The sequence below is a fragment of the Lacticaseibacillus camelliae DSM 22697 = JCM 13995 genome (genome assembly GCF_001436615.1).
Lineage (GTDB): Bacteria > Bacillota > Bacilli > Lactobacillales > Lactobacillaceae > Lacticaseibacillus > Lacticaseibacillus camelliae.
In genome coordinates this window covers 57,103-107,384 of sequence record NZ_AYZJ01000034.1, presented here as the reverse complement: position 1 = coordinate 107,384, position 50,282 = coordinate 57,103, and the positions used below count along the sequence as shown (strand labels likewise).

Here is a 50,282-nt window from a genome sequence, read left to right as displayed (position 1 = left end):
CATGGCCTTTTTGGTCTAGTCGCTAAGGTGTTGCACTTGAATTGTAAACTGGGGCAGTTATTATAAGGCGCATTTGGAGGAGCTGGGGCACCCCAAGGAGAGCCCACTTATTTCCTTCATCTACAGCATGGCTGATATCATGGCGACGATGAAGAATGCTAGTGATCAGGAGATTACTGAGTATTTTGGCAATGGTCAGTTGCCTTACACCATTAATTTCCTCAACGGAATCGATGCATTTAAGGCCTGGGAGAACGGCTATGACGGTACCGGGATGGTCGTGGCTGTCATAGATAACGGCCTTGAACCAGTTACTGATATGCGTTTGGATGATGATAGCACAGCGGCAATCAGTCAAGCTGACGCTCAGAAATTCATTGACCAGAAGGGTTACGGCACATACATTAACGACAAGATTCCATTTGCCTATAATTATGTCGACAATGACTCCGACAGCACAAGCACGTACGAAGTTGATCATGGGATGCATGTGTCAGGAATCATTGCGGCTGACGGTCAACAGCCTGCGGCTAGTGGCGAGCAGCAAGCAATCCAAGCCCTGACAACCGCCGATGGTAGTGGTGCACTGACGACAGAGTTCACGAGTATTTTTATGAAGCTCATCACTACTGGCAAGTTGGATAAGGATGCGCTGGATAAGTTGACGGCTGATCTAAAAGACAAGTTGACTGACCCTACGCAGGCCCAAAGTTTGACCAGCCTGATTTTAGGTTTGTTAACAAAGAAGAATGATTCAGACTCGTCCACTGCGACCACAACCGATGATACTTCGAGTAATGATGCATCGACTGATGATGGAAAGTACGCGGTTGGGATTGCGCCTCAAGCACAGATTCTTGATTTGCGGGTAATTTCCAATTCGAGTGCGAGTGAAGCCCAGGAACTTTACAAGGCTATTCATGATGCTGTCGATCTTGGTGCTGATGTCATCAATATGTCATTGGGCAGCACATACATGAACGAGGACGAGGAGAATCTCGAAGAGCAGGCAGTCGAGTACGCCTTTGAACATGGTGTCGTTGTTAACGTCTCTGCCTCAAACTCTGGTACGCGGGCTAACACCTCAACCGGTGGTGGTCAGGATTATAAGCCTGAGAATTACTCTCAGCTGTCGAACCCAGCAACGTCACCATATTCGATTGCCGTTGCGGCTTCTGGTGACTTATCCATTGAGAACCAGATGAGTTCAATGATGGGACTAGACTCTGGCGTTGGTATGGTCGCCCAGTTTAGTTCTTGGGGTCCAAATTCCGACTTCACGTTGAAGCCGGATGTCACCGGTCCTGGGGTCAACCTCGACTCGCTTGAATATGAGGATCAAGATCAGCAGATGTCCGGTACTTCTATGTCCGCACCGACCTCTTCAGGGATCACCGCCCTGATTGAGCAGCGGTTGAAGAAGTTAGGCTTTACTGGCGCGAAACTTGCGCTTTACACCAAGTTGGCCGAGATGAACAGCGCGATTATGATTGCGGATGAAAACACTGGGAATGCCTTTTCGCCGCGGCAGCAAGGTGCTGGCTTGGCTGATGCTGGTTTGGCAACGGAGACCACGGTTGCTGTAGAGGGCGATGCCAATACAGGTTCAGTTTCCCTTAAAAATATTGGCAAGACGACCGATATCACGCTCCACTTTACGAACTACGGTGATCATGACGTTACTTATACCTTCAAGCCAGATCAATACACGGTGCTGAAGAACGTCTGGGATACTGATGCGAATGGCAAACTGCTTGGCAATGGTGTTTCGCATGATGAGACGCTTGCTGACGCTAACGTCTCCATGGTAAATGACACCTTCACGATCAAGGCTGGTCAGACACAGGATATTACGTTGACGCTGAACATTGGCGATTCAGTTACTAAAGATCAGATTGTCGAAGGATTCCTGCGTTTTGCAAGCAGTGAAACCGACGGCAGTAACGATGTCACCGTTCCGTATCTGGCCTTCTATGGCGATTTGACTGATGAGAACGTCTTTGATCTGTCCGGTGCAGGGTACACCAGTTACCTGGCTGATGGTGCTTCACAACTGCCACTGGGTATTGGTAGCAGTAACGAAGCGGTGAAAGTGTTTGTTGATCAGGCAGCAAGCAACTTTGCTAATGGTTACTCTGACAAAGGCGATGATGACGAGAATGTTAAAGGGGTTGTCGCGGCCGCCGATGGGTTTAAGGCCTCTATTTCCCCTAACGCGGATGGGGACGATGATACGGTAACGCCAGTCGTCTACGTCACACAAAACCTGAAATCAATCACCGCAGAGATCTTGGATGCCAATGGCAACGTGGTTCGGATCCTTGATCAAGAAAACAACCTAGATGCCAGTGGGGTCAATGCGACTGCAAGTGGTCTTGGCTACACGACTTTGGCGCAGTCATACACGATGGCCTATGACCGGCCAGAGGCGCTGACTTGGGACGGTACTGTCTATGACCAGGCAACCGGCAAAATGGTTGCCGCTTCCGATGGCAAGTACACCTACCGGATCATCGGAACGATGAATTATGAAGGAGCACACAAGACTCAGACGAAAGACTTTGGGTTGACTATCGATACTCAGGCACCAACGTTTGAGCCACAGTTTGATGCTGCCAACAACACGATTGCGTTCAATTATGCTGATAAGGGAATTGGGTTTACCAATGATTCACTGTTGATTTATACAATCGCCGGGAAAGACCATGAAATCAGTCTGGGCAACGATGGGACCAGTAACGAAGGCCAGTTCAGTTACAAACTGACCGATGATGAAGTGGCTGCGTTAAAGGCGAGTGATGGCAGTTTGAAGTTGACCATTCATGATGCTGCTGGCAACGCTGCAACTGCCACGTTGGCGACAGGAATTGGCAGTGGAGTCACTAAGGCTAACACTGATGAAACTGAAGCAGCGCCGCTGTTCCAATTCTATCTTGCTAAAGCGCAAACTCTTGATTCAACGTCAGACAAAACAGATAACGGTGATCTTTCGGGTATCACAGGGGTCAACTTGTCTGAGTTCGGATTTGCGGTTGACTCTGTTTCTACACCCTTGTACCAAGGTACGACGGATGACGCGATTCTTAAGGCAAAGGTCAGTGGCCCCGCAGGAACACAGTACTTTGTTAAAAACGAAATCACCGGTCAGGTATACACACCGTATGACAAGGACGCAGATGGCAATCTGTTGTTTAAGGTTGATGGCATTCAGCACGCCGAAGATCTGATGATCAACCTTGGTGCTGCCCTGTACACTGGCTACGCGATTGCTCCGACGGATCAGGCTGGCGTTTATAAGGAATCATTGATCGACAGTATCCTGCTAAGTACGACCAGCATGAGTCAACAATCTTCGAGCTCTGAAGACTTTGAGACAACATTCGTTGATTCTAACGATGTTTCTCCGTTCACGGATACCAAGTACTTGAGCGATTTGATCCACAAGTACGATCAACCGGATGGTACGAATAACTACGATGGGACTGGTTGGGATCCGACAGCCACTGAGGTTGGTTATCAGGATTCTCACGAGGACAACTTCCTGCTTCCAGAGTTGGACTACCGGACGAACAACAATTGGCGTGAAAAGGGTCACATCATCGATACGAATCACACCACCATTGATAACGGCACCAACAAAGGCGCTGACAGCGACCTTAAGATGCCTGATCAAGATGTCCTGACTCTGGATACCCCAATTGAGACTACACTTAATACGACCACGACCGATAAGAACTTTGATCCTGCTACTGGTGAATACACCATCACAGGTAAGCTCAAGACCGCTGGGCACTCTGAAGTAGAAGAAGCTGATTATAAGCACGCAGCCCTTTACATTCTTGGTAATTCTTCTTATGAAGATGATCCAGCTAATAAGGTGACCATTAATGCTGATGGGACGTTCTCGTACAAGGTCAAGATTCCTAATGATTCGGATCGAGCAGTTGGATATATCCTGATTTACCAGCTGACTAACCCAGATGGGACAGAAGGCGAGCTCCGGATTTATCGGAATGACCTGATCTTCTATCGGGATGAAGACGATCCAAGTCTTGCCGTTGACATCGCTGGTCTTGATACCGGTGCACCGACTGAGGATGGCACGTACAAGACTCAGACGTCAGCTGACAAATTTGATTTGTCGGCAATTGTCAACGATAACGCTGACGATTACACACTGACTGTTAATGGCAACCAGGTCTTCCGCCAGAAGAATCAGGGCGAGCCTGAAAACGAGACAACGACCAACGTCTTTGGGCCGTACACATACAAGGGCGCCATTCCTCTTCAGAAAGGTGAGAATGTGATTACCTTGCAGGCAACCGACCAACTTGGTAACACGGTCACCAAGACAATCGAAGTGACACGCGTTGACGCAACCTCGACAACGGGCACCGATGAGGGCGGCACTTCGACAGGTACTGACAACGGCGGGCCGACCACAGCCACAATGTCTGATAAAGACGCCGGCTACAAGGAAGGCTACCGTGAAGGTTCAACCGGCGCACAGCTGAAGGATCTCTCTGGCAAGAGTGCTGACTATCTTCAGGGCTTCACCGAAGGCTACAATGCTGGTGCGGCTGATCGCAACGCAAAACTTGCGGCTCAGCTTGCGGCAGCTCAAGCTAAGGGTACTTCGACGTCTGAAGCAACTTCTCAAGGATCCTCTGAGGAGACTTCTGAAGCAACACCAAAGGACGATCAACAACCGGCCGCAGGTGCAGCAACAGATCAGAGTGCTTCCAAGTCTGGCAGTTCAGCTTTACCTGACGATTCGGCTGCGAAAGCCGCTCTGAGTCCGAAAGAACAAGCAGCAACTGGCAACCTGCCAAAGACTGGTGACAACCAGTCCAGCAGTCTGGCACTGCTTGGTGCGGCGATTATCTCTGGTCTTTCCATGGCCTTTGGTTTTGGCGACCGGCGTAAGCGCAACTAGTCTTAGGTAACTAGTTCTATGACCAGTTTCTATCCATTGGGTAGGGGCTGGTTTTTTGAATCCAGTCACCCCAGCTTGCTAATCAAGACTTAATTTGATTTCCGGTTTGTGGTTGACAAGCTGCTGCATCAAGGGTTAGAATTTTCACAACATTAAAACGCGATTAAAAGATGAGTAACCGACTAGTCTGGAACAGAAAGCCGCAGGGGATGAGAAGCGGTGCAGCCAACTCGGTGAAGATGGTCTTTGCTGCCGCGGCCGGCTGAGCGCAAGTTAAGTCGGTCTGGGTGCGCCCATTACAGCGCCGAGTCTCGCCGTAAGGCCGGACTGATCGAGGCGGCTGGCGTGAGTCAGTCGTGTACACAAGGTGGTAACGCAGCCAAGCTGCCCTTGCACTCTCTAGGGAGTGTAGGGCGGCTTTTTTTATCGCAAAAAGGAGCAATATCATGACAACAACAATTATTGGCTATCCGCGTATCGGGGCGCACCGCGAGCTTAAGTTCGCGACGCAGCATTATTTCAAGCAGCGCATTTCTGCGCAGGAGTTGCAGGACACGGCCAAAAAGCTGCGCCAGGCAAACTGGCACACGATTAAGCAGGCGGGGATCGATCAAATCCCAACTGGCGATTTTTCGTTCTTTGACACTACTCTGGACACAGCATTTCTGCTGAACATTGTGCCGAAGCGTTACCAGGACCTCAAGCTGGCGCCGCTGGACGAGTACTTTGCCCTGGCGCGCGGCTACCAAGGCGAGGCCGGCGACGTGAAGGCCCTGTCGATGAAGAAATGGTTCAACACAAACTACCATTATCTGGTGCCGGAATTTGACCAGGATACGCAAATCAAGGTCCGCGACTGGCAGCTATTCGCCCAGTTCAAGGAAGCCAAGGCGGCTGGTATCAATGCACGGCCCACGCTGGTCGGTCCGTACACGCTCCTGCACTTGAGCCGTTTCTTAGATGGTAAGCAACCGGCGGACTTCGTGGCTGCGCTGGTTGACGCTTACGCTGAGATCATTGGTCGGCTGGTTGACGAAGGGGCAGAGTGGATTCAGCTGGACGAGCCGGCTTTGGTCTTCGATCAGACTGACGCCGACCGCGCGCTGTTCAAGCAGCTTTACACCGCCATTTTGAGCAAAAAAGGCGCTGCCAAGATCCTACTTCAAACCTACTTTGGCGATGTCACGGATTCGTACCAGAACCTGACGAGCCTGGCCTTTGATGGCTTGGGTCTGGACTTTATCGAAGGCAAGGTCAATCTGGATCTGCTGACGGCTCAGGGCTTCCCGAAGGACAAGGTGCTGTTTGCCGGTGTGATCAATGGCAAGAACATCTGGCGGACCAATTACGACAAGACCCTGGCGTTGCTGGGTCAGCTGGACGACGTGGCTGACAAGATCGTGCTGTCGACGTCGACGTCGCTCCTGCACGTGCCTTACACCACCAAGAACGAAACCAAAATTGATCCGGCCGAGCTCCGCTACCTCGCGTTTGCCGAGGAAAAACTGACCGAGCTGCGTGAACTGGATGAGGCGCGCCACGCCAAGCGGGAGACCCCGGCAGTGCTGGCCAACCGGCACCTGTTCGCAACGCCACGCTACGAAGAGGACCCGGCCATCAATGCTAAAATCGCTGCGCTGAAACCAGAGGACTACAAGCGGCTGCCAGCACGCAAGGAGCGTCTGGCCATTCAGGCCAAGGAGTTCAACCTGCCGATTTTGCCGACAACCACGATTGGGTCGTTTCCGCAGACGGCGGCTGTGCGCAAGAATCGCGCCGAGTTCCGCAAGGGTAACATCACGGAGGAAGAGTACACGGCGTTCAACCACAAAGAGGAACGGCGCTGGCTGAAAATCCAAGAGGAGCTGGGGCTGGACGTCCTGGTTCACGGCGAGTTTGAGCGCAACGACATGGTCGAGTACTTTGGCGATAACCTGAAAGGCTTCCGCTTTACCGAAAATGGCTGGGTCCAGTCATACGGCACCCGCGGCGTCAAGCCACCGATCATCTGGGGCGACGTGGTCCGCACCCACCCGATCACCGTGGCGGAGTCCGTTTACGCGCAGAGCCAGACGGATAAGCCGGTGAAGGGAATGCTGACTGGCCCGGTCACGATTCTCAACTGGTCATTCCCGCGTGAGGATGTCTCGCCAAAAGTGTCCACTGAGCAGATTGCCCTGGCACTGCAAGGTGAAGTGCTGGATTTGGAAAAGCACGGCATCAAGATCATCCAAATCGATGAGCCGGCTTTGCGGGAGAACCTGCCCCTGCGCAAAAAGGACTGGAACAGCAAGTACCTGGATTGGGCCGTACCGGCATTCCGGCTGGTGGGGGCCAAGGTCCAGCCGACCACGCAGATTCACACGCACATGTGCTACTCGGAGTTCGGGGATATCATCGAAGCCATTGACGCACTTGATTCCGATGTCATCAGCTTTGAGGCGGCGCGGGCCGACATGACCTTGCTCGATGTCCTGCACGATGTCCATTTTGAAACGCACGTGGGCCCTGGCGTTTATGACATCCACTCACCACGGGTGCCGTCCAAGGACGAAATCGTCAAGATCATTCACGAGATCCTGCGCCGTATTCCCAAGGAGAACGTGTGGATCAATCCGGACTGTGGCCTGAAGACGCGCGAGGAGCCTGAAACAGTTGCGAGCCTGCGCAACATGGTCGACGCGACGAAGCAGGTACGAGAGGAGCTCGCCCATGAAAGTCAACCGACTGTTTAAGGACCATCAAGTTCTGTCGTTTGAACTGTTTCCGCCGCGTCGACGCAGTCCGGAAGAGGATTATCGCCGCATCGATGACACCATCAGTGCGGTGTCCGAGCTGAACCCGGATTTCGTGTCGGTTACGCTTCACACCGGGAAAAAGGATCAGCGCCATGTGACGCTGGACCTTGCCGACCGCATTCAGAAAAAGTATGGCCTGCCGGCAGTTGCGCACCTGCCGGCGGTGCAACTCACGACGGCTGAGGTTGACAGCCTGCTGGAAGATTTTAAAGCAGCCGGGATCGAGAATATTCTAGCCCTGCGCGGCGACATCCCGAATGGCGGCCGGGTCGCTAACGACTTTCCGCACGCCAGCGACTTGATTACACACATCCATGAGTACGGGGACTTTAACGTGGTCGCGGCGTGCTACCCTGAAACCCATCCCGAGGCCACCAGTCCCGAGGCGGATCTGCAGCACTTGAAGGAAAAAGTCGACGCTGGCGCCTCTCAGCTGATTTCTCAGTTATTTTTCGACAATCACGTCTTTTATGATTTTGTCGACCGGGCCCGGGCAGCGGGCATCACGGTGCCGATTGAGGCAGGGATCATGCCGGTCCTCAGCCAGCACCAAATCGACACGATGGCCTTGACCTGCGGCGTGAGTCTGCCGGAGAAGTTTCTCAGCATGATGAAGCACTACGAGGGCCGGCCGGACGCGCTGCGCGATGCCGGCATTGCCTACGCCATTGACCAAATCGTTGATTTGATGGTGCACGGGGTGGACGGCATCCATCTTTACACGATGGACAACCCCACGGTCGCCAAGCGGATTGTCGAAGCGACGCGGTCACTGGTGCGCCAGTAATCTTACAGGTGAGACACGCTTGCTGCTGGCAGGCGTGTCTTTTGCTTTAGGTCCGTAAGGGCGGCTGGTGTTAGCGGCAGTCGTTCTGTATAATGGATTAGAGTATGTTTAGCCAAATCACAGGAGGTCAATAATGGTCGCATCTGAGTTCGTCAGTGAGTTACGCCAGCGGTACGGGATCGAGTTTAAAGACTTGAGCCTGCTTGACGAAGCGTTCACGCATTCGTCATACGTCAACGAGCATAAGGAACTGGGCCTAAAAGATAACGAACGGCTCGAATTTCTGGGGGATGCTGTGCTGGAGCTCACCGTTTCGGATTACCTTTACCGGAAGTTCCCTGACCGGCCGGAAGGTGACCTGACACGGATGCGTTCGGCTGCGGTTCGCACGCGGGCCTTCTCGGGTTTTTCCAAGGAGGCGCACTTCGACCGTTATATCAAGCTGGGCAAAGGTGAGGAGCGGGCCGGTGCCCGCACGCGGCTGACTTTGCTGGAGGACTTGTTCGAAGCCTTTAATGGCGCCTTGTACTTGGACCAGGGCCGCGAAGCCAATATTAAATTTGCCAAGCAAATCATTTTTCCGAAAATCGATGCGGGTGAGTTTTCGGCCGATATGGACCACAAGACCGCGCTTCAGGAGTACGTCCAGCAAGATGGCGAAGTCGATATCGAGTATCACCTGCTGGCGGAAACCGGCCCGGCGCACGCACGTCAGTTTCAAGTTGACGTTGCCGTCGATGGCACTGTGCTGGGTTCCGGGATCGGTAAGAATAAAAAAGCGGCGGAGCAGGCCGCGGCCGACGATGCGTTGACCAAGCTTCGCGCAAAGTGAGTGAATTTGCATGCAGTTAAGACATCTGACAATCAACGGCTTCAAATCGTTCGCGGATAAAACCGAGATCGATTTTGTGTCCGGTTTGACCGGTATTGTCGGCCCCAATGGCTCCGGCAAAAGTAACATCACCGAGGCGATTCGCTGGGCGCTTGGCGAGCAAAGCGCGAAGTCCTTGCGCGGCGAGAAAATGGGCGACGTGATTTTTGCCGGCACTGCCACCCGGCCGCCGCTCAACCGCGCCGAAGTGACGATGACGTTCGACAATTCAGACGGCTATTTACCCAAGCAGCCAGCCGCGGTCACCGTGACGCGGCGGCTTTTTCGTGATGGCGAATCGGATTTTCTGATCAACAACCAAAACGTTCGGCTCAAGGACATCGTTGATCTGTTCATGGACTCAGGCCTGGGCAAGGAAAGCTTTTCCTTCATTTCCCAGGGCCGGGTCGAGGCCATTTTCAACTCGAAACCCGAAGACCGCCGCGGTATTCTTGAGGAAGCGGCCGGCGTTTTGAAGTACAAGCAGCAGAAAACCAAGGCGCAGTCCGAGCTCAAGGAAACCCAGGACAACCTGGACCGGATCAACGACATTGTGTCTGAGCTCCATAAGCAGGTGACCCCACTGGCCGAGCAGGCCTCCCTGGCCCGTGACTATGAGCGCCAGACCAAGGACTACCAGCGTATCCACAAAAGCATTCTGGCGCTTGAGATTGAGCAGTTGGCTGATAAGCAGACCAAGACGCAAGGCGAGGCCAAAGTCACCAAGGAGACGGTCACAGCTCTGACGGCCAAGGCGAAGCACCTGGAAGGCCAGTCGGAAACGTTGACGGCGACGGATCAGGAGCTGGATGCCAAGCTGACCAAGCTCAACGACTCGCTGCTGTCGCAATCGATGAAGTTGGAAAGCCTGACTGGCGAAGTCAATGTGTCCTCAGAGCGCGCCAATAACGCGCAGGAGACGCTGAAGGACCTGGTGGGACAGTTGACGCAGGCCAAGGCTGACTTGGCCGACGCCAAAAAGCGCGTGACGACGCTGACAAGCACGCAAAAAGACCAAGCGTCGCAGCGCGCGCAGTTGGCAGACAAACTGGCCACTGCCCAGGCCGGCGCGCAAACGCCGGAAGCCCTCGCCAAACAGTTGGATAGCGCCCAGGCTGAGTACATTGACCTGCTGCGGCAGCAGGCGGAGACCGGCAACGCCCTGGCTGCAGCCAAGAAGGATCAGCAGGTGGCCCAAAACCAAAGCGCTGCGGATCGGGCCCGTCTTTCGGAATTGAGCAGCCGCCAGCAGGCTCAGCAGGAGACGGTCGATCAGCTGATCGGTCAGGTCGCCAAGCTGACGGCGGCAGTTGAAGGGGCCCGCAATAAAGCAGCGGCGGCTCACGAAAAGGCCGAAGCAGTGCAGCGCGACTTTGCGGATGCGCAGGACCGGCTGAATCAGGCATCCACTTTGTATCAACGCGCCAATTCCCGCTACGAAACCCTGCAGGAGCTGAAAGACGATTACGCAGGCTTTTATTCCGGCGTGCGGGCCGTGCTGAAGAACAAGCAGCAACTGGCCGGTGTCATCGGGGCCGTGGCCGAGCTGATGGCTGTGCCTAGTCAATACCAGCAGGCGTTTGATGTGGCGTTGGGCGGCAACCTCCAGGCGGTTGTCACGACCTCTGAGCAGGCCGCCAAGCAGGCGATCACCTACCTGAAGCAAACCCGCGCAGGGCGCGCGACCTTTTTGCCGACCTCGGTGATCCGGCCGCGTATTTTGCCTGGCAATGTGAAAACCGAGTTGGCCGAACAGCCCGGCTTCATCGGCATTGGCGTCGACCTGGTGCGGTTTCGCCAAGAAGTCGCCCCGGTCATGGAAAATTTGCTGGGCAGCCTGATTGTTGCCGAAACGCTGGATGCCGGGATCAAACTGGCGAACTTAACGCATCACCGCTATCGCATTGTCACACTCGATGGCGATATTTTGACGCCTGGCGGGGCCTTGACCGGCGGGCAGACCCGCAAGCAGGGCGTGTCCCCTTTGGCCCGGACTCAGGAAGTGACCCAACTGCACGCGCAGCTGCGGCAGATGAAGGGCGCCTTGGCCAAGCAGGCCGACCTGGTGAATGACTTGCAGACGCAACTGACTGCGACTCAAGCTGCGGCGACTGATGCCGACCGTGCTGTTAACCAGGCGCAGGCTGACTTAGCCGCACAAAAGGCGCAACTGGATGCGCAGCAAACCAGCCTGACTCAGCTTGACCGCCAGCGCCAGGCCGCAAAGCTGGCGACCGGTGCCGCGGGCGACTATGATCAAAAAATCGATACGCTGGCACAGCAGGCGGCCGCCATTGCCCAGTCCTTGCAAGACACGCAGGCGCAAATTGACCGCACAAAGGCTGAGCAAAGCCGGGCCGAGGCCAGTGCGGCCGAGGTCCAGAGCAGGGTCAACGACCTGCAAACGCAGCTCGCCGTGCTTAAAAGCAAGGCTGCGACCACCAAGACGCAACTGGCTCAGTGGCAGGATCAGGTGCAAAGCAGCACGCAGGCAGTGGCTCAGCTGCAGACTCGGATCGCGAAGATTCAAAAGGCGGCCGAAGAAAGCGCGATGGATAAACAGACGCGCACGCAGACCATTGCCCAACTGAAAGCCAGCACCACGGCCTTGCGCGCGGAGCAAGATCACCTGACCAAGGAAAAAGCCGCCAACCGCGGTAAGCTCAGTGGCGTTTCTGCAGAAATTACCACCACCTACACGCAGCAGCACACGGCCATGGCCCAAGCGGAACAGCAAAGCGCTTCGCTGTCCCGCATTAAGGTCAACTTGGACAACCGCCTGAGCACCTTGGCAGAAACCTATCAGCTCACTTACGAGGCGGCGCTGAAAGCCACTGACAGTAAGCCGGCCGAACTCCCACAGTTGAAGTCCCAGCTCAAGCTCTTGAAGCGCGGGCTGGACGAGCTGGGACCGGTCAATCCCAACGCCATCACCGAGTACGAAAACGTCAAGGACCGCTTCGACTTCCTGACCAAGCAGCAAGACGATCTGATCTCGGCGAAAACCCAGCTGGAGGCCACCATGGGTGAGCTGGACGAGGAAGTCAAAACGCGCTTCAAGGACATGTACGACGCGACCAATGCCGCGTTTGAAACCATTTTTCCGCAGATGTTCGGCGGCGGCGAGGCACATCTGACCCTGACTGATCCCGACGACTTGCTGAACACCGGCATTGAGATCTCGGCCCAGCCGCCGGGCAAGAAGCTGACGCGGCTGTCCCTGCTTTCTGGCGGGGAGCGGGCGCTGACGGCAATTGTGCTGTTGTTTGCTATTCTGAAGGTGCGGCCGGTGCCATTTTCCATTCTGGATGAAGTCGAGGCCAGTCTGGATGACGTGAACGTCGACCGGTTTGGCCGGTTCCTCCGGGATTACAGCTCGGACACGCAGTTCATCGTGATCACGCACCGGCGCGGCACGATGCTTGCGGCCAACATGCTTTACGGTGTGACCATGCAGGAGTCCGGGGTGTCGAAGATGGTCGCCGTGTCATTGGATCAAGTGCAAGACGACGAGACGAAAGCAAAAGAAACGACGAAATAGGAGGCAGCCATGGGATTATTCGATTCGCTGAAGAAAGCATTCGGCGGCGGCAAGGAAGAAACTGTCGAGGAGCAGAAATACGACACAGGATTGGAAAAAAGCCGCAGTACGTTTGGCGACAAGCTGAATGCGCTGTTTGCCAATTTTCGCTCGGTCGACGAAGACTTCTTTGACGACCTCGAGGAGATGCTGATCGGTGCCGATGTCGGTTTTGAAACTGCCGAAAAACTGACCGATGAACTGCGCGATGAGGTCAAGCTCAAGAACGCCAAGAACAAAGACGAGGTCTCTCAAGTCATCGTGCAAAAACTGGTCGACATATACGGTGAGGCGGGCGAAGGCGAGGATAACACGCTGCACTACGCCGAATCCGGGCCGACCGTCTTCCTGTTTGTTGGCGTCAACGGCGCCGGTAAGACCACGACCATCGGCAAGCTGGCCCATCAGCTGCAGCAAGGCGGCAAGAAGGTTCTGCTGGCAGCCGGTGACACGTTCCGGGCCGGTGCCATCCAGCAGCTCCAGGAGTGGGGCAAGCGCGATGAGGTGCCTGTTGTTGCGACGGAGGCCGGCGGCGATCCCGCCGCGGTCGTGTTCGATGCCGTGAAGCGCGCCAAGGACGAAAACTTCGACGTGCTGCTGGTCGACACGGCCGGGCGGCTGCAGAATAAGGTCAACCTGATGAAGGAGCTCGACAAGATCAAGCGGGTCATCGTGCGCGAGCTGCCTGACGCGCCGCAGGAAGTCCTGCTGGTGCTGGATGCCACGACGGGCCAAAACGCGCTGAGTCAGGCCAAGGAGTTCAACCAGACCACCAAAATCTCCGGCATCGTTTTGACCAAGCTCGACGGTTCCGGCAAGGGGGGTATCGTGCTGGCGATTCGCAATTCGTTGCACGTGCCGGTCAAGCTGGTCGGGCTGGGTGAAAAAGTGGATGACCTGCAGACGTTTGATCCGAATAAATTTGTCTACGGGCTGTTCAAGGGCCTGATCAAGGAAGAAAATTAGGCAAAAAAAACCGCTGTGAAAATTATTTCACAGCGGTTTTGCGTGCCACAGGCTTAAGCGGCAGCCGAAACTTTTTTCTCGCGGCCCAAGATGAGCTGCAGGACAATCAGGACCACATAGGCGATCAGGATGTACCCAAGCCACGGCCCAATCTTCACGGAACTGTCGAACCAGTACTTCTGCCAGGCGGTGTTGCTCATCACCCAGAGGAAGATGGCCCCAAGCAGGGCCCCAATCGCATTCAAAATGGCGAAGAACCAAAGATTGCCATTTTCATGGTTGTGCAGATAAATGCCGGAAAAGACGATGTTCCAAAGGCCCCAGCCGCAGAATGCGAGAACGATGCCCCAGTATAGAATAGTTGCAACCATAATTATTCCCTCCAATTCATTACTAGTCTAGTTTACCACGATGTAAGCGGAATTTTTGACCTTTTGTCCTGGGCCGGTCATCCGCTGCTCCTTGCATTGACGCGGCCGCGACTGACCGGTATTCTGTTATAAGGAAGAAAAGGCGGGACAATTAATGGAAATTGAGAAGAATAACCGCATGAATTCACTGTTTGAATTCTATGGGGCGCTGTTGACTGACAAGCAGCACTCGTACCTAGAACTGTACTACGGCGACGACTACTCGCTGGGCGAGATCGCCACCGAGTTCGATGTGTCGCGCCAGGCAGTGTACGACAACATTCGGCGCACCGAGGCGAGCCTGGAGGAATACGAAAGCAAGCTGCACCTGCTGGCGAATTTTCAGGCGCAGAATGAGGCGGTCGACAATCTGGTGCGATACGTTCGCATCAAGTATCCCGACGACCCAAAATTAAGTGACTTATTGACCCGTGTTGCCGATCAGGCAGCGCGGTAGGAGGCAAACTTATGGCATTTGAAGGATTATCAGAGCGCTTGCAAAAGGCCCTTTCCGGACTGCGGCGCAAGGGTAAGGTTTCGGAACAAGACGTCCGCGACACCATGCGCGAGATTCGCCTGGCGCTGCTTGAGGCCGACGTTAACTTTGGCGTCGTTAAGGACTTCGTCAAGAATGTTCGCGAAAAGGCCCTAGGTGCTGAGGTGCTGGACAGCCTGACCCCGGCTCAGCAGATCATCAAGATCGTCAACGACGAGCTGACTAAGACCATGGGTGAGGCGGCCGTGCCGCTGAACAAGTCCGCGCACATTCCCACCGTGATCATGATGGTCGGGCTGCAAGGGGCCGGGAAAACCACGACCGTCGGCAAGCTGTCCAAGTACCTGATGGATAACGAAAAGGCGCGCCCGCTTTTGATTGCCGCCGATGTCTACCGGCCGGCCGCCATCGACCAGTTGAAGGTGATCGGTGATCAACTCAACGTGCCGGTGTTCGACATGGGGACCGATACGGACCCGGTCGAAATCGTGCGCCAGGGGTTGGCCCAGGCCGCGCTGCAAAAGAACGATTACGTGCTGATCGATACCGCCGGCCGCCTGCAGATCGACGAGCAGCTGATGACTGAGCTGGCAAACATCAAGGACCTGGCGCACCCGGATGAGATCCTGCTGGTTGTCGATTCCATGACCGGGCAGGCCGCAACTGATGTGGCGAAGGGCTTTAATGAGCGCCTGGACATCACCGGGGTTGTGCTGACCAAACTGGATGGTGACACCCGTGGTGGGGCGGCGCTGTCGATTCGCGCAGTTACCGGCAAGCCAATCAAGTTCGTCGGTCAAGGCGAAAAGATGGACGCCTTGGATGTCTTCTATCCGGACCGCATGGCCAACCGTATCTTGGGCATGGGCGATATGATGACCTTGATCGACAAGGCCCAGAAGAACTACGACGAAAAGCAGGCCCAGGAAGTCGCCGACAAGATCAAGGAAAACACCTTCGACTTCAACGACTTCATCGACCAAATGGACCAGGTTTCCAACATGGGTTCCATGGATGAGATCATGAAAATGATCCCGGGGTTCGCCAATAACCCGGCCATGAAGAATTTCCACGTCGATCCCAAGGACATTGCCCACCAAAAGGCGATTGTCTACTCCATGACCCCGCAGGAGCGTGAAAATCCGGATCTGCTCAACCCGTCGCGGCGCCGGCGGATTTCTGCCGGCTCCGGGGTGCCAATCGTTAAAGTCAACCAGATGATCAAGCAGTTCAACCAGGCCAAGAAGATGATGAACCAGATGTACAAAGGCAACTTCTCCGGCATGGAAGGCATGATGGGCAACGGGATTCAGGGCCGGCTCGGCAAGATGGCCATGAACAAGATGGTGCGCAAGCAAAAGAAGAACAAAAAAAAGCGCCTGAAGACCAAGCACTTCCACTCTTAACTTATTGATCCAAAAACCGCGCCATGACGACAAGGTCATGGCGCGGTTGGCGTTACTGCATGAGGTAAAGGGCGAGGACTATGGCGTTCACCAACCCGGTGGCAAGCGGCCCATAGGTTTTGAACTTGCTGACCCGTCGCCCAATCGCGCTGTCGAACAGCTGCACGAAGGTCATGACGATGGCGAGCGCCGCGAGATACTCGGGACTGTGAAAGAGCAGCAAGCCTAAGGCACCAATGGCCAAAGCCCCGCTGCGAGATAGTGCGTAGCGGGCGTTGATGCCGCTCGTGTCATCGCTGGCCCTGCTTTGCCAGTAGGCCGCCAAGGCGAAGCCTAGGCTGACTGCAGCACTGATGGCGGTGATGATCGCACATAGGTTATACAACATGTCAAAACTCCAATCTGTTGGGCTTTTCTAATGAGTTTAACATAGCCGCCATGCACGTGACAGCAGTTCACGGTTGGTTGCGATGACGCGAATTGTGACATTGAGCCCTTTTCTCAAGGCTATTTTAAGGATGTAAAGAAAAAACTCTTTACACGTCAAGTATTCTTTGCTATGATTTTGAAGTTGAGAAATTTACAGGAGGTGTACTTAATGGCAGTAAAAATTCGTTTAAAGCGGATGGGTTCCAAGCGTAAGCCGTTCTACCGTGTTGTCGTTGCGGACTCTCGGTCCCCTCGCGACGGTCGGTTTATCGAATCCGTTGGCTACTACAACCCACTCTCAGACCCAGTTGATCTGAAGCTGGACGACGACGAGATCTTGGCATGGTTGCAGAAGGGCGCTCAGCCTTCCGACACAGTGCGCACCTTGCTCACTAGTCACGGCATCATGCAGAAGTATCACGAAGCACGTTTCACTAAGAAGTAGGCGTTAATCAGTGGACATCACAGCGCTGATCAAAGCAATCGTGACGCCATTAGTCACACATCCAGACGCCATCGAGATCACGCGGCACGAAACTGCCGAGTACATGGCGTTCGACTTGAGCGTGGATCCGGAGGATGTTGGCCGGGTCATCGGCAAAGGTGGTCGGGTCGCCCAGGCGATCCGGACTATTGTCTACGCGGTCAAGTCCCCGTACGACAAGCGCGTGCGGCTGAATATTTTGGATGCCTCGCATTCAGAAGCGTAAAAAGATCGGCGGATGCCGGTCTTTTTTGATAAGGAGGAAATATGGCAGAGCTATACACGGTCGGTAAGATCGTTAACACGCACGGCATCAAGGGTGAGCTCAAGATCATGCCAGTGACGGATTTTCCGGAGCAACGGTTTGCGCCTGGAAGCCAGCTGGTGATCGAAGGCAAAACGCCTCTGACCGTCACGGTGGCGGGCGCGCGTAAGCAGAAGCACATGTATCTGCTGAAGCTTGAGGGGTTTGACGATATCAACGACGTGGAACGCTTTAAGGGCCTTGAGTTGGGCGTGGCAGACGCGGATGCCGATAACCTGCAGGAAGGCGAGTACTACTACCACGATATCATTGGCTTGAATGTGGTCGATCAGCAAGGTGAAACCATTGGCCAAGTCAGCGAGATCCTCAGCCCCGGCGCCAACGACGTCTGGGTCATTCCGCGGCCGGGCAAGCCTGACGTGCTGCTGCCGTTTCTAAAGAGCGTGGTGCTGAGTATCGACCTTGATGCCAAAATTGCCCACGTGGACGTGCCAGAGGGGTTGATCGACGATGCGGATTGATGTGCTGAGTATTTTCCCCGACATGTTTGCGCCGCTGACGCAAAGCATGATCGGCAAGGCGTTGGAAAAGGATTTGCTGCAGTTTCAGGTGACCGATTTTCGCCAGTATTCCCATGACAAGCATCACCATGTTGACGACACCCCGTATGGTGGTGGGGCAGGGATGCTACTGAAGCCGGAGCCGATTTTTGAGGCGATGGATGCCATCAACGCCACGCATCCCGGCGACAAGCGCGTGATTTTGCTCGATCCGGCAGGCAAAACCTTTAACCAGGGTGAGGCCAAGAAGCTGGCCAAGGAAGATCATTTGGTTTTCATCTGCGGCCACTACGAAGGCTATGACGAACGCATCCGCAGTCTTGTGACCGATGAGTACAGCCTGGGTGATTTCGTGCTGACCGGCGGCGAATTGCCGGCAATGGTGATGATCGATGCGATCGCGCGCCTGCTGCCAGGGGTGCTCGGTAACGCTGAAAGCGCGCCGACGGATAGCTTTGAGAACAACCTGCTGGAGTACCCGGAGTACACTCGGCCGGCCAGTTACCGCGGCATGGACGTCCCATTCGTGCTGCAAAACGGCGATCACCAGAAAATTGCCGACTGGCGCCTGAAGGAGGCGCTGCGGCGGACACTGCTGCGCCGGCCCGATTTGCTCGAACATGTTGAACTGGATACAACAGGCAAACGCCTGCTGCGCGAAGTGCGCGGCGAAGAGGCCGGTCGTGCTTTAGATGATAAACTAAGCGATGAGTGACGCACTCGTCGCTTTTTTTGCGCGCGTGAAACTTTATTCTCTTGGTGGCCTACTAATGAGCGGAAAGGGGGAGTCGGGATGGCATTAACGCAAGCAGAGCTGGATTTGGTGGCCCAAGCAGTGGCTGGTGACCGGCAAGCGCTGACTCAGCTTATCCAGAACCGCGGCGATTACTTCTATCGCACTGCATACTTGTATGTAGGCACACAGGCGGACGCGTTGGACGTGATTCAAGAAGCGACGACGCAGGCCGTCAAAGCCGTGCGCAAATTGCGCGAACCGCCTTACTTCTATACCTGGTTTACCCGCATCCTGATCCGGCAGGCGCAGGCAATTTACCAGGGGCGCAAGCGTGAAATGACCGTGGCTCAAGTGCCGGACCGCGCGGCGCCGGTGCACGACCCGATAGTCGCAATCGATTTGTTGCAGGCGCTGAGTAAGCTTGGCGCTGACTACCGGCAAGTCCTCCACCTTTATTATTATCAAGACCTTTCAATCGCGGATATCAGCGCCGTTTTGAACATTCCGGAACCGACCGTGAAGACTCGGCTGCGGCGCGGGAGAATCGCACTTAAAAACGTGCTAGGAGGAGATTACGATGGATGAGCGGAAGACGCGCGCGCAGATGCACGCGGCAATCGATGAAATTCCAGTGCCAACTGCGGCGGTGAACGCGGCGATTCAGCGCGGTGTTGACGCTGCGCCCAAACGCCGCCGGTGGGGCATGCGCCTGCTACTGGCAGCCGCCGGAGTACTGCTGGCGACCGGTGGCGCCTTTGCCGTTAGCCCGGCAGTCGGTCAAGCGGTCGGGCAGGCCGTGAGTAACGCGACTTGGCTAAGCGAATTTTATTTACTTCACGGTGGGACGAACAGTGCTCGGACTTTTCACGTCAACGGCACCGCCAAGGCCTTGAACCAGCAAGTGACCTCGCATGGGCTTACAGTCCGGTTGGTTGAAGCCTATTACTCCGGGAAAACAATTGGGATCACCGGTGAGGTCACCGGGCTGACGCATGAGCAAATCTATCGAAACGGCGAAGACGAGCTGGGACTAGACAATCAAATTACGCCACTGCCAGGCGTGGAGGCTGATTCACTCGATTTTGCGCCGACCAAAACTGGTTACCGCTTCACTGAAACCTATCGCATCACCCGAGAGAAAGCGCCGACAAGCCTTCGCCTGCCCGTCACGATCACTCATATTAATGGGGTGCGTGGTGACTGGCGCTTTAGGCTCAATTTTCAGCAGAAGCCGGCGGTCACTCACGAGTTAAGTGGCAACTATACGCTCAGGCCTGGTGTCACACTGGTGCCGCTGCAAGCTGTGAAATATAGTCAAGGGGCGGAGTTGCGGTTCAACCTGACGTTTGATCAGGAACAGTATCTCGATGCCGCCATCACCGACATCAGAAGTGCCGATGGCCACTCCTTGCTTGACGTCAGCAATGGCTTCGACACGAAGAACGGCGTTAATTCTTTGCCGTTGAAACAGCTGCCCAACGCGGGGCAATCGTATCGTGTCCGGCTGGATTACCAGCTGAAGACTCAGAACCGGGGCCATACTGTGGTGCGCGAGATTGTACTCGTGCCTAAACCTAAGGGCACGCAATGATCATTGAACGTGTTGAATCTTGCACGCTCAGTCAGTTCCGAACTGGGTAACCGAAATTTGGCAGGCTGAACGGCGCCTAGTCGTCAACATTTTTTCTTTACACCGTCTGTCACCTATGCTAGAATTACATCTTGTGATAACTCACAAAACAACGATGTTCCGCTGGGCGGGATGCTTAAGAATGTCGACAAAGGAGCAGTTCTGATGAATCCATTAATTGCAGAAATTACCAAGTCCCAGCTGCGCACCGATATCCCAGACTTTCGGCCTGGCGATACGGTCCGTGTCCACGCGAAGATCGTCGAAGGCGACCGTGAACGTGTTCAGCTGTTTGAAGGCGTTGTGATCAAGCGCCGCGGCGTTGGCGTTAGCGCGACCTACACGGTTCGTAAGATTTCGAACGGTGTAGGCGTTGAGCGGACGTTCCCACTTAACACACCACGTGTTGAGAAGATCGACGTTGTCCGTCATGGCCAAGTCCGTCGGGCAAAGCTTTACTACCTGCGGGCACTCCGTGGGAAGGCTGCGCGGATCAAAGAGAAGCGCCGTTAATCCGAGAAGGCCGCGATTGCGGCCTTTTTTGATGCCGCGGAGGAACTATGGAAAAATTAATCACCGTCGTTTACTACCAACAAGGCTCGACTTTTCGCCTGATCAAAGCGTTCTCGTCGCCAACCCGCGCCGAAGAGTACCTGCGGATGATCCAGCACGCGCCGTTTCCGGGTGAGCAGCCGAGTGGTTACCAGCAAACAGTCTTACATCTGAACTAAGGAGTGAGCAGCATGGCACAACAGCCACAGGAACGCATTGACCGGATCAACGAGCTGGCCCACAAAGCCAAGGCTGAAGGGTTGACCGAGGAGGAAAAGGCCGAGCGGCAAAAGCTTCGTGAGGCCTACCTCAAAGATTTCCGGGCGGGGTTTGCGGATCAGCTTGAGACCACCCAGTTTTTCGACAAACAGGGTCACGAAATCACGCCGAAGAAAGTCCGCGAAGTGCAAAGAAAACGCGGATTGCGTAAAGATTAGCCTTTCAATCAATGCAAGCGTTTTGTACAATGAGAGAGTTGAATCTCACATGAAGGGGGGAATTTGAGATGATGTTCGCAATTGGGCTCATCGTTGGCCTGTTGGCCGGCGCTGTAGCCGGGTTCTTTGGGGCTCGCGCATATATGAAGAAGTACTTCCAAGATAATCCTCCTGTCAATGAGGAAATGCTGCAGAGCATGATGATGTCGATGGGTCAAAAGCCATCCCAGAAGAAGCTCAACCAGATGATGGCGCAGATGAAGCAGCAGCAAAAGAAAGCCAACAAGAAGTAGGCTTTGGGTTCTAGACTTGGAAACGGTCCGGCCATTTTTGGCTGGAGCGTTTTTCTTTTGGTCTGTTGCCGTTATTTCTCAGGGATTCGCTTGCAAACTCTTATCGTTTAATCATATAATTTTCAGACAGTGCGTTTTTGAGGAGGGCTGCTTGTAATGGGTATTTTTAAGAAACTGGGTTGGTATTTCAAACAGGAGTGGCGACGGTATTTGTTCGGGGTCGTCTTCCTGTTGCTGGTGGCCTTAGTCAACCTGATCCCGCCGCGCGTGATCGGCAGCCTGATCGATTTGATGGATGGGCACCAGTTGACGACGAGCAAGTTGTTTTTCATGCTCGGCCTGCTGGTCTTCGCCGGGGTCGGTCAGTACGTGTTCCGCTATGGCTGGCGCACCGCAATTTGGGGCGGCGCGGCCAAACTGGAAAAAACGCTGCGTTCGCGCCTGTTCTGGCATTTCATGAAAATGGATGCAACGTTCTACCAGCGCCACCGGACCGGGGACTTGATGGCCCATGCCACCAACGACCTGAACGCGATTCAAAACGTCGCGGGCGCTGGGATCTTGACCTTATTTGATTCCATCATTACTGGTTCGACGACAATCATCGCGATGATCATGTTTGTCGACTGGCGCTTGACCTTGCTGGCGATCTTGCCGATGCCGCTTTTGGCGATCATGGCCCGGAAGCTTGGCATGCGGCTGCACCGCGAGTTTTCGCGTTCACAGGCGGCCTTTTCGCGGCTGAACGACAAGACCCAAGAGTCCATTTCTGGGATCAAGGTCATCAAGACGTTTGGCCAGGATAAAGAAGATACCGAGGACTTCGACAAAATCGTCGATAAAACCATCGGCATCAACAAGCGGGTCAACTTCATTGATTCGTTGTTTGATCCGACGACCAGTCTGATCATGGGTATTACTTATATCATTACCATCATTTACGGCGGTCACTTGGTGATGAGCTCGGCAATCACCATTGGCCAACTGGTTTCGTTTGTTTCCTACGTGTCCGCGCTGGTTTGGCCCATGTTTGCGATCGGCCGGCTGTTTAACGTGCTGGAACGCGGGAATGCCTCCTACGACCGTGTCGCGAGTCTGTTGCGCGAAAAAAGCGCGATCATCGAGGCGCCAGATGCGATTCAGACGCCGGCTCACGGCGACATTCGCTTCAAGGTCAACAAGTTCAGTTATCCGGACGACGATCATGCAACGTTGGTGAACGTCCACTTCACGCTGCCGGAAGGCGAGACCCTTGGCATTGTGGGGCGGGTCGGCGCCGGCAAGAGTACAATTTTCAAACTCCTGCTGCGCGAGTTTGACAACTACGACGGCGAGATCGACTTCGGCGGTCACAACATCAAGGAATACACACTTGATGCGCTGCTGGATTCGATCGGTTACGTGCCGCAGGATAACTTCCTATTCTCGACCACGGTCGCCGACAACATTCGCTTCTCTTCGTTTGATAAGCAGCAGGAGGAAGTCGAGGAAGCCGCGCGGGAAAGTGCTGTTCACAACGACATTCTGGACTTCACCGAAGGATACGGGACGCTGGTCGGCGAGCGCGGTGTTAGCCTGTCAGGTGGGCAAAAACAGCGTTTGGCGATCGCACGGGCGGTCATTACCACGCCAGAGCTGTTGATCCTTGACGATTCGCTCTCCGCGGTCGACGCGAAGACGGAAGCCGAGATCCTGCACAACCTGAAGCAGGAGCGGCAAAACAAGACCACCATCATTGCAGCGCAGCGCCTGAGCTCGGTGATGCATGCCAACCAGATTCTCGTCTTGGCTGACGGTCATGTGATCGAGCGCGGCACGCACGAGGAGCTGCTGAAGAACGACGGTTGGTACGCCGAAATGTGGGCCAAGCAGGAGCTGCAAGGCGAAATCGAAACGAAGATTGAAGGTGAGACCCTTGGCTAAATATCAAAGTGCATGGTCTAAAAGCATTCCCGTGCGTGAACAAGTTCATATTTTCGGCCGGTTGATGGGTTACACCAAGAAGTACTGGAAGCAGTTCACCATGGCGCTGGTCGGCGCCGCCTTGCTGGCCGGAATGAACATCGCGTTGCCGTATGTGCTGCAGGTGTTCATGGATAAGTACCTGACCAACAAGAGCGCAACTGTGCAGATCATCCTGATCTTCGCGGTGGTTTACGCTTTCGGGACCATCATGAAAGGCCTGTTTCAGTTCATGCAGAACTTTGCCTTTCAGATGGGAGCCGAGCGCGGCCTTGAGGACGTGCGTCGAGCTTTATTCAAAAAGCTGCACACGCTGGGAATGCGCTACTTCGACCAAGTCCCGGCTGGTTCCATCGTCAGCCGTGTGACTAACGATACGATGACGTTGGCGGATTTTTGGAACGTTATTCTATCGGTGATTGTCGGTATGTTCTCGGTCATCTCCAGCTTCATCGCGATGTGGACCCTGAGCCCACGGATCGCGCTGTACGTATTGGCCTTCATGCCGCTGTTGATTTTTGCCATTTGGTATTACAGCCAGTACAGCTCCAAAGTCTACCGGCACATGCGCGAAAAGCTGTCCGAGCTGAACACGAAGCTTAACGAGTCGATCGAAGGCATTGGCATTATTCAACAGTTCAGGCAGGAAAACCGGATCACCAAGGAATTCGAAACGACTAACAACGACTACCTGGAGACGCGCAACGCGATGATCAAAACCAACTCGCTCTTGCTGTCGCCAATCATCAACCTGCTGTACAGTCTGGGCCTGGTTGTCGTTCTCTGGGCGTTTGGGGCGATGTCGATGGACACTGTGGTCAAAGCCGGGGTCGTTTACGCCTTCACTCAGTACGTGGCCAACTTCTTTAACCCAATGACCAACATGATGGACTCGTTGTCTTCACTGCAGGATGGGATCGTTGCGGGTAGTCGCATTTTCCACATTCTGGACGAAACAGAGTATGCACCAGCCCAAAACCCTGGTGCCAATGCCACCATCACGAAGGGGAAAATCGAGTTCCGGCACGTGTCCTTCGCGTATGACGGCAAGCACGATATTCTGCACGACATCAGCTTCATCGCCAATCCTGGCGAAACAGTCGCCTTAGTCGGGCACACCGGGTCTGGGAAGAGCTCGATCATCAACGTGATGATGCGCTTCTACGAATTCGGTACCGGCCAAATCCTGATCGATGATAAAGACATCCGTGATTACCCAATGCCGGAATTGCGGCAAAAGCTTGGGTTAGTCCTTCAGGATTCCTTCATGTTCTATGGGGATATTTCCTCGAACATTCGCCTGTTTAATGAAAACATTACCGATGAACAGGTCGAAGCGGCCGCGAAGTTTGTGCAAGCCGACTCCTTCATTGAAAAGCTGCCAAACAAGTATCACGCGCGCGTGATCGAGGGCGGCGCGCAGTTCTCCAGTGGTGAACGACAATTGCTGTCGTTTGCCCGGACCATTGTGACCGACCCGAAGATTCTGGTACTAGATGAAGCCACCGCGAACATTGATACGGAAACCGAAGCACTGATTCAAGAAGGGTTGCGGCGCCTGCGCAAGGGCCGGACGTCAATTGCCATTGCACACCGGCTGTCGACGATTCAAGATGCCAACTTGATCTTGGTGCTTGACGCTGGTCGGATCATTGAACGGGGCACCCATGAGGAACTACTGGCCAAGCATGGACGCTATTACGATATGTATGAGCTGCAAAATGGAACAATCACGGAATAAAATAAGAGTGCTGCGGACGTTCGCAGCACTCTTTTCTTTTCCCTCTGTGAAACAGTATTATGTGGACGATACAACAGATTCATACCCTTATAAAGGCAAAGCGCAAAATTGTTCTTTCATTAATGAAACAGGTGTGATAATCTTTGAAACAGATATTTGAAAGGAAGTCTTTGCCATGTCCAAACGTTTTGGGGCTGACCTTGTCGTCGAAAGCCTGATCAATCACCACGTGCCTTTTGTTTTTGGAATTCCCGGGGCGAAAATCGACCGCGTCTTTGAACGGCTGGAGCACCCAGTGGCAACGAACACGCCTAAGCTTATCGTGACCCGCCACGAACAAAATGCCGCCTTCATGGCCGCAGCAGTCGGACGTATGACCGGCGAGCCAGGTGTGGTTCTCACGACCTCTGGCCCAGGCGCGGCCAATCTGGCGACTGGGCTCGTCACGGCGACCGCAGAAGGTGATCCGGTCTTGGCGCTGTCCGGCCAGGTCCAGCGCAAGGACCTCCTGCGGTCGGCGCACCAAAGCATGCGCAACGCCGAGATGTTTGCGCCCATCACCAAGTACTCGGCCGAGGTGCAGGACGTGGACAACATCTCAGAACTGATGGCCAACGCTTGGCGCACTGCTGCGTCCGGCAAGCAAGGGGCCAGTTTTGTCTCGATTCCCCAAGATGTGACCGATGCGGAGACGGACAAAGCGGCGCTGGCGGTGAGTGACAAGCCGAAGCTCGGCCCCGCTTCCCTGAACGACATGGTCGATTTGGCCCGCCGCATCAAGGAAGCTGAGCTGCCGGTTTTGCTGCTGGGGATGCGCGCTTCTGCCCAAGATGTCACTGACTCGGTGCGCGACCTGTTGAAAACCGCGGCGATTCCAGTCGTGGAGACTTTTCAGGGCGCCGGCATTGTTTCGCACGACCAGGAGGATCACTTCTTCGGCCGGGTCGGGTTGTTCCGCAATCAACCAGGCGATCAGTTGCTGCAGCGCAGCGACCTCGTGATCGCCATTGGGTACGATCCCGTGGAGTATGAGCCGCGAAACTGGAATGCGGACGGGCGCGCCTCGATTGTGGTGATTGATTCGCAGGAAAGCGAGCTTGATCAGCACTTCCAGCCGCTTGAGGAGCTGGTGGGAGACATCTCGCAGACCCTTGAGTTGCTGATCCCGCAGGTGCGCGGTTATCATGTTGCCCCAGGAGCAGCGCATTACCTTGAAGGCCTGCAGGCTCAACTCAAAGCCAGCGATGTCCCGCCAGTCGCAAAAGCGAACCGCGTCCACCCGCTCAGCATTGTGGCTGCCCTGCAGACACGCGTGACCGACAGCATGACCGTGACCGTCGATGTGGGCTCGCACTATATTTGGATGGCGCGGCACTTCCGCAGTTACGAACCCCGCCGGCTGCTTTTTTCCAACGGGATGCAGACGCTGGGTGTAGCGCTGCCATGGGCAATTGCGGCCACGTTGGTGCGGCCCGGGGAGAAAGCCGTTTCCGTTTCCGGTGATGGTGGGTTCCTGTTTTCCGGGATGGAGCTGGAAACAGCCGTCCGTCTGCACGCCAACTTGGTTCACGTGATCTGGAACGATGGTCATTACGACATGGTGAAGTTCCAGGAGGAAATGAAGTATGGCCAATCGGCCGGGGTCGACTTCGGGCCGGTGGACTTTGTGAAGTACGCCGAGAGCTTCGGCGCCAAAGGGCTGCGCGTCGAGCGTCCAGATCAGCTTGGTGCCGTCCTAGATGAGGCATTTGCCGCCGATGGGCCGGTGATCGTCGACATCCCGGTTGATTACTCGGACAACGCGCAGCTGGGTGAAGCGATGCTGGCTGACCAGTTCTAAGGAGGGCACGATGAAAAAAGACTTGTTATATCAGCACGGCACGCTTGGCGCGCTGGTGCCGGGCTTGCTGAATGGCACGCAACCGCTGAGCGAGCTGCTGACGCACGGTGACTTTGGTATCGGCACGCTGACCGGCCTGAACGGGGAGCTGATCATTCTGGGCGGCAAGGTCTACCAGGTCCAAGCCTCCGGCAAGGTGGCTGAAATCAGTTCTGGCAGCGTGCCGTTCGCCAACGTCCACTTTCCTGATTTTGGGGCGCCGCAGCCGATTGAGGCCCGAACCGCGCAGGTGGTTCAGACTAAAATGCTGGCTCAAATCGGCACGCGGAATCTCTTCGCCGCAGTCTCGCTGCATGGGCGTTTCGCTCAGGTCAGGGCGCGTGCGGTAAAAGAGCAGCACCGGCCCTTTCCTGGGCTTGCAGCCACTGCGGCGGATCAGGCCGTGTTCAGCCGTCAGGACGTCACCGGCATGCTGATGGGGTACTGGTCGCCTCAGCTGTACGCGGGAATGGCCTCGCCAGGGTTCCACCTGCATTTTTTGAGCGATGACCACGACTTCGGCGGGCACGTGCTGGATTTTGCTGGCGTTACCGGTGAGCTTGCCACCCAGCGGTTCAGCGATGTTCAGTTGCACCTGCCTGCCGCCGACACTGAGTTCCTGCAGGCTGACCTTGAAGGCGATTTGCTGGCCGATATTACCAAAGCCGAGCACTGATCTTGCGGCCACCAGCTCATTTTGAGTTGGTGGTTTTTGCTTTTCAGGCGGGGTTCAGGTATAAGGGGGATAGGCAAAGGAGGTCATGTCGATGATTCGCATTGCAACGGAAGCAGATATCCCAGCCGTGGTGAAGCTATTTCATGATTACTACCAAACTAGTACGGTGCCGCACGACTTTGACGATGACAAGATGACGGCATTTTTGACTGATCGCCTGAAAAATCAGCAGGCGGGCCTGTTAGTGGGCGTGGCAGATGACCAGGTCGTCGCCTTTGCGCTGCTTTACGTCACCCAAAACACGCGGGATCTGGGCCCTCAGGTCATCATCAACGACGTGTTCGTTGCCGCCGCATACCGCCGGCGGGGGATCGCCCGGCAGCTGATGACCGCAAGCTTTAACTGGGGCCGCCAGCACGGCGCTAGGCACGTGACCTGGCAGACCAGAACGACCAATGCCGCGGCCCAGCCGTTGTATGATCAACTGGGTCAGCGGGAAAGCGGCTGGATCCATTACGATCACGATTTACCAGATTAAAAAACGCCCGGCAATTAGTTTGACGGACGTACTTGGCGCAGTGGAAAGCTGCGCTATTTATTTGCCGTGGCGGAAGCCGTAAGCGAAGTAGATCAGCAGGCCGATTCCAAACCAGATGAGGCTCATCATCCAGGTCTCTTTTGAAAGCTGGCTCATCAGCAACAAGCAAAAGAGAAACGACACGACCGGGACGACTGGGTAACCTGGCACTTTAAACCCGGGGTTGTGAATCTGCTCGTGCTTACGCAACGGCAAAATGCCTAGGCTGACAATGGCAAAAGCGATCAGGGTCCCAATGTTGACTAGGTTGACCAGCTGAGTCAACGGCACGAGACCGCCAAGCACAGCGATGACGATGGTGACCGTGGTGAGCGCGTGATGGGGCAGCTGGTTCTTGACCTCGCCGAACCATTTTGGCAAGAGACCGTCGCGGCCGATTGCGTAGACCAAGCGCGAGCTAGAGTAGATCATGGTGACCATCATTGTGAACATGCCCGCCAGTGCGCCGACTGCAATGATGCCGGCGAGCTGCGGCTGGTGGATGAAGTTCAGCGCGAACGACACCGGATCGGCCACGTTGAGGTGCGTGTACTTCACCATGCCGGTTAAAACGATTGCGACCAGCACATACAGGATGGTGGCGATGATCAAGGTGCCAATGATGCCGCGCGGCAGGGTCTTCTGCGGCTTTTTCACTTCAGGCGCGCTGGCTGAAACGGCGTCAAAGCCCAGATAGGCAAAAAAGACGAGCGACGCGCCGGCGAGAATGCCCTTGACGCCGAACGGCATGAAGGGGTGCCAGTTAACCGGCTTGATGTAAAAAGCCCCGACGACCACGAAGATGCCGATGATCAGCAGCTTAACGAGGACCATCGCGCGATTCACCGCCATGGAGGTGTTCATGCCGCGTGAAAGCATGGAGCCGATCAGCAGGATGACGAGCACCGCGATCAGGTTGATGTAGGTGCCATGCGCCGGATCAAACGCGCCACTGATGGCTTGAGGCAGGTGCAGGCCGAAACCGCTGATCAGACTGGCGAAGTAGGCGGAAAAACTAGTCGACACAACGGCCACCGCCAGCATGTATTCGAGGATCAAGGCCCAGCCGATCACCCAGCCGACCAGCTGACCGAAGACGATGCTGCCATAGGCATAGGCGGAGCCGGCCACAGGCAGGGCCGAAGCAAACTCGGCGTAGCACATCGCTGCTAGCGAGCAAACCACCGCGGCCAAGACAAAGGCCAGCGTGATGGCTGGCCCACTAGTCGTTGCCGCGACCGTGCCTGGTAAAATAAAGATCCCGGTGCCAATCACGGCACCGATGCCCAGGGCGATCAGGTCCCGAGTGGTCAGCGTGCGCGCCAGCTGGTGGTCCGCATTGAGGGTGCTTTCCACGTCTGGCTTGTGCGTGATGCGCTGCCAAAAGCTCGGTTTACTCATTTAACTTTGCCAGCCTCCTTTTCCGCTAGGTACTTCTTCTGATCCGGCACGTACTTGAAGGTCGGGTCGATTGCCTTATCGATGGCGTCAAAAGACTGCTGCATCTGTTCGCCAAGCTGGGCGGTCATTGCGTCCGTCACGCGGCCTGCGGGCACGGTGATGGGATCGCCGAACCGGACGGTGATGCGCTTGCGCAGAAAAATGTGTGAGAACTTGACCGGTCCTTGGTAAACGGCCGGGACGATCGGCACCTTGGCGAGCTTGGCAATCAAAACCGCGCCGCCCTTGAGCTGCTGCGAGTAGCGCGAGCCGGAAGGAAAAATCATTACGGCCAACTTGCCCTCTTTTAATGTACGCACAGGGATCTTGATGGTGCTTGGGCCGGGGTTTGCCCGGTTGACGGGAAAGGCGTTGGCATGGTCAAGAATCCAGCGTAAAATAGGATTCTTGAAGAGCTCCTCCTTGGCCATGAATGAGTATTTGCGTGGGCTGCCAGCCAGCGCGAAGAAAAGCGGGTCCCACCAGGTGCGGTGGGGGCCAACGAGCACGTATGGCCCGTCCGGCAAGGCTTGCTTATTTTCGTAATGGGTGTTGCCGTTGATCAGCAGGACAAGGACCCGCACGACCCAGCGGATGAATGAATAAAACATGATGTTCATTCCTTCCATAAAATGCCGCTTGCGGCTTAGGATATTGTTCGATAAATTATACCACAAACGCTTTACGGCGTTAGCAGGAGGCCATGGCATGGGTGAAGTTGCTTTAGAGCCAGATGAACGCGTTGACGAGCTCAAGGGAGCCGGCATTCGCATTATTCAAAGTCCACAAGTCTTTGCGTTTTCGTTGGATGCGGTGCTGCTTGCAGACTTTGCCATGATCAAAAAGACGAGTCGAGTCGTTGACCTGGCCGCTGGCAATGGGGCAGTGGGTCTGTTCGTGGCCCGTAAAACCACCAACCAGGTGACACTCATCGAACTGCAAGCCAGGCTAGCAGATATGGCGCAGCGCAGCGTCCGGTTGAACGACCTGACCAACGTTGATGTGCACCAGCAAGACCTGAAGGATGCCACTCAGATCGTGTCCAAAGATTCGGTCGACGTGGTGACCTGCAATCCGCCGTACTTCAAGGTGACCGATCAGTCGTTGACCAACCCCAATGACCACCTGGCTCTGGCTCGCCATGAGTTGACCACCAATTTTCAAACGGTCTGTCAAACCGCGGCGAGCCTGCTGAAGTACCAGGGAAAGGCGTTTTTCGTGCACCGACCGGAGCGGCTTGAAGAATTGCTCTCAACCATGGCGGCCGCGGACCTTGCCCCTAAGCGCGTGCGGTTCATTCACCCCAAGGCGGACCGCGAGGCGAACATGGTCCTGCTGGAAGGCATTCGCTCTGGCAAACCGGCGGGGATGCGCATCCTGCCACCACTGGTGGTGTACGGATCTGATGGGCGTTACGGGGAAGAGGTGCAGCACTTACTTTATGGCTAAATACTTCTTTTACGTCCTGCTGTGCGCTGATGGGACATTCTATGGTGGTTATTCGACGGACGTGACTGCGCGCGTGGCCACCCACAACGCAGGGAAAGGGGCCAAGTACACGAAGACTCGGCGGCCGGTGCGGCTGATTTACTCGGCAGGTTTTGACAACGAACACGATGCGCTGTCAGCAGAGTGGCATTTTAAACACCAAAGTCGGGCCGCAAAAGAGGCGTTTCTGGCGGCCCATCAGGTGCACTGGTAAGTCCTGCACCTAGCAAATAAAGTTGCACAACGCTGGTTTTCTCTGTATAATCTTTTAAGTGTGAAAAACACACAACCCACATCAGGGTAAGATCGTCTGGCCGGTGCTTCGGGAGAAGTGGCCAAGCGAGTTGACGACTCTGAGAGGAATAAAACCATATGGAGGACTACACATGTCTGTATTAAGCATGAAGCAATTGCTTGAAGCTGGTGTCCACTTCGGTCACCAGACCCGTCGTTGGAACCCAAAGATGAAGCCATTCATCTTCACGGAACGCAACGGGATCTACATCATCGACCTGCAAAAGACGGTCAAGATGATCGACGACGCCTATAACTTCGTCAAGGAAGAGGCTGCTGATGGCGGCGTGTTCCTGTTCGTCGGCACCAAGAAGCAGGCTCAGGATGCGATTCAAGAAGAAGCCACTCGCGCCGGTCAGTACTATGTCAACCACCGTTGGCTTGGCGGTACGCTGACCAACTGGAACACCATCCAGACTCGGATCAAGCGCCTTAAGGACATCAAGAAGATGGCCACTGATGGGACCTTCGATAAGTTGCCGAAGAAGGAAGTTTCCCTGCTCAAGAAGCAGCAGGCCAAACTTGAGAAGTTCCTCGGCGGGATCGAAGACATGCCTCGCATCCCAGACGTGATTTTCATCGTTGACCCACGCAAGGAAAAGATCGCCGTTCAGGAAGCACAAAAGCTGAACATCCCGATTGTTGCGATGGTCGACACGAACTCTGATCCTGACGACATCGATGTCATCATTCCTTCAAACGATGACGCGATCCGTGCTGTTCGCCTGATCACCTCCACCATGGCTGATGCCATCATTGAAGGCAACCAGGGTGAGGACCAGACCGAAGACGCTGATGCTGACCAGCAGCCAGCTGACGACGCACCTAAGTCCGATTCGATCGAAGACATTGTGAACGCCGTTGAAGGCGACAACACGAAGCCTGCTGCCGAATAATTAAATCGTAAGTTAGACTCAGCCGTCTGTGCTTTGCAGCAATTGCAGGCGCAGGCGGCTTTTTTAAAACAAACTTTAGGAGGAACTCAAGAAATGGCTATTACCGCAAAGCAAGTCAAGGAACTGCGCGACCGCACTCAGGTCGGCATGATGGATGCGAAAAAGGCACTGGTTGCCGCTGATGGCGACATGGACAAGGCAATCGACGTTCTGCGCGAAAAGGGCCTCGCAAAGGCTGCTAAGAAGGCGGGCAACATTGCCGCTGAAGGGTTGACCGCCATTACGGTTGACGGGAACGCTGCTGCCATCATCGAGGTCAACTCGGAAACCGACTTCGTGGCGTCCAACGACAAGTTCCAAAACTTTGTGAACGGCGTTGCCAAAGCCGTTGCGGCGGGCAAGCCGGCTGACATGAACGCTGCCCTGAAGCTCGACGTTGACGGCCAGACGGTCGACGAAGCGGCCAAGGCGTTGACCGCTGTCATCGGCGAAAAGATCGACCTGCGCCGCTTCACGGTGGTCGAAAAGACCGACGGCGATCACTTCGGCGCATACCTGCACAACGGCGGCCAAGTCGCTGCGCTGGTCACGCTTGAAGGCGGCGACGACGAGACGGCCCACGACATTGCGATGCACGTGGCAGCCATCAACCCGCAGTACCTGGATCGCACTCAGGTGCCAGCCGATGAGTTGAAGAAGCAGACCGACTTGTTCACCAAGGAAACGGTTGATGAAGGTAAGCCAGAAAAGATCGTGCCGCGGATCGTTGAGGGCCGGGTCAACAAGTGGCTGTCCGAGATCTCCCTGGTGGATCAGGAGTTCGTGAAGGATTCCGATAAGACCGTTGCCGAATACGCCAAGAGCAAGGGTGCAACCGTTAAGGGCTTTGTTCGCTACGAAGTTGGTGAAGGCATCGAAAAGAAGCAAGATAACTTCGTCGATGAAGTCATGGGTCAGATCAAGGACTAGTTTCTTTTTGGGGGTCACGCTTGGTGCGTGGCCTTTTTTTGCGAAGGCGGGTCACGCTCGTTGGGGCAAGGCCTACTCTGGTATGGTAAACTAGTAACAGCAACTCAGGAAGGGACAACTCTCATGATCAAATACAAACGCATTGTACTCAAAGTTTCTGGTGAAGCGCTTGGCGGTGAAAGTGGCGCCGGCATTCAGCCACCGGTCATCAAGCTGATCGCCGAGCAGATCAAGCAGGTCCATGATATGGGCGTGCAGATCGCGATCGTGTGCGGCGGCGGCAACATCTGGCGCGGCGAAACCGGCGCGGCGATGGGGATGGAACGTGCCCAAGCCGATTACATGGGGATGCTGGCCACCGTGATGAACGGGCTGGCGCTGCAGGACAGCCTCGAAAAGCTTGGTGTGGCGACCCGCGTGCAGACTAGTATCGAAATGCGCCAAATCGCGGAGCCTTACATCCGGCGGAAGGCTGTTCGGCACCTTGAAAAAGGGCGCGTCGTGATTTTCGCCGGCGGCACGGGTAACCCGTACTTCAGCACGGATACCACGGCGGCACTGCGGGCGGCTGAAATTGGCGCCGACGCGATTCTGATGGCGAAAAACGGCGTTGACGGCGTTTATTCCGCGGATCCGAACAAGGACGCCAACGCAACGAAGTTTGATCACCTCAGCCACATGGACATCATCACAAAGGGGTTGAATGTCATGGACTCCACTGCCAGCACCTTATCCATGGATAATGACATTCCGCTGGTCGTATTCAATTTGAATGATCCGGACAACATCAAGAAGGTCGTTGAGGGCGAGCACATCGGCACAACGATCCAAGGAAAGGATTAACATGGCGAACCAAATTATTGATGACGCCAAGGCGTCAATGAAGAAGTCTGAGGACGCATTGTCCCGCCAGCTCGGCACAATCCGGGCCGGCCGCGCCAACGCCAGTCTGCTTAACCGCATCGAAGTTGAGTATTACGGCACGAAAACCCCGCTGAACCAAATTGCGGCGATCACGGTGCCAGAAGCCAGGGTCCTATTGGTTAGCCCGTATGACAAGTCCAGCTTGAAGGATATCGAGTCCGCGCTGAATGCGTCAGATCTGGGCATCAACCCGGCGAATGATGGCAACGCGATTCGGTTGGTCGTTCCCCAGCTGACTGGCGAGCGGCGTGCTGAAATCGCCAAAGAAGTGGGCAAGTTCCAGGAAGAAGCCAAGATCGCGATCCGCAACATTCGGCGCGACGCTTTGGACAAGCTGAAGAAGCAGGAAAAGGCCGGTGACATTACGGAAGACGACCTGCACCGCGGCGAAAAAGACGTCCAAAAGGTCACCGATGACTCTGCTAAACGCATTGAAGCCATTGCGGCAGCTAAGGAAGAAGAAATCAAGGAAGGCTGATCACCAGCCTCGGCCCGCGTGTCTCGCGCGGGTTTTTTGTTGTCAGCTGACGTTTGCCGGACCGGAGAGTCGGCACAGCAACTGCGGCCGCTTTTTCAGCGGGCCGTTTTCTGCTACAATACATTAGATGTGACTAGTTTCACGATGGAGGAATTTCTGTTGGCCAATCAATCACTTGATCCCACACGCATTCCCGCGCATGTCGCCATCATTATGGATGGCAATGGCCGCTGGGCCAAAGCCCGGCACCTGCCGCGCGTCGCCGGGCATAAACAAGGCATGGAAGTTGTCAAAACCATCACCAAGGCGGCGAGTCGTCTTGGCATTAAGGTGCTCACGCTTTATGCTTTTTCAACCGAGAATTGGAAACGGCCCACCAGCGAGGTTTCATACCTAATGAGGCTGCCAGTCGACTTTTTCGGCACATTTATGCCTGAGCTGATTCAGGAAAATGTGCGCGTGCAGGTGATGGGCGAGCTCGATGCCTTGCCGGCAAAAACGCGGCAGGCCGCCGATGACGCGATGGCTGACACTGCGCAAAACACGGGCATGATCCTCAACTTTGCGCTGAACTACGGCGCGCGCGACGAGCTGGTCCAAGCCGCTCGCAGCATGGCGCAGGAGGCCAAGGAAGGTCAGCTCGACCCCACTTCAATCGATGCGCAGGTTGTGGCTGATCACTTGATGACGCGCCACTTGGGCGCCTTGGCGGACCCGGATCTGCTGATCCGCAGCAGCGGGGAGGAGCGGCTGTCAAACTTTTTGCTGTGGCAGCTGGCTTATTCCGAGCTGGTGTTCACCGATACTTATTGGCCTGATTTTACCGGGGCGGTGCTTGAATCCTGTATCGTTGAGTATCAGGCACGTGACCGCCGGTTCGGCGGATTAACAAGTTAACGGAGGTTGGTTATGAAACAACGAATCATTACAGCGGTGGTGGCGCTGATCATTTTCATCCCGATCCTGATCCTTGGCGGGGTCTGGATCGAGGTCGCCGGGTGCGCACTGGCTGTCATTGCACTGTCAGAAGTGTTCATCATGCGCAAGAAGATCATTGTCTCGTTTGATTTTCTCATCTCCGCGCTTGGCGTGCTGGCGGTAACGGTGCCGGACAGTCTGCTCAAATGGCTGCCGGCTTACATTTCTCGGCTCGACGTCATTTACTTGTTCGTGGTGCTGCTGCTTTTGAACACGGTCGCCAGCAAGAACAGGACGACTTATGACGACGTCGCCGTGTCCGCCTTGTCGATTTTTTACATCGGCACCGGCTTCCACTATTTCATCATGCTGCGCAACGACCCGAACGGAGGGTTGGATACGTTGCTGTTCGCGATGCTGATTGTGTGGCTGACGGACTCCGGCGCTTACTTCTGCGGCCGGGCGTTCGGCAAGCACAAACTGTGGCCGGCGATCAGCCCCAACAAGACTTGGGAAGGCAGCCTCGGCGGCAACCTGACGGCGCTCATCTTTGCGGCGATCTACTTGAACTTCTTCCCGCAGGCATACGGCTTTTGGCCGATGATGGGAATCGCACTGGTGCTTTCAATTATCGGCAGCCTCGGCGACCTGATTGAGTCGGCGCTGAAACGCTTTTACGGTGTCAAGGACTCTGGCAAGATTCTGCCCGGGCACGGCGGTATTTTGGACCGGTTCGACAGCATGCTGTTGGTCATGCCGATGATCCATTTCTTCGGGATCCTTTAACCGCATTGCAGAGTAAGGAGGGCCTATGACAACAATTATCGAATTTTTGGTCGTGTTTGTGATCCTGGTGCTGGTGCACGAATTCGGCCACTTTATTTTTGCCAAGTGGTCCGGCATTCTGGTCCGTGAGTTTTCCATCGGCATGGGCCCGAAACTCGTTGCCTGGCACAAGAACCACACCACCTATACGCTGCGCCTGCTACCGCTGGGCGGTTACGTCCGCATGGCAGGCTGGCAGGATGAAGACGATGAGATCAAGCCGGGAACGATGCTTGCCATCGAGGTCAACGACCAGAATGTCGTCGAGCGAATCAACTTATCCAGTAAAACCACGCTCCAAGGCGGCATCCCGGTCCAGGCGGACAGGGTCGATCTGCAGCATGACCTGACAGTGGTCGGCTACGAAAACGGCGATGAGTCTGAGCTCAAAACCTGGTCCGTCGATCACGACGCCACCATCATTGAGGAAGACGGCACCGAGGTGATTATCGCCCCGGATGACGTCCAGTTCCAAAATGCCAAGCTTTGGAAACGGATGCTGGTCAATTTTGCCGGTCCAATGAATAATTTTCTGTTGGCCATTGTGGTTTTCATCGGCGTCGCACTGTTCAACGGCGTGGCCGTGACGAACACCAATCAAATCGGCAAAATCGAGCCGAATTCGCCCGCGGCCGCGGTGGGGCTGAAAGCGGACTCGCGCATTGAATCCATTGGCGGCACCAAGATCTCGGCGTTTGAAGATATTCAGGGTGCTGTGGCCCAGTACCGCGGGCGCACCACGACGCTGGTCGCCACCAAGGATGGGCAGACTCAGCACTTGACGATCCGGCCAACCAGCGACGGCACGATTGGCGTGTACGCTAAGACCACCAAGGCGCCACTGGCGGCGATCAAGTCTGGCTTCACCACCACCTGGGCCTATGTTACCGGCATCTTCCACGTCCTCGCTCAGATGGTCACTGGTCATTTTTCCCTGAACCAGCTGGCCGGGCCAGTGGGCATTTACACCATGACAGCAACTGCCGCCAAGGGTGGGCCGATGAACTTGATCCTGTTCTTAGGCGGCCTGTCGGTCAACCTGGGGATCATGAACCTGATCCCGATTCCGGTGCTTGATGGCGGCAAAATTTTACTCAACCTGCTTGAGGCAATTCGGCGCAAGCCGCTCAAGCAGGAGCACGAAGGCCTGATCACCCTGATCGGGGCCGGTGTGATGTTCGCGTTGATCATTGCGGTGACCATCAACGATATCATGCGTAGTTTTTAAACCCTTTGGAGGAAAGTCATGAAACAATCTCGAATGTTCATCCCCACAGAAAAAGAAGTTCCCAGTACTGCCGAGGCCAAGTCGCATCAGATGATGCTGCGGTCCGGTTTCATCCGGCAGGTCGCGGCCGGAGCGTATGCCTATCTGCCTTTGGCCGAGCGCGTGCTGCAAAAGATCGAGGCGATTATCGATGACGAAATGAGTCAGATTTCCGCCGTGAAGATGCAGATGCCCAGCCTCTTGCCGGCTGAACTCTGGCAGGAGTCAGGCCGTTACGAAACCTATGGGCCAAACCTGTTCAAGCTGAAGGATCGCCACGACCGCGACTTCATTCTCGGCCCGACGCATGAGGAAACCTTCACGGACCTCGTCCGCAACGACCTGAACTCGTACAAGAAGATGCCGCTGGTGCTCTACCAGATCCAGACCAAGTACCGCGACGAGGATCGCCCGCGTTACGGTCTGCTGCGCTCCCGTGAGTTCATCATGGAGGATGTCTATTCCTTCACGGCCAACACAGATGATCTAGACACCATATACAGCCAAATGGAAAAGGCCTACACCAACATTTTCAACCGGCTGGGCCTGAACTTCCGCGCGATTGTCGGGGACGGCGGCGCGATGGGCGGCAAAGACTCCAAGGAGTTTTCCGCCATCGCCGACATTGGGGAGGACACGATTGTTTACTCGGATTCCTCCGATTATGCGGCTAACCTGGAAATGGCCACCAGCATGAACGTGCCGGCCACCACCCATGAAGAGGCTGCGGCGATGACCCCGGTGGACACCAAGGACGCCAAGACCATTGCTGAAGTCGCAGACTTTTTGAAGGTCCCGGCCAGCAAGTTGATCAAGGCCGTGCTCTTCATTGCCGACGAAAAGCCGGTGCTGGCCTTGGTTCGCGGCGACTATGAGGTCAACGACGTCAAACTCAAGAATCTGCTGAACGCGGATTATCTCGACATGGCCACACCAGATCAAGTTAAGGAGTACATGCACGCTGAAATTGGCAACATTGGGCCGGTCAACGCCCCAGAAGACGTGCAGCTCATCGCCGACAACAGCTTGACCGGGCTGGTCAACCTGGTCGCGGGGGCCAACCAAGCGCACACCCATTTGACCAATGTCAATCCGGGCCGCGACTTCACCGCCGCCCAAACCGCGGATATTCGCTTCGTTAAGGAAGGCGAGGTTTCACCGGATGGCCAAGGGGTGCTGAAGTTCACCAAGGGCATCGAAATTGGTCACATCTTCAAGCTGGGCACGCGCTACACCGAGGCCATGGGGGCCAATTTCTTGGACGAGAATGGCCGCGCTAAGCCAATCATTATGGGTTCGTACGGCATCGGCGTGTCGCGCCTGCTGTCGGCGATTGCTGAGCAGACACTGGACGAGCATGGTCTCGTTTGGCCGCGGGCCGTTGCCCCATTTGACGTGCATGTTGTGCCCGTCAACCTGAAAAAGCAGGCGCAGGCCGATCTGACTGATAAGATCACGAAGCAGCTGGAAAATGAAGGGTTTGCGGTGCTGGTGGATGATCGCAACGAGCGTCCTGGCGTGAAGTTTGCGGATTCCGATTTGATCGGCATTCCGGTCCGCGTCACCGTTGGTAAGAAGGCCGAGGACGGGATCGTTGAGCTCAAGTTGCGCAAGTCAGGCGAGACGCTTGAAGTTAAGTCTGAAGAGTTGATTTCATCGCTCAAGATCTTGCTTGACCACGCAGAATAATTTAACTCACCAAAGCGGCGCCGAGTCCGACTCGGCGTCGTTTTTGCGCTCGTGGGCGGCTTGTTTGGCCCCTGAATTCGGGGTAACATGGTTGCATCATCAAAAAGGGAGTGGCTTTTTTTGGCGCTATCAAAAGCAGAAATGTTTCAAAAGCTGATCGAGCAGGCAAGCCTGCCTGACCCAATCAAGCAAGATCCGGCCTTGGCCGGGGCGACGGTCGAAGCCGTCACTATTCACAGCCGCTCCAAGCGTTACGAATTTGTTCTGGGGACCGCTGCGGTCTTGCCGTATGCTGTTTTCCTTCAGCTGGAATCGCATATTAAGTCCGCCTTCAAGGGCATCGCCGAAGCCAGCATCAGCGTGTCGCCGGCGACGGTCGACCTTGCTGCCAAGCATTTGTCCGCATACTGGTCCTACGTGGTCGCCAACGCCGGGATCGAGTCGGCCATTGTGGCAGAAACATGCATGAATCAGACGCCGCGGTTTGAGGACGGTAAGGTCACCCTGACAGCCGTAAACGAGCCCGTGCGCCAGTTTTTGATTCAACAGGGGCTGGGCAAACTGGTCGAAACTTACGCCCAGGTGGGACTGCCTGGCGTCAGCGTCGAGGCCACGGTCGACGCCACTGAATCCGAGGCCAACCTGGCCGCGTTTAAGGCGCAGAAAGCCGAGGAAGCGGCCGCCATGGCCAAAAGGGCGCAAGCAGTGGTTGCCCAGCGCGAGCAAAACCCGGCCCCCAGTGGCCCAGTGCAGATCGGCCGCGGCTTAAAGAGTAGCGAGACCCCGACCCAGATGGTGGCAATCACCCAAGAGGAAAACGCCGTTCTGATCGAAGGCTACGTGTTTGACGTCGAGGTGCGCCAGTTGCGCTCCAAGCGGTCGCTTTTGATTGCCAAGGTCACAGACTACACGTCCAGCTTTATCGTGAAAAAATTCAGCAACGGCGCCGACGACGAGGCCGCCTTTGGTCAAATCAAGGAAGGCATGTGGCTGAGGATCCGCGGCAGCGTGCAGGAGGATTCGTATTCTCGGGAGCTGACCGTGATGGCACGCGACATGGTGGAAGTGCCCCACGCTCAGCCCCAGGACACGGCCGAGGGGGAAAAGCGCGTCGAGCTGCACCTGCACACGAATATGAGTCAGATGGACGCGCTGCCGAGCATCACTGCCTATGTCAACCGAGCCAAGGCCTGGGGTCAAACCGCCATCGCGGTGACCGATCATGCCGGCTTGCAAGCTTATCCTGAGGCCCACACGGTGGCCACTCAAGCCAAGATCAAGATGCTGTACGGCGTGGAGATCAACCTCGTCGATGACGGGGCCCCGGTCGCTTACAACGCGGACGAACCGCGGACTTTGGCCGATGCGACTTACGTGGTGTTCGACATTGAAACGACCGGTCTATCGGCGGTCTACGACAAAGTGATCGAAGTGGCGGCGGTCAAGATGAAGGATGGTAAGGTGATCGACTCGTTTGAGGAGCTGATCGACCCGGGGTTCGCGCTGTCCGAATTTACGATCAACTTGACCCACATTACTGACGACATGGTGCGCGGCTCCAAGACCGAAGCTGAGGTCTTGAGACTGTTCCGGCAATTTTGCACGGGTAGCATTATGAGCGGACACAATGTGACGTTTGACGTCGGCTTTTTGAACAAAGGGTACGAGCGCTTGGGCGAAGAACCGATTCAAAACCCCGTGATCGACACCTTGGAGCTGTCCCGCATGCTGCACCCGGAGCGCAAGAACCACAAACTTGACACGCTCACCAAGGCCTATAAGATTCCTCTGAATCATCACCACCGGGCCAACGCCGACGCGGAGGCAACGGGGTACTTGCTGTTCGCGCTGGAAAAAGAGGCGCTGAAAAAGTACGACATTGAGCAGTTGAACCAGCTGAATTCGCGCATCGGCGAGGACGAAGCCTACAAGCAAAGCCGCCCGACGCACGCCATCGTGTTCGCTAAAACGCAGGCGGGGCTCAAGAATTTGTTCAAGCTGGTCAGCCAGTCTAACATCGATTATTACTACCGGCTGCCGCGCGTCCCGCGGTCCGTACTGCAAAAGTTTCGCGAGGGGCTGTTAGTGGGTTCGGCCTGCGCGTCTGGTGAGGTGTTCGTCGCCGCGATGCAAAAAGGGGCCGCTGAAGCCGCCAAGCGGGCGAAGTTCTACGATTATCTCGAAGTCCAGCCGCTGGCTAACTACCAGCCGCTGATCGACGGTGGGCTGGTGCAGGGGCAGGCCCACCTGCAGGAAATCTTGAAGACCATTATCAAGATCGGGCAGGACCAGAACAAATTGGTGGTCGCGACCGGTGACGCCCACTACTTGGACAAAAACGATGCGATTTACCGCAAGATTCTGATTCACAGTCAGGGCGGTGCCAACCCGCTCAATCGGCATGAGTTGCCTGACGTGCACTTCCGTTCCACCCAGGAGATGCTGGATGCATTCGCCTGGCTGAAGGATGATGCGCTGGCGCATCAGCTTGTCGTTGAGAACACGCACAAGGTGGCGGACATGATCGACGGCGACATCACACCGGTCAAAAAGCGTCTCTACACGCCAAACATTCCCGGTGTTGAAGACCACCTGCGCACCGACGTCATGAGCACCGCGCACAAGCTATACGGCGATCCGCTGCCTGAAATCGTGCAGGCGCGTTTGGACAAGGAACTTAAAAGTATTATTGGGAACGGGTTCTCGGTGATTTACAACATCGCCCAGCAGCTCGTGCTCAAGTCGAACAAGGACGGATACTTGGTCGGGTCCCGGGGGTCGGTTGGCTCGAGTCTCGCGGCCACGATGTCTGGCATCACAGAAATTAATCCGCTGCCGCCGCATTACCGCTGTCCCCAGTGCCAGTACTCCGAATTCTTCACCAAGGGCGAGTATGGCTCCGGTTTTGACCTGCCAGACAAGGCCTGTCCGAAGTGCGGCGCCAACATGGTCAAGGATGGCCAGGATATCCCGTTTGAAACCTTCCTGGGGTTCAAGGGGGATAAGGTGCCAGATATTGATTTGAACTTCTCCGGGGACTACCAGCCCATCGCGCATAACTACATCAAGGTGCGGTTTGGGGAGAACCACGCTTTCCGGGCGGGGACCATCGGCACCGTGGCGGACAAAACCGCATACGGCTATGTCAAAGCCTACGAGCGCGACACAGGCCAGATGCTGCGCGGAGCGGAAATTGACCGGTTGGCCAAAGGCGCGACTGGTGTCAAACGGACCACCGGCCAGCACCCGGCGGGGATCTTGATTGTGCCGGAAGACATGGATATCTACGATTTCTCGCCGATCCAGTATCCCGCCGACGATCAAAGCGCCGCCTGGAAGACGACCCATTTTGATTTTCACTCGATTCATGACAACATCCTCAAAATGGATGTGCTGGGACATGATGACCCGACCATGATCCGCATGCTGCAGGACCTTTCCGGGGTCGACCCGAAGAGTATTCCAATGGACGACCCCGGCGTCATGTCGCTGTTTTCGAGCCCGGATATTTTAGGGGTGACGCCTGAGCAAATCAATTCGAAAACCGGGACGCTGGGCGTGCCGGAGTTTGGGACCCGCTTCGTGCGGGGGATGCTGGAAGAGACGCACCCGAAGAAGTTCTCCGAGCTGCTGCAGATTTCTGGTCTGTCCCACGGCACCGACGTGTGGTTAGGCAACGCCGAAGAGCTGATTCAAAACGGCACCGTGACCATCAAAGAAGTCATCGGCTGTCGTGACAACATCATGATGGACCTCATCCACTGGGGGATGGACGACTCCATGGCGTTCAACATCATGGAACATGTTCGTAAGGGTCGCGGCATTCCTGATGAGTGGCAGCAGGCCATGCGGGATAACCCCAATGTGCCAGACTGGTACATCGATTCATGCCTGAAGATCAAGTACATGTTTCCCAAGGCGCACGCGGCTGCGTACGACCTTATGGGCCTGCGTATCGCCTGGTTCAAGGTCTACTACCCGCTGGTGTACTACGCTTCTTACTTCTCTGTGCGCGCTGAGGACTTCGACCTGGTGGCCATGAGCCACGGTAAGGAGTCGTTGAAGGCGGCAATCAAGGCCATCACTGATCAGGGCAACGACGCGTCGGCCAAGGACAAAACTTTGCTGACAGTGTTGGAGCTGGCCAATGAATGCCTTGAGCGCGGCTTCACCATTAAGATGGTCGACATCAACCACTCTGATGCGCATGATTTTCTGATTTTGGATGACCACACGCTGCTGGCGCCGTTTCGGGCGGTGCCTGGCCTCGGAGATAACGTGGCCAAGCAGATCGTGGCGGCGCGCGAGGAAAAGCCGTTTCTTTCCAAGGAAGACTTGGCTAACCGCGGCAAGGTCTCCAAGACGCTGATCGATTACATGACTGAAAATCATGTGCTCGACACGCTGCCTGATGAAAATCAACTTTCGCTGTTTGATTCGATGTTCTAGCGGCGTAAGGCCGGCGCGATTTGGTGTTGCATTGGAAAGGGTTTTATGCTAGATTATCCATAGTAGTTAAATCCTTTGAGGAGGAGTGAGCAGAGATGCTCACTCCTTTTCTTAGGAGAGGTAACGGCTGCCGGAAACCAGACAGCCAGGACAACAACCTAAAAGGGGGGAAAGACTTGAGCACGGTTGTCGAGACAGTGAAACAAATCGTTGATCCAATCCTTGAAGCCAACCATTTCGACCTGAGCAACATCGAGTTTGTGAAGGAGGGCGGCAGCTGGTATTTGCGGGTCTACATCGATAAGCCAGGTGGCATCACGCTCAACGAGTGTGTGATGGTCTCAGAGGCCTTGTCCGAGAAATTGGACGCCATGGACCCTGATCCCATCCCGCAGGCCTACTTCTTGGAAGTTTCCTCGCCAGGTGCCGAGCGGCCGCTGAAGACCGACCAAGACTTTAATAACGCGGTCGGGGAATACATTCATATTTCCTTGTTCCAAAAGCTCAATGGTAAAAAAGTGTTCGAAGGGACCCTTAAGGCCCTTGACGAGGATACTTTGACTCTGGAGCTGAAAGACAAGGCACGCAGGTTTGATCAGGCATTTGATCGCAAGACGATCGCAAACGCCCGTCTGGCCATCGAATTTTAAGCGGCAATCCCGCTGGCAAAGGAAGGAACAACATGTCAAAGGAAATGATTGAAGCCCTTGACGCCCTCGAGACCGAAAAAGGCGTCAAAAAAGAAGTTGTGATTGAGGCGCTTGAAGACGCGCTGGCCTCGGCGTACAAGCGTAATTACGATCAGGCACAAAACGTCGACGTCGAGTTCGACAAGGACCAAGGCGACATCCACGTGTACGCGGTCAAGGAAGTCACCGAAGAGGTGTTCGATTCCCGGCTTGAAGTCAGTCTGAAGGACGCGTTGGCCATCAACAAGGCCTACGAGGTCGGCGACAAGATCAAATTTGAGGTCACCCCGAAAGACTTTGGGCGCATTGCGGCGCAAACGGCCAAGCAGGTCATCATGCAGCGAGTGCGGGAAGCGGAACGCGGCATCATTTACGATGAGTACTCCCAGTACGAAAACGAGATCATGACGGGTGAAGTTGAACGCCGCGACAACAAGTTCATTTACGTGAACTTAGGCAAGATTGAAGCGGTCCTTGGCCGCGGCGATCAAATGCCAAACGAGCAGTACGAACCTCACGACCGCATTAAGGTTTTCGTGTCCAAGGTCGAAAACTCCAGCAAGGGCCCACAGGTCTTTGTTTCCCGGACCAACCCGGGTCTGGTCAAGCGCTTGTTTGAGCAGGAGGTGCCGGAGATTTTTGACGGGACCGTTGAAATCGCGGGCATTGCCCGTGAAGCTGGTGACCGCACGAAAATCGCGGTGCGTTCGACTAATCCGTCTGTCGATCCGGTCGGCACCACGGTTGGCCCACGGGGCGCCCGGGTGCAAGCGGTCGTCAATGAGCTCTCGGGCGAGAACATGGACGTCGTGCAGTACGAGGAAGACCCGGTGGATTACATCGCCAATGCCTTGAACCCGGCGCAGGTCATCGCCGTTCAGTTCAACGACGAAGACAACGACCGGTCTTGCACAGTGATCGTGCCAGATTACCAGCTGTCGTTGGCGATCGGCAAGAAGGGCCAAAACGCCCGGCTTGCAGCTAAGTTGACCGGCTACAAGATCGATATCAAGGCGGAATCGGACGTCGAATTCGTCGATGATGATGAGCTCGAGGAAAACGACGAGCAAGTCGAAGAGGCCCAAGCTGACCAGTCCGAAGTCGCACCTGACACAGCCCCAGCATCAGACGCGCCGTCTGATGAAGCAACAGCGGCTGATGCCACAGGCGATGAGGCTGAGCCGGACTCGGCCGAGGCTAAGTAGGAGGCAGCCATGAAAAAGCGCAAGATCCCGATGCGCAAAGACTTGCTGTCGGGAGAGATGTTTCCGAAGAAATCCTTGGTGCGGATCGTGCGGCAGGCGGATCAAACCGTCGCCATCGATCCCACCGGTAAGGCTCAGGGCCGCGGCGCTTATGTCGCACTTGACCCAGAAGCCGTGAAGCAGGCTCAAAGTAAACACATCATTGAGAAGGCGTTTGACGTCGCGGTCGATGACAGTTTTTACTCTGAGCTTTACGCCTACGTCGACCATCAGAAGGCTCGCCAAGAGCTGTTCGGCGACCAGGCATGAATAAGCAGCAAGCGCTAAACTTGCTGGGGCTGGCGCAGCGAGCCAACCGGCTGACGGCCGGTGAGGGCTTCGTGCTTGCGGCGATTCGCGATCAGAGTGCCAAGTTGGTGCTGGTCGCCTCCGACGCCTCAGCGAATACCAGAAAAAAGTTTTCCGATAAAGGCAGCTTCTACCAGGTCCCAGTCAATTTATCATTGACGAGCCTGGAGCTGAGTTCTGCGATCGGCCGCAAACGGTCCGTCATCGCGGTGCAAGATCGCGGCTTTGCAACGAAGCTGGTCAAGCTGCTCACCTAAAAAAGACAGGGAGCGTGAAGAAATGGGCAAACAACGAGTTTATGAATTTGCCAAAACTCTCGGCGTCCCGAGCAAAACCGTGATCGACGCGGCAAAAGCTCAGGGCATCGAGCTCAAGAATCATATGTCAACGTTGGACGAAAAGCAGGAGGCTGCTTTGACGTCTGCGTTGCACGCAAAGCCGGCGAACGCTGCACCTAAAGCAGCGGCCAAAGCAGTTGCAAAACCGGCAGCCAAGGCGGTCGCAAAGACTGAGGCCAAGGCAGAAGCCAAACCAGCCGACAAACCAGCCGCTAAAGCTGAAGGCAAGCCTGCCGCAAAAGCAGAAGCTAAGGCTGAAACAAAGTCCGAAGCTAAACCTGAGGCAAAAGCGTCTGCCAGTGCAAAGCCGGCAGAAGGCAAGAAGGTCCCAGGGACACACCACATGCCGCAAAAAACGGCTGATGGGAAGACCCTGATTTCGAAGTCTGCCATCCGCCGGCCGCACAATACTCAGGCCAACGCGCGCGGTGGCCGGTTCAACCACACCGACAACCGCAATGGCCAAGGCCAAAACGGCGGTCAGCAGAATGCCGGTAACCGCAGTGGCAACCGGTCCACGGATAACCGCAACGGCAATCGGCAAAATGATAACCGGGGCGGCTACAACAACCGTGCGACCGACAACCGTAATGGCAATCGGCGCAACGACAACCGCCGCGGCGGCGATCGCTACCTGAACCAAACCAACGTCAGCCCAATGCCACGGGCCGGTCGGCGGACCCAAGCCAATGGGAACCCACGGCCAGTTGCCGGCAATGACGAAAAGTTCATTAAGCAGCTGGAAGAAAAGCGTCAGCAGGAGAAGGCCAAGGCAGCGGCCAAGCGTGAAACCGAAAAGGCGCTTGAAAAAGCTGCCGAAGAAAAACCGATCGCAGCCGCGTACACTGCACCGGTGCCGCCTGCAGCGGAGAAGCCAGCGAAGCCGAATGACAACCGGCGGACCGCGGATCACTCGAGCAATAACAATGAGAGCCGTGGCCGCAGCAGTCGTGGTGGTTACAACAATCGTGGCGGCTACAACAACCGTGGTGGCTACGGCAATTCGAATCGCCGCAACAAGAAGAACAAACGCAGACAGCAGACGCAACCGAAGAAAGAAATGCCACAGCGCAAGGAGCGGCCATTGCCAGAAAAACTCATCTACACTGTCGGAATGAACGCGCAGGATCTGGGCAAGATCTTGCACCGCGAGCCTGCCGAGATCATCAAGAAGCTCTTCATGCTTGGCGTCATGGTCAACCAGAACCAGAGCTTGGATAAGGATACGATCGAACTGGTCGCAACCGATTACGGCATCGACGCCGAGCAGAAGGTCGAAGAAGACATCACCGACTTGGACAAGATGTACAACGCCGAAGTCAAGAATAAGGACACTCAGACACCGCGGCCCCCAGTGGTCACGATCATGGGTCACGTTGACCACGGGAAAACCACCCTGCTCGATCGTCTGCGTCACACGCATGTGACCGAAGGCGAAGCCGGTGGGATCACGCAGCACATTGGCGCTTACCAGGTCAAGCTCAAGGACCGGCTGATCACGTTCCTAGATACGCCAGGGCACGCGGCGTTCACGAACATGCGGGCGCGTGGTGCCGACATCACCGATATCATCGTGCTGGTGGTTGCCGCCGATGATGGGGTCATGCCTCAGACAATCGAAGCCATCAACCATGCCAAGGCCGCGAACGCGCCAATGATCGTTGCCATTAACAAGATCGATAAGCCGGGTGCAAATCCGCAAAAAGTTACTGAAGAGCTGATGAAGTACGACCTTGTGCCTGAGGATTATGGTGGTGACACCATCTTCGTCAACATTTCGGCGAAATTTGGGAAGAACATCGACGAACTGCTGGAAATGATCCTGCTTGAGGCGGACGTCCTTGAGCTCAAGGCCAACCCTGACCAGAAGGCCATTGGGACGGTCATTGAGGCCCGGCTGGACAAGGGCCGCGGCCCAGTGGCCACGGTGCTGGTTCAGGAAGGCACACTGCACGTCGGTGACCCAATCGTTGTCGGGCACACCTTTGGTCGCGTGCGGACCATGACCAACGATCATGGTCGCCACGTCAAGGATGCCGTTCCTGCAATGCCAGTCGAGATCACCGGTTTGAATGATGTGCCGCAGTCGGCGGACAAGTTTGTCGTCTTTGACGATGAAAAGACCGCTCGTGCGGCCGGTGAAAAACGGGCTCAGCAGGCGCAGGAAGAAGATCGTCAGCAGACCCACCACGTCACGCTCGACAACCTGTTTGAAACCATGAAGGAAGGTCAACTCAAGGAAGTTGACATTATCATCAAGGCGGATGTCCAGGGTTCCGTTGAGGCGCTGGCCAATAGTCTGAAGAAGATCGACGTCAAGGGCGTGCGGGTGAACATCATTCACCAGGCCGTCGGCGCGATCAACGAAAGCGACGTCACGTTGGCCTCGGCTTCAAATGCGGTCATCATTGGGTTTAACGTGCGGCCAACGCCGCAGGCCAAGGCCCAGGCCGACTCCGAAGACGTGGATATCCGGTTGCACCGGGTCATCTACAAGGCCATCGAGGAAGTTGAATCCGCGATGAAGGGGATGCTGGAGCCAACTTACGAAGAGAAGGTCACCGGCAATATCACCGTGCGTGAGACCATTCCGGTTTCCAAGATTGGGACGGTCGTCGGCGGATACGTCGACAGTGGCTTCATTCGCCGTGATTCCAAGGTCCGTTTGATCCGAGACGGCATCGTGAAGTATGAAGGCGAGCTGGGCTCTTTGCGGCGGTTTAAGGATGATGTGAAGGAAGTCCGGCAGGGCTTCGAACTCGGGCTGACCATCGATGGTTACAACGACATCAAGGTCGATGATCAAATCGAGGCGTACACGATGGAAGAGGTTCCCGTCAAGTAACCTCAGGCCATCCGAAGAGGCTCACATGAAACATCGCATAGGCCGCGTCGAGACTCAGATCCAACGCGAAATTGACGACATTTTGTTAAAAGATGTCAACGATCCGCGGGTTCGGCCAGTCACGATTACCGGCGTGAAGTTGACTGGCGACCTCCAAGAGGCGACCGTCTACTTCAGCATTTTGGCTGACGATCCCAAGGCGCTGGCAGAGGCGCAGACCGGCCTGGATAAGGCCAAGGGCCTGATCCGCAGCGAAGTGGGACAGCGCATCAAGCTGTTCAAGGTGCCAACCTTGACGTTCAAGCAAGATACGTCTGTTCAGTACGGTGCGCACATCGACCAGTTGCTTAATGAAGTGAAACACGAAGGCCTAGAATAAATGGCCATGCGGCTCTCCAGCGATGGAGGGCCGTTTTTTAGTTGGATCTGGCGCGGACTGCGCCAGGCGGATGCATCGGTGCCAGAGGAAATGTATAATAGAAAAAATAAGGCGGTGGCGACTTGAGTCTGATCGAGAAATTATACTTACCCTTTTTTGAAGCGAGTGACTGGCACCAGGCAGTGATGACAACGCAGGGCTGGACGACCATTTTGACCCTGGCTTTGCTCGAGTGCCTCCTGTCAGTGGATAATGCGGTGGTGCTCGCTGCCCAAACCAAGTCCCTACCCGACAAAAAAGATCAGCATCACGCGCTGATCTACGGCATGTGGGGGGGCGTACCTGTTCCGGTTCATCGCCATCGGGCTAG

General features: G+C 55.5%; 44 protein-coding genes and 1 pseudogene (1 of these 45 running past the window's edge). 41 read left to right on the top strand and 4 right to left on the bottom strand.

Annotation, left to right across the window (positions count from 1 at the left end; all coding sequences use genetic code 11):
- The first annotated feature begins 127 nt into the window (after positions 1–127).
- The 6 genes from FC75_RS07670 to ftsY all read left to right on the top strand — a co-directional run bounded on the left by FC75_RS07670 (position 128) and on the right by ftsY (position 13,938).
- Positions 128–4,936 (top strand): S8 family serine peptidase, encoded by a 4,809-nt coding sequence (locus FC75_RS07670; protein ID WP_056989555.1) that lies wholly within the window; start codon positions 128–130, stop codon positions 4,934–4,936.
- 446 nt (positions 4,937–5,382) lie between these two features.
- Positions 5,383–7,671 carry a 5-methyltetrahydropteroyltriglutamate--homocysteine S-methyltransferase gene (gene metE / locus FC75_RS07665; protein WP_056989554.1) on the top strand — a complete coding sequence of 763 codons (2,289 nt, stop codon included), beginning with the start codon at positions 5,383–5,385 and terminating at the stop codon, positions 7,669–7,671.
- Positions 7,649–8,521 (top strand): methylenetetrahydrofolate reductase [NAD(P)H], encoded by an 873-nt coding sequence (metF, locus tag FC75_RS07660; RefSeq protein WP_054664748.1) that lies wholly within the window; start codon positions 7,649–7,651, stop codon positions 8,519–8,521. The genes metE and metF overlap by 23 nt, the downstream gene beginning before the upstream one ends.
- Positions 8,522–8,654: 133 nt before the next feature.
- Positions 8,655–9,353, top strand: a complete 699-nt coding sequence (gene rnc, locus FC75_RS07655; RefSeq protein WP_054664744.1) for a ribonuclease III — start codon at positions 8,655–8,657, stop codon at positions 9,351–9,353.
- Positions 9,354–9,363: 10 nt separating this feature from the next.
- Positions 9,364–12,933, top strand: coding sequence for a chromosome segregation protein SMC (gene smc, locus FC75_RS07650; RefSeq protein ID WP_056989553.1), 3,570 nt, complete (start codon positions 9,364–9,366; stop codon positions 12,931–12,933).
- A 9-nt stretch (positions 12,934–12,942) separates the two neighbouring features.
- Entirely contained in the window at positions 12,943–13,938 is a 996-nt protein-coding gene (gene ftsY, locus FC75_RS07645; RefSeq protein ID WP_056989552.1) for a signal recognition particle-docking protein FtsY, read from the top strand.
- Positions 13,939–13,991: 53 nt separating this feature from the next.
- On the opposite strand, the gene FC75_RS07640 is transcribed toward ftsY, so the two are convergent.
- A complete protein-coding gene (locus tag FC75_RS07640) occupies positions 13,992–14,309 on the bottom strand; it encodes a hypothetical protein (protein WP_056989551.1) in 318 nt (105 codons plus the stop codon).
- 154 nt (positions 14,310–14,463) lie between these two features.
- On the opposite strand from FC75_RS07640, the gene FC75_RS07635 reads away from it, so the two are divergent.
- Both FC75_RS07635 and ffh read left to right on the top strand, forming a co-directional pair.
- Complete coding sequence (locus FC75_RS07635; protein ID WP_054664740.1) at positions 14,464–14,805, top strand: putative DNA-binding protein; 342 nt, start codon at positions 14,464–14,466, stop codon at positions 14,803–14,805.
- A gap of 11 nt (positions 14,806–14,816) precedes the next feature.
- Positions 14,817–16,250, top strand: coding sequence for a signal recognition particle protein (ffh, locus tag FC75_RS07630; RefSeq protein ID WP_056989550.1), 1,434 nt, complete (start codon positions 14,817–14,819; stop codon positions 16,248–16,250).
- A 35-nt stretch (positions 16,251–16,285) separates the two neighbouring features.
- On the opposite strand, the gene FC75_RS13235 is transcribed toward ffh, so the two are convergent.
- Positions 16,286–16,510, bottom strand: coding sequence for a hypothetical protein (locus tag FC75_RS13235; protein ID WP_420843314.1), 225 nt, complete (start codon positions 16,508–16,510; stop codon positions 16,286–16,288).
- Between the two features lie 338 nt (positions 16,511–16,848).
- On the opposite strand from FC75_RS13235, the gene rpsP reads away from it, so the two are divergent.
- The 15 genes from rpsP (at position 16,849) to FC75_RS07555 (ending at position 28,432) form a co-directional block, all read left to right on the top strand.
- Positions 16,849–17,124 carry a 30S ribosomal protein S16 gene (gene rpsP / locus FC75_RS07620; protein ID WP_054664737.1) on the top strand — a complete coding sequence of 92 codons (276 nt, stop codon included), beginning with the start codon at positions 16,849–16,851 and terminating at the stop codon, positions 17,122–17,124.
- Positions 17,125–17,134: 10 nt separating this feature from the next.
- Positions 17,135–17,389 carry a KH domain-containing protein gene (locus FC75_RS07615; RefSeq protein ID WP_054664735.1) on the top strand — a complete coding sequence of 85 codons (255 nt, stop codon included), beginning with the start codon at positions 17,135–17,137 and terminating at the stop codon, positions 17,387–17,389.
- A 41-nt stretch (positions 17,390–17,430) separates the two neighbouring features.
- Positions 17,431–17,949, top strand: coding sequence for a ribosome maturation factor RimM (rimM, locus tag FC75_RS07610; protein WP_054664732.1), 519 nt, complete (start codon positions 17,431–17,433; stop codon positions 17,947–17,949).
- Positions 17,939–18,703: a tRNA (guanosine(37)-N1)-methyltransferase TrmD gene (gene trmD, locus FC75_RS07605; RefSeq protein WP_054664729.1), complete on the top strand. Its 765-nt coding sequence runs from the start codon at positions 17,939–17,941 to the stop codon at positions 18,701–18,703. The genes rimM and trmD overlap by 11 nt, the downstream gene beginning before the upstream one ends.
- A 78-nt stretch (positions 18,704–18,781) precedes the next feature.
- Positions 18,782–19,309, top strand: coding sequence for a sigma-70 family RNA polymerase sigma factor (locus FC75_RS07600; protein ID WP_054664726.1), 528 nt, complete (start codon positions 18,782–18,784; stop codon positions 19,307–19,309).
- On the top strand, positions 19,302–20,315 hold the full coding sequence (locus FC75_RS07595) for a DUF4179 domain-containing protein (protein ID WP_056989549.1): 1,014 nt from the start codon (positions 19,302–19,304) through the stop codon (positions 20,313–20,315). Before FC75_RS07600 ends, FC75_RS07595 begins: the two co-directional genes overlap by 8 nt.
- Positions 20,316–20,519: 204 nt before the next feature.
- A complete protein-coding gene (gene rplS / locus FC75_RS07590) occupies positions 20,520–20,867 on the top strand; it encodes a 50S ribosomal protein L19 (protein WP_054661399.1) in 348 nt (115 codons plus the stop codon).
- A 47-nt stretch (positions 20,868–20,914) separates the two neighbouring features.
- A complete protein-coding gene (locus tag FC75_RS12885; protein ID WP_169790463.1) occupies positions 20,915–21,085 on the top strand; it encodes a hypothetical protein in 171 nt (56 codons plus the stop codon).
- A gap of 12 nt (positions 21,086–21,097) precedes the next feature.
- On the top strand, positions 21,098–21,343 hold the full coding sequence (locus tag FC75_RS07585; RefSeq protein ID WP_054661402.1) for a DUF896 domain-containing protein: 246 nt from the start codon (positions 21,098–21,100) through the stop codon (positions 21,341–21,343).
- A gap of 68 nt (positions 21,344–21,411) precedes the next feature.
- Complete coding sequence (locus FC75_RS07580) at positions 21,412–21,636, top strand: YneF family protein (RefSeq protein ID WP_054661405.1); 225 nt, start codon at positions 21,412–21,414, stop codon at positions 21,634–21,636.
- 156 nt (positions 21,637–21,792) lie between these two features.
- Entirely contained in the window at positions 21,793–23,559 is a 1,767-nt protein-coding gene (locus FC75_RS07575) for an ABC transporter ATP-binding protein (protein WP_056989548.1), read from the top strand.
- Positions 23,552–25,339: an ABC transporter ATP-binding protein gene (locus FC75_RS07570; protein WP_054661408.1), complete on the top strand. Its 1,788-nt coding sequence runs from the start codon at positions 23,552–23,554 to the stop codon at positions 25,337–25,339. The genes FC75_RS07575 and FC75_RS07570 overlap by 8 nt, the downstream gene beginning before the upstream one ends.
- 175 nt (positions 25,340–25,514) lie before the next feature.
- On the top strand, positions 25,515–27,179 hold the full coding sequence (gene alsS / locus FC75_RS07565) for an acetolactate synthase AlsS (protein ID WP_054661411.1): 1,665 nt from the start codon (positions 25,515–25,517) through the stop codon (positions 27,177–27,179).
- A gap of 10 nt (positions 27,180–27,189) precedes the next feature.
- Entirely contained in the window at positions 27,190–27,894 is a 705-nt protein-coding gene (budA, locus tag FC75_RS07560) for an acetolactate decarboxylase (protein ID WP_056989547.1), read from the top strand.
- Positions 27,895–27,985: 91 nt separating this feature from the next.
- Positions 27,986–28,432, top strand: coding sequence for a GNAT family N-acetyltransferase (locus FC75_RS07555; RefSeq protein WP_054661413.1), 447 nt, complete (start codon positions 27,986–27,988; stop codon positions 28,430–28,432).
- Between the two features lie 57 nt (positions 28,433–28,489).
- Here FC75_RS07555 and FC75_RS07550 read toward each other — a convergent pair whose 3' ends face one another.
- Positions 28,490–29,872 (bottom strand): APC family permease, encoded by a 1,383-nt coding sequence (locus FC75_RS07550; protein WP_056989546.1) that lies wholly within the window; start codon positions 29,870–29,872, stop codon positions 28,490–28,492.
- Positions 29,869–30,522, bottom strand: a complete 654-nt coding sequence (locus tag FC75_RS07545; protein WP_054661523.1) for a lysophospholipid acyltransferase family protein — start codon at positions 30,520–30,522, stop codon at positions 29,869–29,871. Before FC75_RS07545 ends, FC75_RS07550 begins: the two co-directional genes overlap by 4 nt.
- 97 nt (positions 30,523–30,619) lie before the next feature.
- Between FC75_RS07545 and FC75_RS07540 the strand changes: the two genes are divergently transcribed.
- From FC75_RS07540 to FC75_RS07455, 18 genes and pseudogenes are all read left to right on the top strand, one after another.
- Positions 30,620–31,360, top strand: coding sequence for a tRNA1(Val) (adenine(37)-N6)-methyltransferase (locus FC75_RS07540; RefSeq protein ID WP_054661416.1), 741 nt, complete (start codon positions 30,620–30,622; stop codon positions 31,358–31,360).
- The gene (locus tag FC75_RS07535; protein WP_054661419.1) at positions 31,353–31,613 is read left to right on the top strand and encodes a GIY-YIG nuclease family protein; all 261 of its coding nucleotides are present in this window, start codon (positions 31,353–31,355) and stop codon (positions 31,611–31,613) included. The genes FC75_RS07540 and FC75_RS07535 overlap by 8 nt, the downstream gene beginning before the upstream one ends.
- Positions 31,614–31,785: 172 nt before the next feature.
- Positions 31,786–32,589 carry a 30S ribosomal protein S2 gene (rpsB, locus tag FC75_RS07530; protein ID WP_054661422.1) on the top strand — a complete coding sequence of 268 codons (804 nt, stop codon included), beginning with the start codon at positions 31,786–31,788 and terminating at the stop codon, positions 32,587–32,589.
- Positions 32,590–32,682: 93 nt separating this feature from the next.
- Positions 32,683–33,558 carry a translation elongation factor Ts gene (gene tsf, locus FC75_RS07525; protein WP_054661425.1) on the top strand — a complete coding sequence of 292 codons (876 nt, stop codon included), beginning with the start codon at positions 32,683–32,685 and terminating at the stop codon, positions 33,556–33,558.
- Between the two features lie 123 nt (positions 33,559–33,681).
- Positions 33,682–34,401 (top strand): UMP kinase, encoded by a 720-nt coding sequence (gene pyrH / locus FC75_RS07520; protein ID WP_056989545.1) that lies wholly within the window; start codon positions 33,682–33,684, stop codon positions 34,399–34,401.
- A gap of 1 nt (position 34,402) precedes the next feature.
- Positions 34,403–34,960 (top strand): ribosome recycling factor, encoded by a 558-nt coding sequence (gene frr / locus FC75_RS07515; RefSeq protein ID WP_054661428.1) that lies wholly within the window; start codon positions 34,403–34,405, stop codon positions 34,958–34,960.
- A gap of 159 nt (positions 34,961–35,119) precedes the next feature.
- On the top strand, positions 35,120–35,857 hold the full coding sequence (locus tag FC75_RS07510) for an isoprenyl transferase (protein WP_235808714.1): 738 nt from the start codon (positions 35,120–35,122) through the stop codon (positions 35,855–35,857).
- 12 nt (positions 35,858–35,869) lie between these two features.
- Positions 35,870–36,664 carry a phosphatidate cytidylyltransferase gene (locus tag FC75_RS07505; RefSeq protein ID WP_056989543.1) on the top strand — a complete coding sequence of 265 codons (795 nt, stop codon included), beginning with the start codon at positions 35,870–35,872 and terminating at the stop codon, positions 36,662–36,664.
- A 25-nt stretch (positions 36,665–36,689) separates the two neighbouring features.
- Entirely contained in the window at positions 36,690–37,931 is a 1,242-nt protein-coding gene (gene rseP / locus FC75_RS07500; protein ID WP_056989542.1) for an RIP metalloprotease RseP, read from the top strand.
- An 18-nt stretch (positions 37,932–37,949) separates the two neighbouring features.
- A complete protein-coding gene (locus FC75_RS07495; RefSeq protein WP_056989541.1) occupies positions 37,950–39,659 on the top strand; it encodes a proline--tRNA ligase in 1,710 nt (569 codons plus the stop codon).
- Between the two features lie 141 nt (positions 39,660–39,800).
- The gene (locus FC75_RS07490; RefSeq protein WP_156403593.1) at positions 39,801–44,108 is read left to right on the top strand and encodes a PolC-type DNA polymerase III; all 4,308 of its coding nucleotides are present in this window, start codon (positions 39,801–39,803) and stop codon (positions 44,106–44,108) included.
- A 176-nt stretch (positions 44,109–44,284) separates the two neighbouring features.
- Complete coding sequence (gene rimP, locus FC75_RS07485; RefSeq protein ID WP_056989539.1) at positions 44,285–44,758, top strand: ribosome maturation factor RimP; 474 nt, start codon at positions 44,285–44,287, stop codon at positions 44,756–44,758.
- A gap of 32 nt (positions 44,759–44,790) precedes the next feature.
- Complete coding sequence (gene nusA / locus FC75_RS07480; RefSeq protein ID WP_056989538.1) at positions 44,791–46,002, top strand: transcription termination factor NusA; 1,212 nt, start codon at positions 44,791–44,793, stop codon at positions 46,000–46,002.
- 9 nt (positions 46,003–46,011) lie between these two features.
- On the top strand, positions 46,012–46,311 hold the full coding sequence (gene rnpM / locus FC75_RS07475; protein WP_054661431.1) for an RNase P modulator RnpM: 300 nt from the start codon (positions 46,012–46,014) through the stop codon (positions 46,309–46,311).
- Positions 46,308–46,607 (top strand): ribosomal L7Ae/L30e/S12e/Gadd45 family protein, encoded by a 300-nt coding sequence (locus FC75_RS07470; protein WP_056989537.1) that lies wholly within the window; start codon positions 46,308–46,310, stop codon positions 46,605–46,607. Before rnpM ends, FC75_RS07470 begins: the two co-directional genes overlap by 4 nt.
- 22 nt (positions 46,608–46,629) lie before the next feature.
- On the top strand, positions 46,630–49,533 hold the full coding sequence (infB, locus tag FC75_RS07465; protein ID WP_056989536.1) for a translation initiation factor IF-2: 2,904 nt from the start codon (positions 46,630–46,632) through the stop codon (positions 49,531–49,533).
- Positions 49,534–49,558: 25 nt separating this feature from the next.
- The gene (gene rbfA, locus FC75_RS07460) at positions 49,559–49,912 is read left to right on the top strand and encodes a 30S ribosome-binding factor RbfA (protein ID WP_054661434.1); all 354 of its coding nucleotides are present in this window, start codon (positions 49,559–49,561) and stop codon (positions 49,910–49,912) included.
- Positions 49,913–50,034: 122 nt separating this feature from the next.
- Positions 50,035–50,282, top strand: a pseudogene (locus FC75_RS07455) (TerC family protein) (it continues 509 nt past the right edge of the window).

Bases quoted from the DNA above. Each gene is read 5' to 3' on its own strand.
- FC75_RS07670 (WP_056989555.1), top strand. From the start codon at position 128: ATGGCTGATATCATGGCGACGATGAAGAATGCTAGTGATCAGGAGATT.
- metE (WP_056989554.1), top strand. From the start codon at position 5,383: ATGACAACAACAATTATTGGCTATCCGCGTATCGGGGCGCACCGCGAG.
- metF (WP_054664748.1), top strand. From the start codon at position 7,649: ATGAAAGTCAACCGACTGTTTAAGGACCATCAAGTTCTGTCGTTTGAA.
- rnc (WP_054664744.1), top strand. From the start codon at position 8,655: ATGGTCGCATCTGAGTTCGTCAGTGAGTTACGCCAGCGGTACGGGATC.
- smc (WP_056989553.1), top strand. From the start codon at position 9,364: ATGCAGTTAAGACATCTGACAATCAACGGCTTCAAATCGTTCGCGGAT.
- ftsY (WP_056989552.1), top strand. From the start codon at position 12,943: ATGGGATTATTCGATTCGCTGAAGAAAGCATTCGGCGGCGGCAAGGAA.
- FC75_RS07640 (WP_056989551.1), bottom strand. From the start codon at position 14,309: ATGGTTGCAACTATTCTATACTGGGGCATCGTTCTCGCATTCTGCGGC.
- FC75_RS07635 (WP_054664740.1), top strand. From the start codon at position 14,464: ATGGAAATTGAGAAGAATAACCGCATGAATTCACTGTTTGAATTCTAT.
- ffh (WP_056989550.1), top strand. From the start codon at position 14,817: ATGGCATTTGAAGGATTATCAGAGCGCTTGCAAAAGGCCCTTTCCGGA.
- rpsP (WP_054664737.1), top strand. From the start codon at position 16,849: ATGGCAGTAAAAATTCGTTTAAAGCGGATGGGTTCCAAGCGTAAGCCG.
- rimM (WP_054664732.1), top strand. From the start codon at position 17,431: ATGGCAGAGCTATACACGGTCGGTAAGATCGTTAACACGCACGGCATC.
- trmD (WP_054664729.1), top strand. From the start codon at position 17,939: ATGCGGATTGATGTGCTGAGTATTTTCCCCGACATGTTTGCGCCGCTG.
- FC75_RS07600 (WP_054664726.1), top strand. From the start codon at position 18,782: ATGGCATTAACGCAAGCAGAGCTGGATTTGGTGGCCCAAGCAGTGGCT.
- FC75_RS07595 (WP_056989549.1), top strand. From the start codon at position 19,302: ATGGATGAGCGGAAGACGCGCGCGCAGATGCACGCGGCAATCGATGAA.
- rplS (WP_054661399.1), top strand. From the start codon at position 20,520: ATGAATCCATTAATTGCAGAAATTACCAAGTCCCAGCTGCGCACCGAT.
- FC75_RS12885 (WP_169790463.1), top strand. From the start codon at position 20,915: ATGGAAAAATTAATCACCGTCGTTTACTACCAACAAGGCTCGACTTTT.
- FC75_RS07585 (WP_054661402.1), top strand. From the start codon at position 21,098: ATGGCACAACAGCCACAGGAACGCATTGACCGGATCAACGAGCTGGCC.
- FC75_RS07580 (WP_054661405.1), top strand. From the start codon at position 21,412: ATGATGTTCGCAATTGGGCTCATCGTTGGCCTGTTGGCCGGCGCTGTA.
- FC75_RS07575 (WP_056989548.1), top strand. From the start codon at position 21,793: ATGGGTATTTTTAAGAAACTGGGTTGGTATTTCAAACAGGAGTGGCGA.
- alsS (WP_054661411.1), top strand. From the start codon at position 25,515: ATGTCCAAACGTTTTGGGGCTGACCTTGTCGTCGAAAGCCTGATCAAT.
- budA (WP_056989547.1), top strand. From the start codon at position 27,190: ATGAAAAAAGACTTGTTATATCAGCACGGCACGCTTGGCGCGCTGGTG.
- FC75_RS07555 (WP_054661413.1), top strand. From the start codon at position 27,986: ATGATTCGCATTGCAACGGAAGCAGATATCCCAGCCGTGGTGAAGCTA.
- FC75_RS07550 (WP_056989546.1), bottom strand. From the start codon at position 29,872: ATGAGTAAACCGAGCTTTTGGCAGCGCATCACGCACAAGCCAGACGTG.
- FC75_RS07545 (WP_054661523.1), bottom strand. From the start codon at position 30,522: ATGTTTTATTCATTCATCCGCTGGGTCGTGCGGGTCCTTGTCCTGCTG.
- FC75_RS07540 (WP_054661416.1), top strand. From the start codon at position 30,620: ATGGGTGAAGTTGCTTTAGAGCCAGATGAACGCGTTGACGAGCTCAAG.
- FC75_RS07535 (WP_054661419.1), top strand. From the start codon at position 31,353: ATGGCTAAATACTTCTTTTACGTCCTGCTGTGCGCTGATGGGACATTC.
- rpsB (WP_054661422.1), top strand. From the start codon at position 31,786: ATGTCTGTATTAAGCATGAAGCAATTGCTTGAAGCTGGTGTCCACTTC.
- tsf (WP_054661425.1), top strand. From the start codon at position 32,683: ATGGCTATTACCGCAAAGCAAGTCAAGGAACTGCGCGACCGCACTCAG.
- pyrH (WP_056989545.1), top strand. From the start codon at position 33,682: ATGATCAAATACAAACGCATTGTACTCAAAGTTTCTGGTGAAGCGCTT.
- frr (WP_054661428.1), top strand. From the start codon at position 34,403: ATGGCGAACCAAATTATTGATGACGCCAAGGCGTCAATGAAGAAGTCT.
- FC75_RS07505 (WP_056989543.1), top strand. From the start codon at position 35,870: ATGAAACAACGAATCATTACAGCGGTGGTGGCGCTGATCATTTTCATC.
- rseP (WP_056989542.1), top strand. From the start codon at position 36,690: ATGACAACAATTATCGAATTTTTGGTCGTGTTTGTGATCCTGGTGCTG.
- FC75_RS07495 (WP_056989541.1), top strand. From the start codon at position 37,950: ATGAAACAATCTCGAATGTTCATCCCCACAGAAAAAGAAGTTCCCAGT.
- FC75_RS07490 (WP_156403593.1), top strand. From the start codon at position 39,801: ATGTTTCAAAAGCTGATCGAGCAGGCAAGCCTGCCTGACCCAATCAAG.
- nusA (WP_056989538.1), top strand. From the start codon at position 44,791: ATGTCAAAGGAAATGATTGAAGCCCTTGACGCCCTCGAGACCGAAAAA.
- rnpM (WP_054661431.1), top strand. From the start codon at position 46,012: ATGAAAAAGCGCAAGATCCCGATGCGCAAAGACTTGCTGTCGGGAGAG.
- FC75_RS07470 (WP_056989537.1), top strand. From the start codon at position 46,308: ATGAATAAGCAGCAAGCGCTAAACTTGCTGGGGCTGGCGCAGCGAGCC.
- infB (WP_056989536.1), top strand. From the start codon at position 46,630: ATGGGCAAACAACGAGTTTATGAATTTGCCAAAACTCTCGGCGTCCCG.
- rbfA (WP_054661434.1), top strand. From the start codon at position 49,559: ATGAAACATCGCATAGGCCGCGTCGAGACTCAGATCCAACGCGAAATT.